The 45,290-nt window shown below is 69.8% G+C and carries 40 protein-coding genes and 1 pseudogene (1 of these 41 running past the window's edge); 22 read left to right on the top strand and 19 right to left on the bottom strand.

Annotated elements, in window-relative coordinates:
- The first annotated feature begins 39 nt into the window (after positions 1-39).
- The 3 genes from ACH4TV_RS37840 (at position 40) to ACH4TV_RS37830 (ending at position 2,411) form a co-directional block, all read left to right on the top strand.
- Positions 40-327: a hypothetical protein gene (locus ACH4TV_RS37840; RefSeq protein WP_398405848.1), complete on the top strand. Its 288-nt coding sequence runs from the start codon at positions 40-42 to the stop codon at positions 325-327.
- 275 nt (positions 328-602) lie between these two features.
- Positions 603-1,118, top strand: a complete 516-nt coding sequence (locus ACH4TV_RS37835; protein ID WP_398405837.1) for a putative immunity protein — start codon at positions 603-605, stop codon at positions 1,116-1,118.
- Between the two features lie 354 nt (positions 1,119-1,472).
- A complete protein-coding gene (locus tag ACH4TV_RS37830) occupies positions 1,473-2,411 on the top strand; it encodes a MerR family transcriptional regulator (protein WP_398405836.1) in 939 nt (312 codons plus the stop codon).
- Between the two features lie 300 nt (positions 2,412-2,711).
- On the opposite strand, the pseudogene ACH4TV_RS37825 reads toward ACH4TV_RS37830, so the two are convergent.
- Positions 2,712-2,825 (bottom strand): annotated as a pseudogene (locus tag ACH4TV_RS37825) (metallophosphoesterase); the annotation flags it as partial.
- On the bottom strand, positions 2,822-5,650 hold the full coding sequence (locus tag ACH4TV_RS37820) for an FAD-binding and (Fe-S)-binding domain-containing protein (RefSeq protein WP_398405835.1): 2,829 nt from the start codon (positions 5,648-5,650) through the stop codon (positions 2,822-2,824). The gene ACH4TV_RS37820 and the pseudogene ACH4TV_RS37825, both read right to left, overlap by 4 nt.
- 325 nt (positions 5,651-5,975) lie before the next feature.
- On the opposite strand from ACH4TV_RS37820, the gene ACH4TV_RS37815 reads away from it, so the two are divergent.
- Genes ACH4TV_RS37815 through ACH4TV_RS37795 form a run of 5 tightly spaced genes read left to right on the top strand, consistent with a single transcriptional unit; the run spans position 5,976 to position 10,680 of the window.
- Positions 5,976-7,940, top strand: coding sequence for an ATP-binding protein (locus tag ACH4TV_RS37815; protein ID WP_398405834.1), 1,965 nt, complete (start codon positions 5,976-5,978; stop codon positions 7,938-7,940).
- A complete protein-coding gene (locus ACH4TV_RS37810) occupies positions 7,940-8,386 on the top strand; it encodes a roadblock/LC7 domain-containing protein (protein ID WP_398405832.1) in 447 nt (148 codons plus the stop codon). The genes ACH4TV_RS37815 and ACH4TV_RS37810 overlap by 1 nt, the downstream gene beginning before the upstream one ends.
- A gap of 17 nt (positions 8,387-8,403) precedes the next feature.
- Positions 8,404-8,751 (top strand): DUF742 domain-containing protein, encoded by a 348-nt coding sequence (locus ACH4TV_RS37805; protein WP_398405847.1) that lies wholly within the window; start codon positions 8,404-8,406, stop codon positions 8,749-8,751.
- Positions 8,732-9,463 carry a GTP-binding protein gene (locus ACH4TV_RS37800; RefSeq protein WP_398405831.1) on the top strand — a complete coding sequence of 244 codons (732 nt, stop codon included), beginning with the start codon at positions 8,732-8,734 and terminating at the stop codon, positions 9,461-9,463. The genes ACH4TV_RS37805 and ACH4TV_RS37800 overlap by 20 nt, the downstream gene beginning before the upstream one ends.
- Entirely contained in the window at positions 9,460-10,680 is a 1,221-nt protein-coding gene (locus tag ACH4TV_RS37795; RefSeq protein WP_398405830.1) for a cytochrome P450, read from the top strand. The genes ACH4TV_RS37800 and ACH4TV_RS37795 overlap by 4 nt, the downstream gene beginning before the upstream one ends.
- A 78-nt stretch (positions 10,681-10,758) precedes the next feature.
- Here ACH4TV_RS37795 and ACH4TV_RS37790 read toward each other — a convergent pair whose 3' ends face one another.
- Together ACH4TV_RS37790 and ACH4TV_RS37785 are read right to left on the bottom strand one after the other, a co-directional pair.
- Positions 10,759-12,927 (bottom strand): S1 family peptidase, encoded by a 2,169-nt coding sequence (locus ACH4TV_RS37790; protein ID WP_398405846.1) that lies wholly within the window; start codon positions 12,925-12,927, stop codon positions 10,759-10,761.
- 43 nt (positions 12,928-12,970) lie between these two features.
- Entirely contained in the window at positions 12,971-13,396 is a 426-nt protein-coding gene (locus ACH4TV_RS37785; RefSeq protein ID WP_398405829.1) for a hypothetical protein, read from the bottom strand.
- A gap of 350 nt (positions 13,397-13,746) precedes the next feature.
- On the opposite strand from ACH4TV_RS37785, the gene ACH4TV_RS37780 reads away from it, so the two are divergent.
- The 4 genes from ACH4TV_RS37780 (at position 13,747) to serC (ending at position 19,547) form a co-directional block, all read left to right on the top strand.
- Positions 13,747-17,361: an ALF repeat-containing protein gene (locus tag ACH4TV_RS37780; RefSeq protein ID WP_398405828.1), complete on the top strand. Its 3,615-nt coding sequence runs from the start codon at positions 13,747-13,749 to the stop codon at positions 17,359-17,361.
- A gap of 8 nt (positions 17,362-17,369) precedes the next feature.
- Positions 17,370-17,771 (top strand): hypothetical protein, encoded by a 402-nt coding sequence (locus ACH4TV_RS37775; RefSeq protein WP_398405827.1) that lies wholly within the window; start codon positions 17,370-17,372, stop codon positions 17,769-17,771.
- 74 nt (positions 17,772-17,845) lie between these two features.
- Positions 17,846-18,235, top strand: a complete 390-nt coding sequence (locus tag ACH4TV_RS37770) for a hypothetical protein (RefSeq protein WP_398405826.1) — start codon at positions 17,846-17,848, stop codon at positions 18,233-18,235.
- Positions 18,236-18,428: 193 nt separating this feature from the next.
- Positions 18,429-19,547 carry a phosphoserine transaminase gene (gene serC, locus ACH4TV_RS37765; RefSeq protein WP_398405825.1) on the top strand — a complete coding sequence of 373 codons (1,119 nt, stop codon included), beginning with the start codon at positions 18,429-18,431 and terminating at the stop codon, positions 19,545-19,547.
- 96 nt (positions 19,548-19,643) lie between these two features.
- Here serC and ACH4TV_RS37760 read toward each other — a convergent pair whose 3' ends face one another.
- From ACH4TV_RS37760 to ACH4TV_RS37745, 4 genes are all read right to left on the bottom strand, one after another.
- Positions 19,644-20,381, bottom strand: coding sequence for a hypothetical protein (locus ACH4TV_RS37760; protein WP_398405824.1), 738 nt, complete (start codon positions 20,379-20,381; stop codon positions 19,644-19,646).
- 788 nt (positions 20,382-21,169) lie between these two features.
- Positions 21,170-22,159, bottom strand: coding sequence for an adenosine deaminase (add, locus tag ACH4TV_RS37755; protein ID WP_398405823.1), 990 nt, complete (start codon positions 22,157-22,159; stop codon positions 21,170-21,172).
- 114 nt (positions 22,160-22,273) lie between these two features.
- Positions 22,274-23,182, bottom strand: a complete 909-nt coding sequence (locus ACH4TV_RS37750) for an aminoglycoside phosphotransferase family protein (protein ID WP_398405822.1) — start codon at positions 23,180-23,182, stop codon at positions 22,274-22,276.
- Between the two features lie 477 nt (positions 23,183-23,659).
- Entirely contained in the window at positions 23,660-24,067 is a 408-nt protein-coding gene (locus tag ACH4TV_RS37745; RefSeq protein WP_398405820.1) for an ATP-binding protein, read from the bottom strand.
- Between the two features lie 197 nt (positions 24,068-24,264).
- Between ACH4TV_RS37745 and ACH4TV_RS37740 the strand changes: the two genes are divergently transcribed.
- Together ACH4TV_RS37740 and ACH4TV_RS37735 are read left to right on the top strand one after the other, a co-directional pair.
- Positions 24,265-25,149 (top strand): helix-turn-helix domain-containing protein, encoded by an 885-nt coding sequence (locus tag ACH4TV_RS37740; RefSeq protein WP_398405819.1) that lies wholly within the window; start codon positions 24,265-24,267, stop codon positions 25,147-25,149.
- 6 nt (positions 25,150-25,155) lie between these two features.
- A complete protein-coding gene (locus ACH4TV_RS37735; protein ID WP_398405817.1) occupies positions 25,156-25,386 on the top strand; it encodes a DUF397 domain-containing protein in 231 nt (76 codons plus the stop codon).
- A gap of 80 nt (positions 25,387-25,466) precedes the next feature.
- On the opposite strand, the gene ACH4TV_RS37730 is transcribed toward ACH4TV_RS37735, so the two are convergent.
- From ACH4TV_RS37730 to ACH4TV_RS37715, 4 genes are all read right to left on the bottom strand, one after another.
- Positions 25,467-25,856 carry a VOC family protein gene (locus ACH4TV_RS37730; RefSeq protein ID WP_398405815.1) on the bottom strand — a complete coding sequence of 130 codons (390 nt, stop codon included), beginning with the start codon at positions 25,854-25,856 and terminating at the stop codon, positions 25,467-25,469.
- Positions 25,857-25,961: 105 nt separating this feature from the next.
- On the bottom strand, positions 25,962-27,491 hold the full coding sequence (locus tag ACH4TV_RS37725) for a cellulase family glycosylhydrolase (protein ID WP_398405813.1): 1,530 nt from the start codon (positions 27,489-27,491) through the stop codon (positions 25,962-25,964).
- Positions 27,492-27,621: 130 nt separating this feature from the next.
- A complete protein-coding gene (locus ACH4TV_RS37720) occupies positions 27,622-28,473 on the bottom strand; it encodes an ABC transporter permease (RefSeq protein WP_398405812.1) in 852 nt (283 codons plus the stop codon).
- Positions 28,470-29,459 carry an ATP-binding cassette domain-containing protein gene (locus tag ACH4TV_RS37715; RefSeq protein ID WP_398405811.1) on the bottom strand — a complete coding sequence of 330 codons (990 nt, stop codon included), beginning with the start codon at positions 29,457-29,459 and terminating at the stop codon, positions 28,470-28,472. The genes ACH4TV_RS37720 and ACH4TV_RS37715 overlap by 4 nt, the downstream gene beginning before the upstream one ends.
- Before the next feature lie 144 nt (positions 29,460-29,603).
- On the opposite strand from ACH4TV_RS37715, the gene ACH4TV_RS37710 reads away from it, so the two are divergent.
- Both ACH4TV_RS37710 and ACH4TV_RS37705 read left to right on the top strand, forming a co-directional pair.
- Positions 29,604-30,371 carry a TetR/AcrR family transcriptional regulator gene (locus ACH4TV_RS37710; protein WP_398405810.1) on the top strand — a complete coding sequence of 256 codons (768 nt, stop codon included), beginning with the start codon at positions 29,604-29,606 and terminating at the stop codon, positions 30,369-30,371.
- Positions 30,372-30,402: 31 nt separating this feature from the next.
- Positions 30,403-30,801: a PPOX class F420-dependent oxidoreductase gene (locus ACH4TV_RS37705; RefSeq protein WP_398405809.1), complete on the top strand. Its 399-nt coding sequence runs from the start codon at positions 30,403-30,405 to the stop codon at positions 30,799-30,801.
- 40 nt (positions 30,802-30,841) lie between these two features.
- Here ACH4TV_RS37705 and ACH4TV_RS37700 read toward each other — a convergent pair whose 3' ends face one another.
- Positions 30,842-31,819, bottom strand: coding sequence for a WD40 repeat domain-containing protein (locus ACH4TV_RS37700; protein WP_398405808.1), 978 nt, complete (start codon positions 31,817-31,819; stop codon positions 30,842-30,844).
- Between the two features lie 236 nt (positions 31,820-32,055).
- On the opposite strand from ACH4TV_RS37700, the gene ACH4TV_RS37695 reads away from it, so the two are divergent.
- Positions 32,056-32,739 (top strand): GDSL-type esterase/lipase family protein, encoded by a 684-nt coding sequence (locus ACH4TV_RS37695; RefSeq protein WP_398405807.1) that lies wholly within the window; start codon positions 32,056-32,058, stop codon positions 32,737-32,739.
- 855 nt (positions 32,740-33,594) lie between these two features.
- On the top strand, positions 33,595-34,068 hold the full coding sequence (locus ACH4TV_RS37690) for a carboxymuconolactone decarboxylase family protein (RefSeq protein ID WP_398405845.1): 474 nt from the start codon (positions 33,595-33,597) through the stop codon (positions 34,066-34,068).
- 123 nt (positions 34,069-34,191) lie between these two features.
- Here the strand turns inward: ACH4TV_RS37690 and ACH4TV_RS37685 are convergent, their stop codons facing one another.
- Positions 34,192-35,142: an ester cyclase gene (locus ACH4TV_RS37685; RefSeq protein ID WP_398405806.1), complete on the bottom strand. Its 951-nt coding sequence runs from the start codon at positions 35,140-35,142 to the stop codon at positions 34,192-34,194.
- 179 nt (positions 35,143-35,321) lie between these two features.
- On the opposite strand from ACH4TV_RS37685, the gene ACH4TV_RS37680 reads away from it, so the two are divergent.
- The gene (locus tag ACH4TV_RS37680) at positions 35,322-36,314 is read left to right on the top strand and encodes an aldo/keto reductase (protein ID WP_398405805.1); all 993 of its coding nucleotides are present in this window, start codon (positions 35,322-35,324) and stop codon (positions 36,312-36,314) included.
- Between the two features lie 344 nt (positions 36,315-36,658).
- Here ACH4TV_RS37680 and thpR read toward each other — a convergent pair whose 3' ends face one another.
- From thpR to ACH4TV_RS37665, 3 genes are all read right to left on the bottom strand, one after another.
- On the bottom strand, positions 36,659-37,294 hold the full coding sequence (gene thpR, locus ACH4TV_RS37675; protein ID WP_398405804.1) for an RNA 2',3'-cyclic phosphodiesterase: 636 nt from the start codon (positions 37,292-37,294) through the stop codon (positions 36,659-36,661).
- A 14-nt stretch (positions 37,295-37,308) separates the two neighbouring features.
- Positions 37,309-38,682, bottom strand: coding sequence for an MFS transporter (locus ACH4TV_RS37670; RefSeq protein ID WP_398405803.1), 1,374 nt, complete (start codon positions 38,680-38,682; stop codon positions 37,309-37,311).
- Positions 38,683-38,766: 84 nt separating this feature from the next.
- Positions 38,767-39,204 (bottom strand): MarR family winged helix-turn-helix transcriptional regulator, encoded by a 438-nt coding sequence (locus ACH4TV_RS37665; RefSeq protein ID WP_398405802.1) that lies wholly within the window; start codon positions 39,202-39,204, stop codon positions 38,767-38,769.
- Between the two features lie 154 nt (positions 39,205-39,358).
- On the opposite strand from ACH4TV_RS37665, the gene ACH4TV_RS37660 reads away from it, so the two are divergent.
- The 3 genes from ACH4TV_RS37660 (at position 39,359) to ACH4TV_RS37650 (ending at position 42,579) form a co-directional block, all read left to right on the top strand.
- A complete protein-coding gene (locus tag ACH4TV_RS37660) occupies positions 39,359-39,541 on the top strand; it encodes a ribbon-helix-helix protein, CopG family (protein ID WP_398405801.1) in 183 nt (60 codons plus the stop codon).
- Positions 39,542-39,583: 42 nt separating this feature from the next.
- Positions 39,584-39,856 carry a DUF2530 domain-containing protein gene (locus ACH4TV_RS37655; RefSeq protein WP_398405800.1) on the top strand — a complete coding sequence of 91 codons (273 nt, stop codon included), beginning with the start codon at positions 39,584-39,586 and terminating at the stop codon, positions 39,854-39,856.
- A 290-nt stretch (positions 39,857-40,146) separates the two neighbouring features.
- Positions 40,147-42,579, top strand: a complete 2,433-nt coding sequence (locus ACH4TV_RS37650) for a cation-translocating P-type ATPase (protein WP_398405799.1) — start codon at positions 40,147-40,149, stop codon at positions 42,577-42,579.
- Between the two features lie 22 nt (positions 42,580-42,601).
- On the opposite strand, the gene ACH4TV_RS37645 is transcribed toward ACH4TV_RS37650, so the two are convergent.
- Together ACH4TV_RS37645 and ACH4TV_RS37640 are read right to left on the bottom strand one after the other, a co-directional pair.
- Positions 42,602-43,441 (bottom strand): hypothetical protein, encoded by an 840-nt coding sequence (locus ACH4TV_RS37645; RefSeq protein WP_398405798.1) that lies wholly within the window; start codon positions 43,439-43,441, stop codon positions 42,602-42,604.
- Between the two features lie 145 nt (positions 43,442-43,586).
- Positions 43,587-45,290, bottom strand: partial view of a sacsin N-terminal ATP-binding-like domain-containing protein gene (locus ACH4TV_RS37640; protein ID WP_398405797.1) — the 3' portion only. 1,443 nt of this gene lie beyond the right edge of the window; 1,704 of the gene's 3,147 nt are visible here — the last part of the coding sequence; its start codon lies beyond the right edge, outside the window; the stop codon is at positions 43,587-43,589.

Here is a 45,290-nt window from a genome sequence, read left to right as displayed (position 1 = left end):
GCGACTCCGAAGGGCCAAAACCTTCATCTCCCGCACAGCATCATTTCCAGAAGCTGCCCTACAACCAACTCCCTTTCATGTTCAGGACACACCAAGCCCTGTTACCTGATCACCGAAGACCACGGTGGCCCCGTGTCCCGCCTGGCCGACGCGACGGAGTCGATCCAGCTCGGCATGGCGACGGAACTGCTGGCCCACGTCCGCGAGCTGCTCCCGGACACTCCACGCGGCGAACTCCGCTTCCTCGCCGAGCGGTTGGCGGAAGCCCTGCGTGACGCGCTTCGCGTGGCCGAGAGCCGGGGGCAGCGGTTGAACCGGCTGAACTGAGCGACGACGTCGTCAGCGCCGTCGTCATGAGCGAGGGGCGAACTGCCCACCGGGCGCCGGTGAGTCCCTCGCCGGGAGGTGGTCCTGCGCCCACACGGTCAGGGCCGCCAGGGGGATGAGGAAGGCGTTTCCGTGGGGAGCCAGAGCGTACCGGCGACGGGGTGGCTGAGCCTGCGGACCGGCCACCGGGTTTGCAGGCCTCGCGTCGGGGCGTGCATGGTCGCGGGTGCGCGCCCTCGGGTGGGGGCGCATGCCAGCAGGAAGGAATGCCGACCATGATCCTCCCGAAGGTCAGGGACCCTCGCTTCGTGACGATCCGCCGCGGTGGGACCCTCACCGATGCGGATCACCATCTCCTCGCCCTCTGGGCGGCAGCTTGCGCGGAGCACGTACTCGCCCTCTTCGAGTCGGCTCAGCCTGAGGACCCACGGCCGCGCCAGGCGATCGAGCATGCCCGCGCCTGGGTGCGTGGCGAGGTCAAGATGATGCAGGCCCGCGCGGCGGGCGGCCATGCGATGGGCGCGGCCCGGGACCTGCGGGGCGCGGCACGGCACGCCGCTTACGCCGCCGGCCAGGCCGGGGTCGTCGCCCACGTCGCCGCGCACGAACTCGGTGCCGCTGCCTACGCGATCAAGGCCGCACGCGCCGCCGCACCAGGAGACGAGAGTGAGGCCGCAGGACGACGCGAGTGCCAGTGGCAGCGCGACCAGCTCCCGGAGTCGATTCGCGAGCTCGTACTTGACGACCAGCGATTGCGGAACGACATCTGCTGGTCGGTGTTCGACTGCTGAACGCGCGTCGGGCGCCAACACCCTCGTCACGAAGCCCTACGAAGCCCTACGAAGCCCCACGAAGCCGGTCGGCGTCACCTCTCGGTCCCGCTCATGACGCGCCCCCATCTCCTCCCAGTTCCTCTGTCCCGTCCCCTTCCAGTCGCTCCGCCAGCACCGCCGCCCCAGTGGTGTCGCATGTCGCTGCCATCGCTCGCCCCGCGCGTGCAAGGCGTGGCTGTTTCATCCTGTCGGTCAGCGGAGATCACGCGACTCATGCTTCAGTAAGTCGGAAACTTGAAGGACATCTCGGTCGGGGCCCCGCTGGGGAATGGCCTTGAGTCTCCAGTGACTGGAGACAGCAGAGTGGGGGACATGGACGTTACGACCCTCTACTCGATCGGGGAGCTTTCCCGGCGGACCGGCTTGTCTGTGAGGACCATCCGGTTCTACTCCGATTCGGGGGTGGTAGCGCCGACCACCCGTAGTCCCGCCGGTTATCGGCTCTACGACCTCGACGCACTGCTTCGTCTGGAACTCCTCCGCACACTGCGCGAGCTGGGCATGGACCTGCCCACGATTCAACGGGTACTTGACCGCGAGCTCTCGGTGGCGGAAGTCGCCGCGGCGCACGCCGACGCCATGGACGTCCAGATCCGAATGCTGCAACTGCGTCGGAGCGTTCTGCGAGTCGTGGCCAGCCGCGGGTCCAGTCCCGAGGAGACCAAGCTCATGCACAGGCTCACGCAGTTGTCCGGCGAGGAACGCCGACGTTTGATCGACGATTTCGTGGATGGCACCTTCGGCACAGTGGATGCCGACCCGGGCGCAGTGGCCATGGTTCGCGCTGCCACTCCCGACCTCCCCGATGATCCGACCGGCGAGCAGGTCGCCTCGTGGGTGGAGCTCGCCGAGCTGGTCGGCGACGAGGATTTCCGTGCCCGGATGCGCCGGACGGCCGTACGCCAGGCCGCCGGGCGCCCGCTCGACATCGAGCGCGATGCCGGCGAGGAGCTGATGGAGTTCACCCGTCAGAAGGTGACCGAGGCCATGGAGTCGGGCATCGACCCGCTCAGCGACAGGGGCGCACCCGTCATCGACGACCTCGTGCACCGCTTCGCCGAGGTGTTCGCGCGCACCCCGGACACGGAATTCCGTAGCTGGATGGCCCAGCAGTTCGAAGAGGCGCACGATCCCAGGGTGGACCGGTACTGGCAGCTGGTGTGGATCGTCAACGGCTGGCAGGTAGTACCGAACCTGATCCCGGTGTACCCCTGGCTCACCCAGGCCCTGCGAAGTGACCGCGCCGCATAGTCACCGCAGTGGGCACCGTCCCGGATCCCTGAACGAGTCCAAGGGATCACCTGCGGACATGAGACCAGGGCGTCCAACGTCGATGTGTGACTGACGACCTGGACACCCTCACCTCGGCACTCTTGCCCGGATTGACGACGAGTTGAAGGCTTCGCCGTGGCTGGCACCGTGGCGGCCTGCCGTCGGAATCACGCCCACGCTCGCTGACGCCGAGCTGATCACGCTCGCGGTCATGTCGGCGCTGCTCGGATCCACCTCTGAGCTGCGCCGGCTTCGCCGCGTCGGGCAGGACTTCGGCCACACGCTGCGCTCCGCGGCGGCCACCTCCGGCTCGGCGAACACCGCCTCCAGAGCGGGGAGGACGCCGTGGATGTCGGAGAGGACGGCCACCCGGTTCAGTTCGGTCCCGCTCATTTCCCGCCCGCCTCCAGCCCCTCCGCCAGCACCTCCGCCAAATGCCGCCCCCGTACCCCCGCCAGTTGCTGCAACTGCGTCCGGCAGGAGAACCCGTCCGCCAGTACCACCGCCTCCTCGCCCGCTTCCCGTACCGCCGGCAGCAGCCGTTCCTCCGCGCAGGCCGTCGACACCTCGTAGTGGCCCTTCTCGAAGCCGAAGTTGCCGGCCAAGCCGCAGCAGCCGCCCGTCAGTTCACCCGTCAGGCCCGCTGCCTCGCGCAGGCGGCGGTCCGCCGTGTCGCCCAGTACCGCGTGCTGGTGGCAGTGGGTCTGGCCGGTGGCCGGGCGGTTCACGTGGGGCGGGGTCCAGTTGGGGGCGTGGTGTTCCAGGGTCTCCGCGAAGGTGAGGACCGCGTCCGCGAGGCGCCGCGCGCGTGGGTCGTCGTGCAGGAGTTCCGGCAGGTCCGCGCGGAGGGCCGCCGCGCAGCTCGGTTCCAGGACCACCACCGGGGTGCCCGCATCCAGGACCGGTTCCATCAGGTCCAGCGTGCGGCGCAACACCGCCCGGGCCCGGTCGAGTTGGCCGGTCGAGACGTACGTCAGGCCGCAGCAGACCCCGGTGCGGGCGGGCGGCGGCAGCGTCACCTCCAGGCCCGCCGACTCCAGTACGCGTACGGCCGCCTGCCCCACCGACGGTGTCAGGTGCTCCGTGAAGGTGTCGGGCCAGAGGACGACCGCCGGCCGACGCTCCCCGCTGTCACGCGCTGCCGCCCGCCTCCCCCACCACCGGCTGAACGTCTCCCGCGCCACCGCCGGGATCTCCCGCTCGGGCGCGATCCCGCCCAGCCGTTTCGCCACGGCCGCCAACACCCGTACCGAGGCAAGGGAGTTGACCAGTCCCGCCGTGCGCGTACGAGCGACAGCGCGCAGCCAGACCGGCAGCCGGCCCATCGTGTAGTGGGCCGCCGGGCGTAGTCGGCCGGCCCAGTGGTGGTGGAGGAACTCCGCCTTGTACGTGGCCATGTCGACCTCCACCGGGCAGTCCGAGCGGCAGCCCTTGCAGGACAGGCACAGGTCCAGCGCGTCCCGGACCTCCACCGACCGCCAGCCGTCGGTGATGACCTCGCCCGCGAGCATCTCGTGCAGCAGCCGCGCCCGCCCGCGCGTGGAGTGCGCCTCCTCGCCCGTCACCCGGAAGGACGGGCACATCACATCCGAGCCTCCCTTGCCCATACCCACAGCCGGCGTACGGCACTTGGCGACCCCCACGCACCTGCTCACCGCAGCCGAGAAGTCACCGCCGTCCGCCGGGTAGCCGAAGGCCACCGGTACCGGTTTCCGGGGCAGGACCGCGAAGCGGAGGTTCTCGTCGAGGCGGGCGGGGCGGACCAGCATGCCGGGGTTGAGGAGGTCGTCCGGGTCCCAGAGGGCCTTCGTGCGTTCGAAGAGGGCGATCACCTCGGGGGCGTACATCTTCGGGAGCAGTTCCGCGCGGGCCTGGCCGTCGCCGTGTTCGCCCGAGAGCGAGCCGCCGTGGGCCACCACCAGGTCCGCCAGCTCCTCCGAGAAGCGGCGGAAGCGGGCCACTCCCGGCGCCGTCAGCAGGTCGAAGTCGATGCGTACGTGGATGCAGCCGTCGCCGAAGTGGCCGTACGGCGTGCCGCGCAGGCCGTGGTCGCGCAGGAGGCCCCTGAAGTCCCTCAGGTACGCGCCCAGTCGAGGGGGCGGGACCGCGCAGTCCTCCCAGCCGGGCCAGGCCGCCGTGCCGTCCGGCATCCTCGTCGCCGTGCCGCTCGCGTCCTCGCGGATGCGCCACAGGGCGCGCTGTCCGGCGGGGTCGGCCACCACGAGGGCGTCCGTGACGTCCGCCGCGCGCACGATCGTGTCCGCACGCGCGCGTGCCTCGGCCGCGTCCGCGCCGCCCGTCTCGACGAACAGCCAGGCGCCGCCCCGGGGGAGGCCGGCGGTGGCACGGACCAGGTCGGCGGCCATGCCCTCGACGGTCAGCGGGCCGTACGGCAGGAGGCCGGCCGCCGCTTCCGCCGCCGCGCTCTCGTCCCCGTACGCCAGCACGGCAAGCGCACGCGCGCGCGGGGCCTCGACCAGGCGGACGACCGCCTCCGTGACGATCCCCAGGGTGCCCTCCGAGCCGCAGAAGGAGCGGGCGACGTCGGCGCCCTTCTCTGGGAGCAGTGCGTCCAGCGCGTACCCGGAGATGCGGCGGGGGAGGTCCGGGAAGCCGGTGCGCAGGCGGGCCAACTCGCCCTCCGCCAGCTGCCGCAGGCCTTCCGGGGCGCCTGCCCAGTCCTGGCCGGGGCGGAGGCGGTCGCCACGCGCGCGGATGACCGACAGCTCGCGCACGTTGTCCGCGGTGGTGCCCCAGGCGACGGAGTGCGAGCCGCAGGAGTTGTTGCCGATCATGCCGCCGAGCGTGCAGCGGCCGTGGGTCGACGGGTCGGGGCCGAAGCGCAGGCCGTGCGGGGCGGCGGCGTCCTGGAGGCGGTCGAGGACCAGGCCCGGCTGAACCACCGCCGTGCGCTCCTCGTGATTCAGGGAGAGGAGTTGATTCATGTGCCGCGTGAAGTCCAGGACGACCCCCGTGCCCGTCGCCTGGCCCGCGATCGACGTGCCCCCGCCGCGCGCCACGACCGGCACGCCGTGCGCCCGGCAGACGGCGAGGGCCGCCGCCACGTCGTCCGCGTCGCGCGGGGCGACCACACCCAGCGGGACACGCCGGTAGTTCGACGCGTCCATGGTGGTCAGCGCCCGGGACGTGGTGTCGAAACCGACCTCGCCCCGGACGGCCCCGCGCAGTTCCGCCTCCAGCGGCCGAAGATCCGTCATGACCCCAGCATGCCCGCCACCACTGACAGTGACCGTCCGGGCGGCCGGGGAAACGTGCACGGTTTGTGGGGACCACACCGGAACACCGCAAATTCGATCACTAACTCCCCTATAGTGACGCCCAGTTGAGTACCGGGCGTCACTTCTCGCTCACAAATCGACCGAAGGATGTCGAAGGCCACCAACACCGCGTCACGAACAGGCACCGCCCAAGCACCGCACCGGCACTCCCGACGAGCGCACGCACCGGAAATCGCAAAGGCACCCCCCACGGGCCCGCCGAGGCCCAGACAGCAGCACCGAGGACCCAACCGAGGACCGCTTCATGACCGCGCCCCGCCAGTCCGGCGAACGCCCCGCCTACCGCGCCCTCCTGCCCGCCCCGCTGCTCACCGCCGTGCTCGCCGCGCTCGCGGTGGCCGGCGCGGTCGCCAGGGCGCCGGACGAGGCACGCGTCCCGCTCGCCCTCGGCTTGGCCGGAGCCGGCCTGCTGCTGTGTGCGGCGGTCACCGTGGCAGCCCACGGCTTCCGGTCCTCCCGGCTGCTGCGCGACCGCCTCGATGCCGTCACCGACGACGCCGGGCGCCTGCTGCACGACCGGGCCCGCCTCACCGAGGAGCTGAACCGGGTACGGGCCGGGCTGACCGCCGACCTGGACCGGGAACGCGCGCGCGTGAGCGCCGATCTCGCCCGCGACCGCGCCCGCCTCACCGAGGCCTCCACCCAGGAGTTCGGCCGCCTCCAGCGGGAGAAGGCCCACGAGGTCACCCTGCTCACCGAGGACAACGCCCGTCTGGCCGAAGAGCTCCGCCGGGCCAACCAGGAGCGGGCGGCCGCCCTCGCGGCCACCGCCAACGCGGCGGGCCGGATGCAGGCGCTCGCCACCAGCACCCTCGCCGACCTGCGCGCCATGGAGGAACGTCACGCGGACGAGGACGTCGTCGCCGACCTCCTCCACCTCGACCACCGCACCGCCCAGGCGGGCCGTCTCGCCGACTCGATCGCCGTCCTCTCGGGCGCCCGTTCGGGCCGCCGCTGGGCCCGTCCGATCGTCATGGAGTCGATCCTGCGCGGCGCCATGGGCCGTATCAGCGGCTACCAGCGCGTACGCGTGCACTCCGCCAGCTCCGCCGCCGTCGCCGGACACGCCGCCGAGGGCGTCATGCACGCGCTCGCCGAACTCCTCGACAACGCCGCGAACTTCTCGCCGCCGACCGCCGAGGTCCACGTGTACGTCGAGGAGGTCCCCGCCGGGGTCATCGTGTCCGTGGAGGACAGCGGCCTGGTCATGAGCGAGGTCCAGCTGCGCCGCGCCGAACGGGCCGTCTCCGGGGAGACCGGGGAGCACGGGAATGGCGGCGGAAAGGGCGGCGGGAAGGACAGCGGGCAGAGCGACGGGAGGAGCACCGACGGCATCGGGCTCGGTGGCCTCACCGGCACCCGTCTCGGTCTCGCCGTGGTCGGCCGGCTGGCCCGCAAGTACGGCCTCAAGATCTCCTTCCGCCCCTCCGCGCGCGGCGGCACCGGCGTCCTGGTGCTCGTCCCGCAGGACATCCTGGCCGGCGGCGCGGTCGCGCCGGAGCCGCTGCCCATGCCGGCGCCACCGGCGCGGACGGCACAACCGGTACCGGAGGTACCCGCGGCCCCGGTGCCCACGGCCGGTGAACCCTGGGAAGCGCGTTCCGAGGAACAGCACCCGCAGGTGTCGTACGCGGAAGAGGCGCACTCGGGAGAGGCGCTCGCGCAATGGCCGTACCCGGAGGAGCCCTACGCGGACGGGCCCTACGCGGACAGCTCCTCCGCGTACGGGCCGTACGCGAAACCGCCCTACGCGGAGGGGTCGTACACGGAGGGGTCGTACGCCGCTGCCCGCGCCGCCGTCAGCGACCTGGACCCGGAACCCGTACCCACCCACGAGTCCCCCGACAACGCGCCGGAGCAGACGGAGGGCCACACCGCCAAGGCGCCTTCCGCCGGGCTTCCCCAGCGGCGCCGGGGCCGTACCCTCGCCGAGGCCGAGCGGGCCCGGGGGGCGGCGCGGGCCGACGAGCCGTTCACCATCCCCCTCGCTCCGCCCGACCCCGACGACACGCGCGCGCGTGTGGCCCGTTTCGGGAGCTTCCGGCAGGCCGTGCGCGGCACCGCACCGGACCAGGCCGCCCTCCAGGGCAGCACGAACCCGGACCCGGCACCCACGCCGCCCCCGGCACCACCGGCGTCCGCACCCCCGGCGGAAGCCGCGCCCTCCCCCTCCTCCACCTCCTCCCACCCGGAAGGCGACCCCACCTGATGACCGGCACCGGCACTGGCCTCGGCCCTGGCCCGACGACCGCCGACGAGAAGCTGACCTGGCTCATCGAGGGCCTGCTGGAGCGCACTCCGGGGGCCAGGCACGCGCTCGTGCTCTCCCGTGACGGCCTGAAGCTGTGCCGTACGCCGGAGCTGTCCGTCGACCAGGCGGACCAGCTCGCCGCGATCGCCGCCGGTATCCAGTCGCTGTCGCACGGCGCGTCCGTGGAGTTCGGGGACGGCAGCGGAGGCGTGCGTACCGCGATGACGGAGTTCTACGGCGGCGTGCTGTTCATCGTCGAGGCGGGCGAGGGCGCCCACCTCGCCGTCGTCACCGCCGAGGAGGCGGACCCGGGGCTCGTCGGCCACAACATGAGCGAACTCGTCGAGCAGCTCGGGGACCACCTGCGCGCACAGCCCCGTACAGCACAGCCCCGTACGGCATGAGCCGACCGGGACGGCCGGTGGGGCGACCGGGGAGGGACGATTCTCCGGACCGCCTCTACACGCTCACCGGAGGGCGCAGCCGGTCCGGGCCCGACAACCCGTTCGATCTGGTGACGCTGGTCGTCGCCGAGTGCGATCCGGCGCCCGGGATGCAGTCCGAGCACGCGGCGATCCTGCGGCTCACCGAGCGTCCCACGGCGGTGGTGGAGGTCGCCGCCGTGCTGCGGCTGCCGGTGGGCATCACGAAGATCCTGCTCTCCGACCTCCTGGCCGCGGGCCGCGTCAGCGCCCGCCATCCGCGCCGGTCCGCCGTTTACGACCCCGACATCCTGGAGCAGGTGCTCGTTGGACTCCGCAACCTCTGAACCCGCAGAACCCGCAGAAGCCGGCCCCGATCCGCGTCCGCCCCTGCAGGCCTCCGCCGACAACGGGCTGAAGATCGTGGTCGTGGGGGGCTTCGGGGCCGGCAAGACGACGCTCGTCCGTTCGGTCAGCGAGATACGTCCGCTCAGTACCGAGGAGTCGATGACGCGGGCCGGCGAGGCCCTCGACGACATCAGCGCGGTGCGCGACAAGAACGCGACGACCGTCGCCTTCGACTTCGGCCGCATCACGCTCGACGCCCGCAACGTGCTGTACCTGTTCGGCGCGCCGGGCCAGGAACGCTTCTGGTTCCTCTGGGACCGGCTGTTCGCCGGCGCGCTAGGCGCGGTCGTCCTCGCCGACACCCGGCGCCTCGACGACTCCTGGTACGCCATCGACCGCCTCGAACAGCACGGCACACCGTTCGTCGTGGCCCGCAACGACTTCGGCGGCCCCGACTTCGCCCCGCAGGCCATCCGCGACGCGCTCGACCTCGACCCGGACGTCCCGCTCGTGCACTGCGACGCGCGCTCCCGGAGTTCGTGCAAGCGGGTCCTGATCGCCCTCGTGGAACACGCCAGGAACCGCTACCGGCGGGCGAACGACAGCCGCTCGTACGGCAGTCACGAGAGATATCAGAGCTACCAGAGCCATCAGGGCCATCAGAGTTACGAGGGCCACGTGCCCGACCCTCACGAGGAGTTGTCCCAGTGACCGCCCATGTCCCGCTCAGCGGCGCCCGGTTCAGAACGGAACCCGACCGGCTGTACCGGGAGATGCGGCGCGAGCACGGTGCCGTGACGCCGGTGCTGCTCGACGGAGACGTACCCGCGTGGCTGGTGCTCGGCTACCGCGAGCTGCACCAGGTGACCGGCGATCCGGTGCTGTTCAGCCGGGACTCGGAGCTGTGGAACCAGTGGGAGAGGATCCCCGAGGACTGGCCGCACCTGCCGATGATCGGCCGCGGCCAGCCCTCGATCCTCTACACCGTCGGCGAACGCCACCGCGAGCGCGCCGCGATGGTCTCCAGCGCGCTGGAGGAAGCCGATCCGGTCGAACTGCGGGCGTACGCCGAGCAGTTCGCGGACGAGCTGATCGACTCGATCTGCGCCAGCGGCGAGGCGGACCTCGTCAGGGACTACGCGAGACGGCTGCCGGTACGGGTCATGGCCCGGCTCTTCGGCTTCACCGACGAGGAGGCGCCGGGCCTGGTCACCGCGGCGAACGACATGGTCGACGGGCAGGAGGCCGGTCCGGCGGGCCAGCGGCACCTGGTCATGTCGATGGGCCGGCTGCTGACGGCCCGCCGGGTGCGCCCCGCGGACGACGTGGTCTCGCGCATGCTCGCGAACCCGTACGGCTTCACGGACACCGAGATCGCCCACGACCTGATGATCATGATCGCGGCGGGCAACGAGCCGACCTCCGACTGGATGGGCAACTCCCTGCGCCTGATGCTCACGGACGAACGGTTCGCGGCCTCCCTCTTCGGCGGCCGCAGCAGTGTCGCCGAAGCCATGAACGAGGTCCTGTGGGAGGACGCGCCCGTGCAGACGATGCCGGGCCGCTGGGCGTCCCGCGACACCCGTCTGGGTGACCGGCACATCCGTACGGGCGACCTGCTCCTCCTGGGCCTCCAGGGCGCCAACTCGGACCCCCAGGTCCGCACCGACGGCTCCGCCCTCACCGGCGGCAACAACGCCCACTTCTCCTTCGGCCACGGCGAACACCGGTGCCCGTTCCCGGCGCAGGAGGTCGCCGAGGTCATCGCCCGCACGGGCATCGAGGTGGTCCTGGACCGCCTCCCGGACATCGACCTGGCGGTCCCCGCCGAGTCGTTGACCCGCCGCCCGTCGCCGTGGCTGCGGGGGCTCACGGAGCTTCCGGTGCGGTTCACCCCTACGCCGGCGGTGGGCGTCGTACCGGCGTAGGGCGGTGGCCGGGACGCGGGACGGGCGGCGAGGTGGATACCTCGCCGCCCGTCCGTCCGTACTGCCGTTCCTCGTTTACTACCGGGCGGAGTAGCCGAAGCGGTCGCCGGCCGCCGGAAGTCCACCGGTGCCCGGCTGATACGTCGTCACCGCGGCCACCGCGCCGCCCGCCGTCACGTTGGAGTGGGGCAGGGCGTAGAGGGTGCCGTAGGTGTTGGGACCGAGCGGCATGCCCACGTACAGCTTGGTGCCGGTGTAGTGGATGCTGGAGCCGAGTTGCTGGTCGGCGCCGGCAGTGCCGGGGATGCCGTCGCCGTCACCCACCTCCAGCCAGCGGTCGTTCGCGCCGGGGGCGCCCAGGAGCGAGAAGGTGTGTACGGCGCCCGCGTTGGCCGCCGTACCGACGGCCTCGTTGGGAACGCCGACGGCCAGCTTCATCGTCGCCGCGGTGCTGACGGCACGCGGTGCGGTGTTGACGGCGGACAGGGCGACGCCCATCCGGTCACCGGCCTCGGAGGTACCGGTGACGTCGTCGTCGCCGGCGCCCTGGGAGAGGCCCTGCAGCTGCGTGTACGTACCGGCCGCGGTGATCCGGAAGGTCAGGACGGTGCCGGTGTCGGCCTTCGCGACCTCGGCGATCGTCAGGTCCTCGCCGGGGGCGCCGACCGCGAGGATCGACTCGGTGGCAGCGGCCGCGCCGGAGGGCCGGTAGGGGGCCAGGGCCAGGGAGTAGCCGAACTGGTCGGCCGCCTCGGCGCCGCCGGAGACGGTGTCGAGGTCCTGGTCGAGTCCGAACTTCGGCGTGGGCAGGCCCGTCGTGGTCAGGGTGTGGGAGAAGACGGCCAGGTTGCCGGCGCCGGCGTCGGTGCCGATGGCCTCGCCGGGAGCGCCGACGGCGAGGAAGTTGGCGTCGGCCGCGACGGAGCCGCCGAAGCCGTCGTTGGCCTCCACCGCCCCGGGCACGCCCGCGCTGTCCTGGTTGACGGTGACGCTGGTGTTACCGCGCACGTAGAAGGCGGCGCCCGCCTTCGCGACGGTGCCGACCGCCTCGCCGGGGACACCGATCACCACGAACGGCTCGCCCGTGGCGGCGGTGCCGGCGGCGATGGCATCACCCATGCGGTCGCCGGTCTCGCTGGGCGAGGCGAGGATGCCGCCGGTGCCGGAGCCCTGCTCGAAGTGGGTGTTCTTCTTGGCGCCGGTGCCCAGGCCGCCGGGGGCGCCGTGCAGGATGTCGGCCATGCCCGCGTCGGCGACGGTGCCGATGTCGTCGGCGGGGGTGCCCACGACCAGGTCGGTGCAGCCGTCCTCGTCGTAGTCGACGGTGGCCAGGGACTCGCCGAACCAGTCACTGGGCTCGGCGGCGCCGGGGATCCAGTCGAGGTCCTGGTGGAGCTCGGCGGTGCCCTTGCCCCCGCCGTAGACGATCCGTACGACACCTGCGGCCGCGTCGGCGCCGACCGTCGCACGCGGATCGGACACCGCGATGTCCTCGACGCCGTCGCAGTTGAAGTCGGTGATGCGGACGGCGCCCACGGTGGTGGACACCCAGGTGGCGAGGTCGTCGGAGCGGGCGGCGACCGCACCGGTGCGGGTCTCCGTCCCGCCCAGGCAGCCGCCCTGCCAGGACCGGCTGCCGACGCCGACCAGCTGGGCGGTGCCGTTCGACTCGCGCAGCAGCGGGCCTCCGGTGTCTCCCTGGCACAGGGCGCCGCCCTGGCCGGTGATGGCGAGATCGTCGGTGCCGACGGAGTCGACGCCGAAGAGGGTGGTGTGCGGGGTGCCCGGGACCCAGTCGGCGGCGGTACGGCCGTAGCCGACCGCCCGCAGCTGCTCCCCGGCGGTGACGGCGGTGGACGCCACGGTCACGGGGGTCACGCCGGTGACGGGCCGGGCGAGGCGGGCCAGTACCAGGTCACGGCCGGTGCGCGGGACGAGCTGCACCACGGCGCTGGTCTTGCCCCCGACGGTGGCGGTGGCCGACAGGGCCGGCTTCCCGGCGGGCACGGTGAGGTCGGCGACCGGGTCGGTGGCGAAGCAACTCGCCGCGGTGAGGATCCAGTCCGGGGCCACGAGGGCGCCGCTGCAGGCGCGGGTCGTGTCGTCCGCGCCGAGGGACACCTTGGCGGTGTAGGCGTAGGAGCCGGTGGACACGGGGTCGCCCGCGACGGCGTGGGCCGGCGCGGCGATCAGGGCGGAGACAGTGACGGTCGCGGCCACCAGCGCCGCACCCGCCGAAGAACGCAGGGGGATCACGTTTCTCGATTCCTTGAGGCTGGGCACGGCCGGGTCAGCCGGTGACGCGGATCTCGACGAGGACGGAGCGGGCGCCGCCCACGGTGCCCTCACCGACGCTCTCGAAGCCGCCCTCGGCGACGTTCACGGTGGTCGTGTCACCGTTCGCGGTGAGGTCGGCGCTGATCGGGTGGTCACCGGTCTCCAGGGCGAAGACCCGGGGCAGCTCCAGCGTGAGCCAGCCGGACGTGGCCGTGGCCTTGAAGCAGTAGTCGCCCTTACGGCCGACAGTGCTGTCCGCCACGGTGTAGACCCTGATCTGGTCGGCCGAGCCGTCGCAGGTGGCGAGCAGGACGTGCCCGTCGCCCCTCTTCAGCTGGATGCCCTCCGACGCGAGGATGCCCGCCGCGCCGGGGTAGGAGAACTGCTCCACCGCGAAGGGCGGCGCGTCGTCCGCGGCGACCGAGGAATCATCGGCCACGGCGATCGGAATTCCTATTGCCGCCCCCAGGGATCCAATGAGTCCGGCAAATATCAGACTGCGAGCACGGGAAAACACCGCACCCTCCTTTCGGGCGCGGCATTTCCATGCCGAAAGCCGCTCCCCCCGCGAGCAAGTTTCATCAAAGATCAGCGACAAGCTAGCCCCAACTCCCCTCCACGTCAACGCATTTCATTCTTCACGAACACACCCGAAAGGGACAATATTCAGGAATAAAGCAAAAGAAAAGCGCAGGTATAGTGACGGCCGTTCTGGGGGAAGCACGGTCAGCGTCGCCCGCAATGCAGAAACGCGGAAAACCAGACAATCCACCAATTACCGGGGGCCCGATGAGTCGAAGAACGGCACGCGCGATACACAGAACGGCACTGAGCCTGGTGCCACTGGCCCTCGCCGTCGGCCTGCTGGGCGCTCCGCCCGCTGCCGCGGCCGCGGCAGTCACCGTCACGGTGACCGCTGACACGGTGACCGCCACCGACCGCGGCCTGGTCGTCGACTACTGGCGTGAAGGCGGACCCGGCGTCAAGGCGGTCGCCGAGGCGGCACTGACCGGCACCGACGCCGACGTACAGACGTTCCTGGCGGCCGCGGAGGAACTGACCCTCCAGGACGAGCGGGTGACGGCCGCCCAGATCGCGAGCCTCGGCGGGCCGGAGCTGCTGGCCGGGGCCCGCACGGCCCTGGCCGGCACCCAGGAAGAGCTGGAGGCCTTCGTCAGCTGGGGCTGGGAAGCCCCGATGCAGCAGGACAACCGGGTCCGGGTCGCCCAGATCATCGACACCTCCGGACCCAACGTCCAGGCAGCCGGACAGGCCGCGCTGAACGGCTCGTCCGAGGACGTACGGGAGTTCCTCACCGAGCTCCAGTACACCCAGGGCGAGCAGGACGAGCGGGTGCAGCTCGCCCAGATCATCAGCGTGGGCGGCACCAACGTACGGGCCGCCGGGCGCCTCGCACTGAGCGGCGGCGCAGCGGAGATCCGGGAGTTCCTGCAGGTCGGCCTGTTCGTCGCCCGTGCCAAGGACCAGGAGCACGCCACCATCGCCCAGCTCGCCGAGCAGGCGAAGGAGGCCGGACGGCAGGCGGCTGCCCAGAGCGCGGCCGCCAAGACCGAGTCCGCCAAGGCGGTGCAGGCCGCACAGCTCGCCAAGGAGGCCGCGCTGGAGGCGGCGGCCGAGGCCGAGGCCGCGAAGAACGACACGGCCCGGGCGGCACGGGCCGCCAAACGGGCCGCCACCGCCGCGTCCCAGGCTGCCACGGCCGCGCAGCGGGCGATCGACGCGGCCGGCGCCGCGAACAACTCGGCCCGGGTCGCCGCCAACGCGGCCTCCCAGGCAGCCGCCGCCGCGGCCGGTGCCTCGCAAGCGGCGTCCCGGGCGCGCGGTGCCGCGGCCGACGCCGCTGTGGACGCCGACAACGCGGACGCCGCGAGGGTCGCCGCCCAGAACGCCCAGAAGGCGGCCGAGGGCGCCAACCTGGCCGCCGAGGCGGCCGATCAGGCCGCCGTGGCCGCCGACGCGGCGGGCGACGCCGCCCGATCGGCGAAGAGCGCGACCGCCAATGCCAACGCGGCCGCCGACGCGGCCATCGAGGCCGGCAACTTCGCCGGGCAGTCGAGCGCCGCCGGCGCCGAGGCGCGCGCCGCCGCTGCCGCCGCGAAGAGCCACGCGGCCGAGGCGAACCGCGCCGCGTCCGCCGCCGAGACCCTGGCCCGCAAGGCGGCCACCGCGGCCCGCGAGGCACGCGACGCCGCGCGGTCCGCCGCCACGCACGCGAAGAACGCCGGTGACGCCGCCCTCGACGCGGCCGAGCACGCCGGTGACGCCGCGAAAGCCGCCGAGCGGTCGACAGCGCACGCGAACGCCGCCACCACGGCCGCCAACGCGGCCACCGACGCCGTCGCCAAGGCCCAGCAGATCTTCGAACTCGCCCGTGAGGTCGAGGCCGAGGAACTGCTCGGCCGCACCAACGCGGGCATCGAACTGGCCGAGCAGGACAAGGCCGAGTACGACGCCCTGCGCGCCGCGCGGACCGGGCTGGAGCAGGCCGTCGAGGCCCGGGACGCCGAACGGGCCCGGCTGGTGACCGCGGCGGCCCAGCCGGCCGCCGACCTCGCGGCCGTCGCCGAGCAGGGCCGTGACCTCGCCCTCCTGGCGATGAAGAACGGCACGGCATGGGGCCGTTCCGCCGCCGAGGCCGCGCTGGCCGGTCCGGACGAGGTCGTCGTCGACTACCTCCGCAACGGCTGGCGGACCGCCGAGCAGCAGGACGAGCGCTCCTACGTCGAGCGGCTCGCCGAGGAGAGCGCGGACAAGGCGGTGCGCGACGCGGCCGAGGCCGCGCTCGACGGCGACGCCGGCGCGATCACCGCGTTCATCACCGACGGGCAGTACGAGGCCGGCGCCTCGGGCCTGCGCGTCGCCATCGCCCAGGTCGTCGACGGCGCCGGACCGGTGCTCGCCGAGGCCGGCCGGGTCGCACTCGCCTCCGGTGACCCGAAGAAGTACAGCGAGTTCCTGACCACCACGCAGCACGAGGCCCGCAGCCAGGACGAGCGGGTCAGGGCGGCGCAGCTGGTCGACAGCGGCACCCCCGAGGTGAAGTCGGCGGCCCGGGTCGCCCTGGCCGGCTCGCCTCAGGCGCTGCACGCCTTCGTGGTGTCCGGGCAGTACAAGGCGCTGCGCAAGGACCAGTTGACCGCCACCCATGTGTCCCAGGTGCGGAAGCTGATCGCGGACGCGGCGAAGATCGCGTTCACCGCCCAGGCGAACGCCGCGACCGCGCAGAAGGTCGCCGCCACCGCTCGCTCGGCGGCCGAGCAGGCCGCCGACTGGGCAGTCAAGGCGAGCGAGTCCGCGGGCGAGGCGAAGCGGTACGCGGAGCAGGCCGAGCAGTACGCCAAGGACGCCGAGGCGTCCGCGGCCCAGGCAGCCGCCTCCGCGAAGACGGCCCGCGCCGCCGCGAACAGCGCGGACGCCGCCGCCTCCAGGGCCGCGAAGTCCGCGGCCGACGCCACGATCTCCGCCGAGTCCGCCCAGGCCTCCGCGAGCTCCGCCGCGTACTACGCCGAGGAGGCCCGCAAGTCGGAGATCGCGGCGGGCAAGGACGCGGACGCCGCGATCGAGGCGTCCACGGCGGCCTTCGTCGCCGCGGTCACCAAGTACCGGGAAGAGGAGGAGGCGCGCCGCAAGGCCGCCGTGGCGGCCAAGGAGGCCTCGGAGAAGGAGGGGATGACCCCGGCCGAGCTGTACCGCTGCCAGCAGTCGTTCGTCCCCTGCGAACCGGTGGAGTTCGCCCGCTGGTGCCAGCACAGCGAGGTCTACTGCGACATCCTGGCGCACGGCGAGGAGTTCGGCGCCGCGGCGGAGCAGCTGGAGCAGCTCTGGAACATCGGGGAGGAGCTCCTCGGCATCACCAGCTTCGAGAAGTGCCTGCGCAAAAAGGACTTCGACAGCTGCAAGGGCGTCGCGGTGGACGTCCTCATCGGCGGCAAGCTCAAGGTCCTGAAGCGCGTGTACGAAGAGCTGAAGCTCCTCAAACGCGTCTGCAACATCATCAGCAAGACGCCCCTGACGACCGCGACCCAGGCAAGCTTCACCACGACCGCGATGGCCGCGTCGAGCGGGGTGCCTTGCGGGGAACACAGTGTTCCGGGGTTGCCGCGGGACAAGACGATGATCTCAAACGGTCCCGGCGACTGTCAGGTCTGCGCTGAGCGGATCCTTAAAAACCTCGGCGATGGCAAACTCGTCCGGATCCCCGCGCCAGGCGCATTCTTTGGCAAGTACCGTGGCCAGGACACCTTTAACTGGAACAATGGCTACCATGCCGTAGTGGTACTCGATGGGCGGGTCTATGACGCGTTCACTCCGAAGGGCGGAGAGTTGATCGAAGAATACAAGGCTCGGTGGGAGTACGGCGACATCATCAATTTCGGTTTCTGAGGACACCTGTGAACGACAGGAAGTTCTTCGAAGGGGTCAGATCCAGGCCGGGGCTCTACGGCCTCAGCGGTTCATACAAAGGTACGTTCATGTTCCTCGTCGGATTCGATGAGGCCCGCTCGGGTGGGCTACTACGCGGATTCACGGAGTGGCTGGTCGTACGCAAGGGCGAATGCTCCAGCTTCGGTTGGCAGGCCCTCGTCCTTGACGAGGCGCTACCAGACGTCGAGTCGTGGGGCTGGAACAAACTGGACAAATTGGACTCTTGGCAGGAGCAAAAAGCCGTAGACCTGCTCCTCTCTCTCCTGGTCGAGTTTCTAGCGGTACGGGATGACGTGATGGCGTTGGCTCACATGTATTCGCAATATCATTCCCTCCACGCCGGGGTCAGCGACTCTGGAAAAGAATGAGATCGGAACACCTCCGATACGGAATGGCCCCCGGTGAACAGATTTCACCGGGGGCCATTCCAGTTAGGGTAAGAGTGAACGACAAGCAGCTCATCGAGAAGATCGGCGCACATCCTGAGGGCTACGGTCTGAACGGCACCTACCACTCGACGGTCATGTTCCTCACGGGGATCGATGTCGGCAGGTCGGGCGGGTTGCTGCGCGGCTTCACCGAGTGGCTGGTCGTCCGCCGGGGCGAGTGCAACAGCTTCTACTGGCACAAACTCGTTCTCCTGGACCAGTTCCCCGATGTGTCCTTCCAGAACTGGAAGGACCCTGGCGAACTGACCCCGGAGCAACAGCAACAGGCTGTGGAACACCTGTTTTCGCTCGTACTCGAGTTCCTGGAGTTGCGGAACAAGCCGCGAGAGCTGGGTCTGATGTACACGCGGTACGAAGCGATGTACGCGCACATCTGGGGATAGACGAAAAAGGGCCGCCGCACCTCAGCCCGTCCGGCGTGTGAGGACAGGCCCGTTCCGGGCCGTAGGGGGTACGGGGGCGCAGCCCCCGGGCAGGGCGGCGGCGCCCCCCGATCCCCCGCCGAACCCGCGGAGCGCGTCTCACCCGACGGACGACGTTTCGCCCACGTTTCGCGGAGCCGATAGGCTCGCGCCCGTGGCTGACATCCAGATCCCCGCTGACATCAAGCCCGCCGACGGACGTTTCGGCGCGGGCCCCTCCAAGGTGCGGACGGAGGCGCTGGACGCCCTGGCCGCCACCGGTAGTTCCCTCCTCGGGACCTCCCACCGCCAGGCCCCGGTCAAGAACCTGGTCGGCAAGGTGCGCGAGGGCATCTCCGAGCTGTTCTCGCTCCCCGACGGCTACGAGGTCGTCCTCGGCAACGGCGGCTCGACCGCGTTCTGGGACGTCGCGACGCACGGCCTGATCGAGAACAAGTCGCAGCACCTCACCTTCGGTGAGTTCAGCTCGAAGTTCGCGAAGGCCGCCAAGCTCGCCCCCTGGCTCGCCGACCCGACCGTCATCTCCTCGGACCCGGGCACCCACCCGGACCCGCAGGCCGAGGCGGGCGTCGACGCGTACGCCTTCACCCACAACGAGACGTCCACCGGTGTCGCCGCTCCCATCAAGCGCGTACCGGGCGCCGACGAGGGCTCGCTCGTCCTCGTGGACGCCACGTCGGGCGCCGGCGGTCTGCCCGTCGACGTCGCCGAGACCGACGTCTACTACTTCGCCCCGCAGAAGTCCTTCGCGGCGGACGGCGGCCTCTGGCTCGCCGCGTTCTCCCCGGCGGCGATCGAGCGCGCCGAGCGCATCCACGCGAGCGGACGCCACGTACCGGAGTTCTTCAGCCTCCCCACGGCGATCGACAACTCGCGCAAGAACCAGACGTACAACACCCCGGCCCTCGCCACCCTCTTCCTCCTCAACGAGCAGCTGGAGTGGATCAACGGCCAGGGCGGCCTGGACTGGGCGGTCCGCCGCACCGCCACCTCCGCCCGGACGCTGTACGGCTGGGCCGAGGACGTCAAGTACGCGAACCCGTTCGTGACGGACCCCGCCAAGCGCTCGCAGGTCATCGGCACGATCGACTTCACGGACGACGTCGACGCCGCCGCCGTCGCCAAGGTCCTGCGCGCCAACGGCATCGTCGACACCGAGCCCTACCGCAAGCTCGGCCGCAACCAGCTCCGCGTCGCGATGTTCCCGGCGATCGACCCGACGGACGTCGAGGCGCTCACTAAGTGCATCGACTACGTGATCGAGAAGCTGTAGTCACTTCCCGTACTGCACGTACCTGAGCACGTACGCAGATGAGGGCGCCCGGTGAAGACCGGGCGCCCTCTCGCTTCCACCGTCATGTGGGCCCTACTACAGCACCTGGACCGCCTTCACACCGGTGGTGATCAGGCCGCAGGTGCCCGTAGGGCTCTTCTTCAGGCAGAGCCTGTTGTCGGCGCCCTTGATGATGCCGACTCGGCTCACCCTGAAGTCGAACCCGAGGGCTCCGTCTGCCCACTTCGCAGCCCTTCCACCAGGGCCGATCTTGATACGGAGGGTTCCGTCGGTCAGGATGGCGCCGAAGCGGCCGTCGTCGAGGACGACGGTCTTGGCGTTCCTGAACAGCACCGGCCAGTTGCCGCCGTTCTTGTACCGCAGCGTCCCGTCGTTCTGAACGACAGCGACGACACCGTCCTCGATGTCGAACGTCCGGACATCACTCCGCAGCATTCGCCAGCTTCCGGTGGTGCCTGTCTTGATGCGGAGCGTGCCGTCGGTCTGCCTGGCGACGAACTTGTCGCCGTCCAGGTCGACAGCGGTGACGTTCCGCAGCATCAGCGGCCAACTGTTGCCGCTCTTGTAGTGCAGTGTGCCGTCGGTCAGGATGACGGCAACCCGGTCGCCCTCCACACTGAACGACTTGACGCCGCTCCCGCGGATTCGCGTCCAGGCACCGGTGACTCCCGTCTTCCGCCAGAGGGCACCGCCCTTCTGCGCAAAGATCTTGTCCTGGTTGACCTGGAATTTGGTGACGTTGTGCATGAGCGTCGTCCAAGCGCCGTTGGTCTTCTGGACGTTCAGGTCGCCGTTCTTCTTCAGCAGTGCCATCAGGCCGACCTTGGTCGGCCCACAGCTCTGGCCCGTGAAGGAGGTTCCGCTCCACGCACCGTTACCGGTGCTCGGCCCATTCGCGGTCAGATCAGGTGCCCCACAGATTCGCGCCCCGTGACCGCTGTCGAAAGGGACGCTCCCGTTACCGGAATTCCAGCAACCGTGAGACGACCACATCTGGAGGTGGATGTGCGCTACCCCGCGGTTGGCGCGCTGCCCCGGTGCGGCGACCGTGCCCACCAGTTGACCAGCACTCACGCTTCTTCCACCGGCGATGGAGCTGTTGATGTGAGTGAGAGCCACGCTCTTGCCGTTACCGGCGTTGATGCACAAGGTCCCTGTCGAAGCCTGGTAAAAGTGGACGCTGCCGCCGATCGGAGCCCGGACGTTTCTGCCCGAAGCGGAATTGTCACACCCCGCCCCGGTGAGGTCGAGGGCATAACTGGCCGTCCCTGTATGAGAGGCGCTACCCCCGTAGCCCTGGCAGACATTCCACCGCTGCCCGACGTCGAACGGCGGCAGAATGTTGCCGGTGGCAGCTGAAGCCGAAGGAGCCGTCAACCCCAGAGTGCTGGTCAGCATCCCAAAGACAACAAAGCACTCGGTGACATAAAGCCACAAGCGCTTTACTGGATTACTTCCACGCTGCAATTCGATTTCCCCCTCGGGCCGTTAGCCCTGTAGTCCTGGCGGCCGAGTGTGCGGCTTCCTCACTGGCAGAACGGGAGAATCAGCGGAAGATCATCCATACGAGCAGCCTGTTCGAGCACTCAAGCCCGCATGTTTCACGAGGGCTGGCCGGGGGTGTCCAGCCAGTCGCCGATGAGCGTGACCGCGTCTTCCACTATTGCGTGCGGGGCGCCAGAGGATTCGACCGAGGTGCGGGCTATCGCGGCGAGTTGGGGGTCGGTGAGGGCGAAGGCCGTGCGGGCTGTTTCGTACTCCTCCAGCAGGCCGGGGCCGAACAGGAGGGGATCGTCGGCGTTGAGGGTGCACCGGACGCCGGCTTGCAGCAGAAGCGGGAGGGGGTGGTCGGACAGGGATCCCACGACGCCGAGGGCGACGTTGGAGGTGGGGCAGACGTCGAGGACCACGCCTTCCGCAGCCAGGCACGCGATGAGAGCCGGGTCCTCAACCGCCCTTACGCCGTGGGCGATCCGTCGCGCGCCGAGCACGTCGAGGGCGGCGCGCACGCTGGCCGGACCGGCGAGTTCCCCTGCGTGCGGGGCGGAAACCAGCCCGGCATCGCGGGCGATGGCGAATGCCTCGGCGAACGGCTCAGGGGGATAGCTGGCCTCGTCTCCGGCCAGGCCGAAAGCGACCACCCCGTTGTCTGCCCGCCGGGCCGCGAGATGGGCGGTCTCGACGGCCTCCGAAGGGTCCGCGTTGCGCCGGGCGTACATCAGGACGCCGAAGCCGACGCCCAGCCGGGCAGCGGTGCGGCGGCCCTCGTCGATCAACACGTCCAGCAGGTCGAGCGCGGCGTCCGGATCGTCCTCGTAGGTCAGGGGGTTCACATGCGGCTCGATCCATACCGCTCCGTCTGCTGCGGCGTCCTCGACCACTTCGCGCACCAGCCGCAGAAGGTTCTCCCGCGGGCCCTCGCGCACCAGCCGCGCAGCGACGCGATACAAGGACATGAAGTCCTCGAACGACGTGAAGCCGCCTGAGCCCGAAGGCCGTTCGCCCGCCAGTTCGGCGAGCGTGGCGGGACGCATCGCGCCTTCCAAGTGGAGATGGAGATGGGCCTTCGGCAGGAGGGCCAGGCTTCGCATGGTGCATCACTCTATGACCACCGTGCCCACCCTGACCGGAACCGTGTCATACGCCGGTGGGGGCGCCCGGCGAACACCGGGCGCCCCCCTCTTGCTCTCGGGCCGGGAGGCCACTCACCGCGCAGCGGCGTCAGTGAGGATTGCCCGAAGTCGTTCTCGGCACTCGACGACGAAGGCGGGGAAGGTGTGCCAGTAATAGGAGATTCCACTGACCCCCACCGCGATCGCCCAGGCACGGGCGCGGGTCCAGGTCGCATCGTCGAGGTTCAAGGTGTCCCAGTAGGCCCGTCTCGCTTGTGCCGGCAGGTCCCAGAGCGTGGAGTGCTCGGCGTCGGGAAAGCCGACGGAAAGTCCTCCGAAGTCGATGACTGCGTGGAGCTTGCCCTCCCGGACCAGGAGGTTGGTCGGCTTGAGGTCGCCGTGGAGCCATACGTGAGGTCCGGAGGGCTCGGGCAGTGCGAGCGCGGCTCGCCACAGCCGTTCCAGAGTGTCGACGTCGAGCTCAGAACCCACGGTGGTTCGGCAGTCGTCGAGACACCTGGCGATCCACTGGTCGCACGGCCCCAGGCCGCCTCCGCGGTACCAACTGAGGCCGTCTGCGCGAGTCGCTCCCATGAGGTCGATGCCGTGGAGTTCCCGCACGACCGCTGCCAGGTCGGCCCCGAACGCGGCCCAGTCCCGAACGGTGTCCGGGCCGGCTTCGTCACCGTCGATCCAACGGTAGACCGACAGGACCAGTGGGAAGGCGCCGGTGGGCATCCCGGCGTGGACGGGCTCGGGAATCGGACGGGAAAGGAGGGGCGCCAGGCGAGGAAGCCACTCCTGTTCCTTCCGCACGGACTGCCCCTTGTCAGCAGTTCGTGGAAGCCGCACGAGCAGGTCATCACCCAGCCGATACATGGTGTTGTCCGTGCCCGCGCCTGCGGGCGCCAACGACAGCTCAGCCCACTCCGGGCGCTGTGCCTTCAGCAGTGACCGGACCAGCGTCTCGTCGACCGGGATCTCATCCTCGTGAAGCGTCACGTCAGAAATCTCACCGCAAGAGGGAACGGGAAGCCAGCGACTTTCTGAGCGAGGCGGATTCGCTCTCGCGCTCGGTGGGCAGAGCGCGTGATCGCCGCCCTTCTTCCGCCGTATGCACGGTGACGTAGTACCGCACCAAGGCACCTACGTCCTCAAGCTGTTCACTGCGCACTGCCACCCCATCGTGGAACGAGGGCCGGGCCGTAGGCTCCCAGCACGACTCGGAGGCGAGGAGCGGCAAGCCTCGTCCACTCCCTGCTCGTTGGCGCTCCGAACACCTCCACCAGCGACGCCAACGTGCCCTGGCAGGACTGGGAAGAGGTCCCACGTACGGGTCCGGCTGCCGTGGGGCCTCGTCGAGTTCAGGCACCTGCGCGCTGCACCTGCCCCGCTGCGGCGGACGCGGACGTGCAACGCGGGCAACGCCCAGGACCAGAACGACGCACACGACCGCACCCCCCGAACCGACAAGCAGCGTCACCGTTCGAGCCTCTTCTCAACCCACACGGTTTTTCCGATGCCTTCCGGGCTCACGCCCCAGGCGTCCGACAGGGCGTCAACCAGCACGAGGCCTCTGCCGCCGGTGCCCTGGCCGGCCTCACACAGGCGGGGCTGCCTGTCGTTCTGGGTGTCCCGCACCTCGACGCGGATGACGTCGCCTGTCTTCTCGATGGCCATGCGGACCTGTCGACCAGATGTGCCGGGGACGCGCCCATGGGTCACGGCATTGGTCATCAACTCGCTGACCATGAGCACCATGTCGTCCACGAAGTCCTGAGCCTCAGGGAGACAGCAGGAGGCGAGGAAATCCCGGCAGTCCGCGCGAGCGCGTCCTACGGACCGTTTGGTGGTGGGGTAGTTGAGTTGTGCGATCACTTCGGGCATGCGGGCATCCCCCTCGGAAGGCGCGTCAGGACGGAGGTCAGCACTCGATCACGGAGCACATGAGTGCAATATTGCACTTAAAGGCTGAAAAGCGCATGCTTGCAATGAGAGTTAACTCGTACGAGTGCTTGCCAGGTTGCTTGCCAGGGAGGGGGTCCGGCACGCTGCTATCGCTGGTCGACAAGAGGGGGCACCGCGTGGCGACGCGCCGGATGTTGCAGCCGACAGCGCGCCAAGTGCGCCTCGGGTCCATTCTCCGAGGGCTGCGCGAGGAGGGCACCCACGGCAGCGGCAGCTCCGTGGCTCGCGAACTCGGCTGGTCCGAGTCAAAGTTGTCCCGCATCGAGTCCGGACGTCTGGGCGTCAACGACGCAGACCTGCGCGCACTGCTCGACCGCTATGAAGTGAAAGACCGGGGGCTACGCGCCTACGTGGTCGACTTGCGCAGACGAGGCAACGTACGTGGTTGGGAAACGGACATCCGCTCAGTCGTGAGCGCCGTGTACGCCGACTACATCGGTTATGAATCAGACGCGTCGGACACATACAACGCCGAGACAACCCTGATTCCCGGCCTGCTGCAGACACATGATTATGCGGCTGCCGTACTCGACCAACATCTTCCGGACATCCCGGAAGAAGAGCGACGCGAGCGGCTCACCATCCGGGACAAGCGGCAAGAAGTATTCGGACGCCCAAATCCTTTGGTCTTCTGGGGCGTAATCTCCGAATCGGTTTTTCGGCACGCCATCGGTGGGCCCGCCGTGATGGCCGCTCAACTCGAACACCTACTGACCTTGGCCAAGGATTACCCAGGCACGGTCAATATTCATGTACTGCCGGAGGCGGCGAAATCCCATGCCGCCCTGTTCGGCCCGTTCGTTATTTTCTCGTTTCCAGAAAAATGGGAGCCAGACATCGTCTACCTGGAGGGACTGACCAGTAATCGCTTCCTGGAGGAGGCGGATGAGGTTCGGTCCTACAGTAGACTTTTCAATCGACTCATGATGTCGGACTCTTTCAGAGGTCCCGAATCACTGGAACTTATCGAAGGTCACCTCAAAAATTACCGACAAGGATAGCCCGAAATGTCACATCACATAGTTCTGGACGCCTCCGAGTTGAACGCAACATGGCAGAAGTCATCCGCATCAGGGGGCGATGGAAACTGCGTCGAGTTCGCCGCTCACGGAGATGCCATCGCCATCCGACACAGCAAGGCCCCCAACGGCCCCGCCCTCCTCTTCACCCGCTCCGAGATGGAAGCCATGCTCGCGGGCGCCAAGGCCGGAGAGTTCGACCACTTCACTCAGGGATAGGTCCCGTTGGACGTCGTCTCCACACAAACCGCGGCCGAGGGCCGCACCCCTGGCTGGGGTGCGGCCCTCGGCGTATGCGCTTACGAGGTCCAGCCGCCGTACGGGACGGTGATGAGTTCCATGGCGTGGCCCGCCGGGTCCATGAAGTACACGCCGCGACCACCGTCGTTGTGGTTGATCGCGCCGGGCTGCTTCTGCTGGGGGTCGGCGTAGTGCTCGATGCCGCGCTGCGCGATCTGCGCGTACGCCGCGTCGAACTCCTCCTCGGAGACCAGGAAGGCGTAGTGCTGGGGGGTGATGCTGTCCGCGGGGATCGTGGCGAAGTCCAGCGTGACGCCGTTGCTCAGGTCGACCGCGATGAACGGGCCCCACTCGGCGGTGATCTCAAGGCCCAGCAGGTTCGCGAAGAATTCCGCTGACTCCCGGTTGTCCCGGGCGTGGACGATCGTGTGGTTCAACTCGACTGACAAGGAATGCCTCCGAAGGCATGTCCCGACACCTCCATGTCTCACCCAGCCGGTGACCGACACGCGATGCCGCCGTAGATCCTAGCCACTATCCGGGGATCATGTGTCTCACGCCGCCGTACAGCTCACGCTCGGCACACCCCCACCCCCCGGCGCTCCCCCGAGCCCAAGGCTCGCCGAACTCCCCACCGCCACGCTCCCGTTGTGGGCCGCGTTCACAGCGGTGACCGTCGCCCCGCTCTGGGTGTACGTGGCGTTCCACATGCTCGTGACCGTCTGGGAGCCGCTCCAGGTCCAGGTGACCTTCCAGGAGTTGAGCGGAACCGTCCCCGTGTTGGTCACCTTCACCTCGGCGTTGAAGCCGCCGCCCCAGTCGCTGCTGACGGCGTAGGAGGCAGCGCAAGCCGCCGTACTGCCGCCACCGCCACCGCCCCCTCCCCCGCCACCGCTCCCGGGGAAGCCCGGTGCCTTCACGCTCGTCAGGTAACCGTCCTTCACCGTGTCGACCGTCTGCCAGTCGTCCTTCAGGATCCCGCCCGTGTCACCGGAGTTGGGGTTCCAGGACCAGAAGGTCCAGTGGAAGGAGTCCGAGCCGTAGGTCGCCGTCGGCCGCAGATAGTCGACCAGGGCGGCCAGCCACCGCTGGTCCACGGTCGACTGGAGGGTCGTACCGAACTCCCCCACCCACACCGGCGCGATGTTCTGCTTGAAGATGTAGCCCCAGTACTTGTCCCAGATGCCCGGCATGTTCGCGGGGAACGACGGATCGCTGAACCAGCTTTGCTGGGCCACACTCGTCGCGTAGTCGTGGGCCGAGTAGACCACCCGGTTGGCCACATCCAGCTGGACCGGATACTGCGCGACGCCCATCAGGTTGCCGCCCCACCAGCCCGAGACCCCGTTGAACGTCTGCACGCCCTCCACGAACACCAGCAGCTGCGGATTCACGGAGAGCACGGCGTTACCCGCCCGCTGTGCCGCCAGCCGCCAGTCCCTCGTCGTGTCGCCGCAGCCCCAACAGGCCGGATCGTGGGGCTCGTTGTGCAGGTCGATGCCGACGACGGTGTCCTGGCCGGCGTAACGCGCCGCCAGGGACTTCAGGTTGGCGATCCACGTCGACTCGGGCACCGCCGACGTGTACCAGAGCGCCGACTGCCCGCCCGCGTCCGGCCGGTGCCGGTCCAGGATGACCTTGAGGCCGCCCTGACCGGCGTACGCGACCAGCTTGTCCATGATCTGGAGCGAGCCCAGGCCCTGCAGGTCGGCGTTCTTGCCGCTGCTGAAGTCGATGCTGTTGGGGACAGCCGACGACTTGAAGATGTCGTCGCTGTACGGCAGCCGGATGGTGTTGTAGCCGAGCGACTTCATCTGGTCGATCATGCTCTTGTAGTCGCGGGCCCAGAGACCGTGGACCACGTTGTTGGCAGTCTCGAAGCCGAACCAGTTGATGCCGGCGATCCGGACCGGCTGCCCGGCCGCGTCCAGGATCTGCCGCCCGCTGGTGTGCCAGTAGCCGGCGCCGGCGTCCGCCGCACGGACCTCCGCCGCGTGGACGGTCTGCGCACCGGCTCCCAGCGGTAACAGAAGTGCTGCGGCAACAGCGCACAGCGCCCTTCGCAAGCTGCGGAAGCGGAACATGTCGCACGTTCCTCTCGGGAGGCGCGGCCCCGGAATCAATGGGAGCGCTCCCACGCACCGCGCACCTCCCAGGAAACTGACACAACATGCCCACGTCAATACTCGCGGCACCCTGGGATGTGCACGACGTTCAGCGGCTCAGCTTCTGGAACCGCCGCACCGCCAACGGCAGGAAGATCAGCGTCAGTACGGCCGGCCACACGCCCGCCATCAGCAGCGCATGCTGCTCCACCCACGAGTCCCCGCTGCCGACCGGCGTTCCGAACAGTTCGCGGGTCGCCGCTGCCGTGGACGAGATCGGGTTCCACGCGGCCACGAACCCCAGCCAGTCCGGCATGAGTTGGGGGGCGACGAAGATGCTGGAGATCATCGTGAGGGGGAACGCGACCGCGAACAGGCCGCCCGCGGCCTCCGGGTTGGGCACGATCAGGCCGAGCCACACGCCGATCCAGATCAGCGAGAACCGCAGCCACAGCAGCAGCCCGAAGGCGGCCACGAAGTCGAGCCCGCCGTCCGGACGCCAGCCCATCGCGAACGCGGTGAGCATCATGATGCCCAACTCCGCGCAGGCGGCGGCCAGATCGGTGATCCCGCGGCCGGCGACCACCGCCGAGGGCGCCATCGGCATCGAGCGGAAGCGGTCGATGACCCCCTTCGTGGCGTCGTACACCACGAGCGTCGCCGTGTTGATGAAGCCGAACGCCATCGTCATCGCGAACATGCCCGGCATCAGGAAGTCCTTGTAGTCCCCTCCCCCCGGCACCGTCATGGCACTGCCGAAGACGTACCCGTACAGCAGCACGGACAGGATCGGGAAGCCCAACTGCCAGGCGATGTTGATGGGTTGGCGCTGGTAGTGGGTCAGCCCGCGCCGCACCACGTTCCAGACGTCGGCGAGCAGCCAGAACGTCCGGCCGTGCCCGCCCGCCGCGCCGCTCGCATCCACCGTGTCGACCGGGTCCACCGCGTCCACGGCACTCATGCCGCCACCCCCTTCTCCGTCGTCTCAGTCTTCTCGTCCGTCTCCGTACGGTGTCCCGTCAGCCGGAGGAACACGTCGTCGAGGCTCGGCCTGCGCAGCCCGATGTCCTCGACCTGGACGCCCTCGTCCTGGAGGGTGCGGGCGACCTCGGTGAGCGCCGACACCCGGTCGGTCACCGGCGCGTGCACCCTCAACTCGGCCTCGTCGGACTCGGGTTCGCCGTCCGCGACCCGGGCGACCACCTTCACGACGCGCGGGATGTCGGCCCGCTCGGCCACCACCACCTCGATACGGTCGCCGCCGACCGTGCTCTTCAGCCCGTCGGGGGTGTCGTCCGCGATGGCCCGCCCCTGGTCGATGACGGTGATGTGCGAGGCGAGCTTGTCGGCCTCCTCCAGGTACTGCGTGGTGAGCAGGACCGTCGTGCCGCCCGCGACCAACTCCCGGATGGAGTCCCAGACTTCACCCCGGCCGCGCGGGTCGAGCCCGGTCGTCGGTTCGTCGAGGAAGAGCACGGACGGGATCAGGATCATGGAGGCGGCGAGGTCGAGACGGCGCCGCATGCCGCCGCTGTACTTGGCGACCCCCTTGCCCGCCGCGTCCGTCAGGTCGAACTGCTCCAGCAGCTCGGTGGCCCGCTGCCGGGCCCGCCGGCCGCCCAGATGGAACAGCCGGCCGAACATCTCCAGGTTCTGACGGCCCGTCAACACCTCGTCCACGGCGGCATACTGGCCCGTCAAACCGATCCGCGCCCGCACCTCGCGCGGGTGCCGGACCACGTCGAGGCCCGCCACCGTCGCCCGACCGCCGTCCAGCCGCAGAAGCGTGGACAGGATCCGTACGGCCGTGGTCTTGCCGGCGCCGTTCGGCCCGAGCAGCCCGTGCACGGTTCCCTTCCGCACGGCCAGGTCGAACCCGTCCAGGGCCCGCTTCTCGCCGTAACGCTTCTCCAACGCCTCGGCCCGTACCGCGTATTCGCCGGTCATCGCCCCTCCACCCGTCACCGAACGTCCAGCCGGACGCGCTGCCGGCCTCCTTGCCGACAACAACTGCCGACAACAACTGTGTACACCGTACTCGATTAAGCGTACGCCGTACTCAGTTTTCGCGCGAGGAATTAAGCTGACCCCATGAAGAACGGCAGCGGTGGCACGGAGACCAGTGGCAGCGGCGATGTCATCCGCACGCTCCACCTGCTGTGGGACACGGGCCGGCGCCCCAGCCGCGGCCCCAAACCGGGCCTCACCATCGACCGGATCGTGGAAGCGGCCGTCCGGATCGCGGACGAGGAGGGGCTGGACGCGGTCTCCATGCGCCGCGTCGCCACCGCCCTCGGCACCGCCACCATGTCGCTGTACCGCTACGTCCCCGGCAAGGGCGAGCTGCTCGACCTCATGCTCGACCGCGTCCAGCGCCCCGACCACAACCCGGCCACCCTCGGCGACGGCCACTGGCGCGCGACCCTGGAGGCGATGGCCCACGCCACCCTCGCCCTCTACCGGCGCCACCCCTGGCTGCTCCAGGTCAACCAGGCCCGCCCGATCCTGGGCCCCAGCGCGCTCGACGGCATGGAGTCGATCCTGTCGCGCATCAAACAGATGGGCCTGCCCGACCCCGAGCTGGTGTCGGTGGTCGTCATGGTCGACGGATACGTCATCGGCGCCGCCCGCACCCAGGTCTACCAGCGCGAGGTCGAGCGCCGTACGGGCCTCACCGACGCGGAGTTCTGGGAGGCCCACACCCCGGTCCTGACGGAGATCATGGCCAGCGGCCGCTACCCCTTCCTCGCCAACCTCACCGAGGACGCGTGGAGCCAGACCTTCGACCACTTCGAGTTCGGCCTGCAACGCATCCTGGACGGCCTGGAGGTATGGGTCGAACAACGCGCCCGGGGGTGACAAACCGGGCGTCCGGTGCCTCCATGGAGGCATGAGCACTCCGACTCCGAGCCCCGCGCTCGCCCCCTTCGTCAAGCAGTGGGCCGTCCTGCTCACCAGCCACAAGAAGGACGGCACCGGCGTCGGCACCCCCGTGAGCATCGCCGTCGAGGGCGACCACGCCTACTTCCGTACGCCCGGCAGCGCCTGGAAGACCCGGCGCCTGCGCGACAACCCGGAGGTGGAGATCGCCCCCTCCACCGCGCGCGGCGCCCCGACCGGCCCCGAGATCCACGCCCGCGCCCGGCTGCTCGCCCGCGGCAGCCCGGAGGACCAGCACGCGGCGAAGCTGCTGCGGCGCAAGTACCCCGTCATGCACGGCGTCCTGGTCCCCCTGGCCCACAAGGTGATGGGCACACCGACGCTGCACTACGAGATACGGGTCGTCTAGATACGGGTTGTCCAGGACGGGTTACCTGGATACAGGTTGTCTAGGACGGCCGCCGGCGTCGAAGCCCCTTGAGCCCGAGATAGGCGACGAAGAGCACGGCGACGGCGATGGCGCCGTTCCTGACGTTCCCGTCCGAGCCCCCGCCGTTCTCGTTGCCCGATGCCGAACTCCCGCTGCCGGAGGGCGAGTCGGAGTCACCCTCGGAGGGAGCGTCCTCCGCCTCGACCCCGCTCTCGGCGCCCTCGCTGCCGTACATGATCTTGGACCCGTCACGGCTGTACGTGACCGACTCGCCCTGCCCCTGCAAGGGCACGTCGAGCTGCCCCTGCCGCTTGAGCTTGCCGCCGTTCCAGGCGTAGGAGACGCCCCCGAAGTACCCGCGTACGGCCAACTGCTGCCCGTCGGGCGAGAAGGCGGCGTCGGTGGCCCACATGTCGACGGCGGCGGCGGGCCGGAAGACGTTGGTGCCGGAGGAGGAGAGCTCGGCCGGGCCCGTGTACAGGTGCCCGCCGTCCTCCTGCTTGTCGATGATGTAGACGCGCCCGGTCTTCGGATGCACGACGAGCGACTCGGCGTCACGGGACCCGTCCGAGTACTTCACGACGTACTGCGTGGCACGGATCGTCTGGTCCTTGAGCACCTTCGGCTCGGGGAGCTGGTAAATCCATACGTAATCCCAGGTCACGCCATCGTTGTCGCCGATGTCGCCGACGTAGATCTGGTTGTCGGGCCCGATGGAGATGGCCTCGATGTCGCGGGGTGTGCCGACGCCGGTCATGGTGACGGTCGCGACGGTCCGGCCCGTCGCGCTGTCGACCGCGTACAGGTAGGCCCCGTCGTCACTGTCGTTGTGGGTCCAGTAGACGCCGGGGTGGAGCCGGGAGGCGGCGAGACCGCTGGACTCGGTGATCCGCGGGTCCTTGATGGTGAAGTCCTGGTCACCATCGGCAGCGGAGGCGGGCGCGGCGAGCGCCCCGACGAGTAGGCCCCCGGCAAGGAGGGCGAGCGATCGGCGCATGCCCCCAAGCGTGCCATCCCGGCGATCGTTACGACGCTCATGACCTTGGGAGTGCTGCCAGGTCGGCAGTTCCCCGGCGAATGACTTGCGAACGACTTGCGAATGACTCTGCGCATGAGACTGGCGGACGGCTGACGGGCAACTGACTCCTGCCTGACACCCGGCTGACCCCAGGTGGCCGGACTCACACACCACACCGGCCCCACGCCCCTCCCCCCATCCCTCATCATGAGCGGATGCTCAGGTTGATGCCCGTAGGCGACTCCATGACCATCGGCAGCGCCGGCGAACACACCTGGCGCTACCGGCTGTGGCAGCACCTGCGGGAGACGTACGGCGGCCCGTTCCGGATCGTCGGCCCGCGCGAGGCGCTGTACGACAAGGCGACGAACACCTCCGACTCGTACGAGTACGCCGACCCGGACTTCCCCCGCGCCCACCTGGCCGGCTGGGGCGAGGGCTGGCAGCACATGACCCCGCTGATCGCGGACGCGGTACGCGCCCACAAGCCGGACGTCCTCCTGGTCTCCCTGGGCCTGATCGACCTGGGCTTCTACACGGACGCCGAACAGACGGCGGAGCAGGCGCGCACCTTCATCGCCGAGGCGAGGCTGTCCAACCCGCGCATCGCCATGGCCCTGCTCCCGGTCATCCCGAACGTCCGCGCGGACACGGACCCGCCCTTCGCCGCCCAGGTCGCCCACTTCAACGAACTCCTGGCGAAGACGGCCGCCGACCTCGACGAGCCCCGCTCCCCCCTGCTCCTGACCTCAACCCCGTCCGCGTACGACGTCAACCACGACACGTACGACGGCACGCACCCGAACGCGAGCGGCGAGCACAAGATCGCGGGAGCCTTCGCGGACTCCCTGTACGAGGCGTGGGACCTGGGGGAGCGGTACGGGGCCGGGGAGTACTGATACGGCGTCAGCGCCGGGAGCCGGCACCGGCCGACGCGCGAAGACCGGGGAGGCGGAGGAGAATGGGAGGCGAGGTGCGAAGGGCGGCGATCCGGGCCCGGCGCCCGGGCCGTCTCGTGCCCCGTCAGCTCTTTCTCTCCCCACCTTTCTCCGTGACTCATGTCCTCCGTCGCACGAATCATCGGCCGACTGCTGACAACGGTGTTGCTGAGCACCGCGGTCGCACTGGGCCCGAACGCGTTCTCGGGCCCGGGCGCGATGGCAGCGCCGGGCCCGGCCACCGAGATCAGCGAGACGCAGGGGCTGCCGGGGACGTACATCACCGTTGAGGGCTCGGGTTTCGAGGACTGTTACGTGGATCTCAAGAATGCGTCGGGATCCGGCGGTTCCGAACGTCAACCAGGCACGGTCGCACTCTCCATGGTCGACGGAGCTCCCTCCACCACGGCATCCGTCGAGGACGACGATGACGACGATGGCGATGACGACGAGGGCACCTTCGATTCCGGCTTCACGGTCTCGGAGGACGCCGACCCGGACGACTACACGGTGAGCGCCGTATGCACCGACAAGTTACCCATCGACGCCAAGGCACCCTTCACCGTCGAGGCCGTGGAGGAAGCCGTACTCGCCCTCGATCCCACCGATGGCCGTGCTGGCCGAACGGCAGGGGAGCCTGAACCTTCCGGGCACCCTGCGGCTGCGCGCGCCGATCCCCCTGCTCCGAACCGAGCCGCCCCCGGCGCACCGGTGAGACCCACGTCACATTCGCTCATGTCACGTCTTGGTGAGCCGTTCCGTCGTCCATGTGTAACGCCCTACAAGGCAGCACAAAGACAGACGGAGGAGCACACCATGGAGGCCCGTTTGAACCTCTTCGCCAGCCCGACCGCGGCCAAGTTCACCAAGCACCTCGTCGCGGCCGGCAAGGTGGTCGCCGACTCGTCGCTGCCGGTCGCCACACAGGAGCTGGTGAAGCTCCGCGCCAGCCAGATCAACGGCTGCGGTTACTGCACCGACATGCACTCCAAGGATGCCGCCGCGGCGGGGGAGACCGTGCAGCGCCTGCACCTGGTCGCGGCCTGGCGGGAGGCCAAGGTGTTCACCGACGCCGAGCGCGCCGCCCTGGAACTGACCGAGCAGGGCACCCGCATCGCGGACGCGGCCGGCGGCGTCACGGACGAGGCCTGGGCGAACGCCGCCAAGTACTACGACGAGGAGCAGCTCGTCGCCCTGGTGCTCACGATCTCTGTCATCAACGCCTTCAACCGGGGGAACGTCATCGTCCAGCAGCCCGCCGGCGACTACGAGCCCGGGATGTTCGGATAACTCGGATAACTCGGATAACTCCGAGAACAGCACCCCCTGTTGGGCGACGCCGGGCAAGGTGCACCCGGCGTCGCCCAGCGGGAGCCGGCAGTCGCCGACCCGCCTCAGAACAGCGTGTTGTCGTTAGAACATCGTGTTGTCGTTGGCGGATTCAGCCGGGACATCCTGCAGCACGTCCCAGTGCTCCACGATCTTCCCGCCCCGCACCCGGAACAGATCCACCACAGCCTGCCCGCGATCACCGGGCGCGCTGACGTAGTGGCTGTGGACGGCGACCAGATCCCCTTCGGCCACAACGCGCTTACGGGAGACGGCCAGTTCGGGGAACGCCTGGAAGTACCCCCCGAGCCCGGCCCGCGCACCGGCGACCCCGTCCGCGATGTCGGGGTTGTGCTGGTGGTACTCGGGCCCCCAGTACTTGTCGAGCGCGGAGAGGTCCTTGCGGACGATGAGCTGGTCGAACGCCTTGGTGACCAGCTTCTTGTTGTAGGCGGTGAGCCAGCGCGGCCCCGCCTCCCCGGTCTGCGGCCAACTGACCGTCGAGAACATGTCGTTGCCGTTGGCGCTGCTGTCCGGAACGTTCTGCCCGGTGTCCCAGTGCTCGGCGATCTTCCCGCCCTGGAACCGGAAGATGTCGAAGACGGCCGAGCCCCGACTCCCCGGCGCCAGCACGACGTTGGAGTGCACGAGGACGAGGTCGCCCTCGGAGATGACCCGCTTGACGTCGTACTTGGCCTCGGGGAACTGCTGGTGCAGCCCGGTGCCGAGGTTCTTCAGCGCCTCGGAGCCATCGGGGGCAAGGGGGTTGTGCTGGATGTAGTCGGTCCGCACGAACCGGTCCACGATCGCGGTGTCCCCGCGCTCGAACACGCCCTTGAGGACGCGTACGGCAACGTCCTTCTGGTAGTCGAGCCGGGCGCCCTCACCGACGTACCCGAAGGCGTGGTGCTGCCCACCGGCCGACGGCGAGGCGACGGCGGGCACGACCGCGGCGCCCAGCAGGGCGGAGGCGGCGAGCGCGGCGACGAGGATGCGGCGGGCGGACGTACGCGGGGCGGGCATGTGGGGGGTCACGATGCTCCCTCTCTCAGAATCTTGAAACATCAAGCGATCAACGCTGTGCATACGTAAGCACTAACCACAAGTTAGCGTCAAGCCCCGAAGCCGCCACCCTGCTCCCTCCCCCACTCCCTCCCAGCCCCGCCCCGCCCGCCCTTGCCTAGAGCGCACTCCACGACGTTGGCTGAGGAGTCATGAAGTACACGCAGCTCGGACGCACGGGACTCAAGGTCAGCCGACTCGTCCTCGGGACCATGAACTTCGGCCCTCAGACAGACGAAGCCGACAGTCACGCGATCATGGACGCGGCCCTGGAAACGGGCATCAACTTCTTCGACACGGCAAACGTCTACGGCTGGGGCGAGAACAAGGGCCGTACGGAATCGATCATCGGGAACTGGTTCGCCAAGGGCGGTGAGCGCCGCGACAAGGTGGTCCTCGCCACCAAGATGTACGGCAACATGGGCGCCGAGGGCGCGGCCTGGCCGAACCACGACCTGCTCTCCGCGCTGAACATCCGGCGCTCGGTGGAAGCGTCGCTGAAGCGCCTCCAGACCGACTACATCGACGTCTACCAGTTCCACCACATCGACCGCTCCACTCCCTTCGAGGAGATCTGGCAGGCGATCGACGTGCTCGTACAGCAGGGGAAGATCCTCTACGCGGGTTCGAGCAACTTCCCGGGGTACAAGATCGCCCAGGCCAACGAGATCGCCGCCCGGCGCGGCGGCACCATCGGGCTCGTCAGCGAGCAGTGCCTCTACAACCTCGTCGAGCGGCGCGCCGAGATGGAGGTCATCCCGGCCGCGCAGGAGTACGGGCTCGGCGTCATCCCCTGGTCGCCGTTGCAGGGCGGACTGCTCGGCGGGGTCATCAAGAAGGAGGTCCTGGGCGGCCGACGGGCGAGTGGCCGCGCTGCCGAGACCCTCGCCGACCCCACCTCACGCGCCCAGATCCAGGCGTACGAGGACCTGCTCGACAAGCACGGCATCGAACCCGGCGAGGCGGCTCTCGCCTGGCTGCTCACCCGCCCCGGCGTGACCGGCCCGATCGTCGGCCCGCGTACGGCCGAGCAGTTGGAGTCGGCGGTACGGGCGTCCGAGCTGGAGCTGAGCGCCGAGCTGCTGGGCTCGCTCGACGAGATCTTCCCGGGCCCGGGACCGTCACCGGAGGCCTTCGCCTGGTGACCGGGCAGCCGTCGTAAGCAGTCGCCGCAGGCAGCTGCAGCAGGTGGGCCCCGGTCGCGACCGGGGCCCCTTCCGGGCCTACCTCACACCGAGGTCACTTCCCGGCCGCCGCCGCCACCGCCACGACCACGAACATCAGCACGAGCACACCGGCCATCACCCGGTTCCGGATTTTCGGATTCACACCGCCGAGCCTAACCGGCCGCACCTCGGGCCTGTCCGGCGGATCCTGTCGGAGACGCGGGGTGCGGCACGCGCATCTGCGGCGTTGTCGTCGGCTGCCGACTCCTCCACGCTCGGCTGCGCTCGCGCGGGTGGACCCCCATCCCCCCGCTCACCGGCGCTCATGCGGCATCGTCAGTTTTCTCCGACCTGACCCGCCGGACAGGCCCGAGCGGCCAACGGGCGACCACTTCGTACCGGGGCTGCTCCCCCGGCACTCCGGACTTCGGCAGATTGCTGCGTACGAGCGCCAGGTCGTCCACCGTCCAGGTGCGGCTGGTGAACGCGTCCAGGGCCTCGACGTACGGCCGCACCTCGAAAGGCTCGCGGCTGCGCGCCACCGTGAGGTGGGGCTTGTAGTGCCGGTGCTCACCCATGTCCACGCCCGCCTTCCGGCCCGCCGCCTCCGCCCGGTCGGCCAGCAGCCGCAGCACGCTCAGCCCACCGGCCGCGCCCGCCCACAGCGCCCGTCCGTGCCCGAACTGCCCGCCCCCGCACACCGCGAGCGCGAACGACTCGGTGCGATGCGCGGCCCGCTCCAGCCGCGCCGACAGTTCCGGTACGACGTCCTCGTCCACCTCGCCGTAGAAGGCGAGGGTGAAGTGCCAGCCGGGTACACCGGTCCAGCGCAGCCCCTCCGCGCCCGGCAGGCCCCTCAACCCGGCCACGGCGACGGCGAGTTGCTCGGACACGTCGGCGGGCGGCAGCACGGCGGCGAACAGTCTGACGGTGTTCATGGCACTGGAACTGGCACTCATGGCCTTCACCGTACTCAGGCCGCCGAAGTCACCGCCTCCCGCCGCTCCTCCTCCTGCTGCTTGAGGAGAAGGACGCGCGGGTGTCCGGAGTTCCAGACGACCGAGAAGCGCAGGCCGCCCACGCGGGTCAGGACCAGGCCGACCGTCAGGGCGGCGGCCGTCGCGACGATGCCGCCGAAGGCGAGGCCGACCCGGGGGCCGTACGAGTCCGTGATCCAGCCGACTATCGGTGCGCCCAGCGGCGTACCGCCCATGAAGACCATCATGAACAGGGCCATGACCCGGCCGCGCATCGCCGGATCGGTGGCCATCTGGATGGCGGTGTTGGCCGTGACGTTGACCGTGAGACCCGCGATCCCGATCGGGATCATCAGCAGCGAGAACAGCCACAGGGACGGGGCCACCGAGGCCACGATCTCCAGTGCGCCGAAGGCGACGGCCGCCGCGACGAGGACACGCAGCCTCGCCGTACCGCGCCGGGCGGCCAGCAGGGCGCCGGCCAGGGAACCGACCGCGATCAGCGTGTTGAAGAAGCTGTACGCGCCGGCGCCGGCGTGGAAGACGTCGTCCGCGTACGCCGAGAGGACGACCGGGAAGTTGAAGCCGAAGGTGCCGATGAAGCCGACGAGGACGATCGGCCAGACCAGCTCGGGCCGTCCGGCGACATAGTGCAGACCCTCGCGCAGTTGCCCCTTGGCGCGCGGCGCCCGCTCCACGGCGTGCAGTTCGCGGGCGCGCATGAGCAGCAGGCTGGCGATGGGGGCGACGAAGGACAGCCCGTTGGCGAGGAAGGCCCAGCCCGTGCCGACCCCGGTGATCATCAGACCGGCGACGGCGGGTCCTACGAGGCGCGCGGACTGGAAGTTCGCGGAGTTGAGACTGACGGCGTTCTGCAGCAGCTCGGGCCCGACCATGTCGGGGACGAAGGACTGCCGGGCCGGGTTGTCGACGACCGTGGCGAGGCCGACGGCGAAGGCGGCGAGGTAGACGTGCCAGACCTCGACGTCACCGGAGAGGGTCAGCACGGCGAGCGCGAGGCCGGTGAGGGCCATCAGCGTCTGCGTGACGAGCAGCGTGGGCCGCTTGGGCAGCCGGTCGACGAGGACACCGCCGTACAGGCCGAAGAGCAGCATCGGCAGGAACTGGAGCGCGGTCGTGATGCCGACGGCGGTCGAGGAGCCCGTGAGGCTGAGGACCAGCCAGTCCTGGGCGATGCGCTGCATCCAGGTGCCGGTGTTGGAGACGGCCTGGCCGACGAAGAAGAGGCGGTAGTTCCGGATCTTCAGGGAGCTGAACATCGCGGACCTGCGGGAGCCTTCAGTGGGGGCGGGCGGGGGGTTGTGGGTGGCTGGTGCGGGTGCGGAGTCTGCTCCGGGTCCCGAACTCAAAAGGGTTCGCCTCCTTGCGAATGGCGTGGCACGACGGCCTTGCACCGCTTGACGGACTTACACCGCTCGGCGGCCTTACAGCGCTTACAGATGCGCGATCTTTTCCAGTACGGGGGCGGCTGCGCGCAGTTTCGCCCACTCGTCCTCGTCTAGGTTCTCGACCAGTCCGGCCAACCACGCGTTCCGTCTGCGGCGGCTCTCCTCGAGCATCGCTTCGGCGGTCTCGGTCTGCGTGACGACCTTCTGGCGCCGGTCCTCGGGATGCGGCTCCAGCCTGACCAGGCCCTTGCCCTCCAGCAACGCGACGATACGAGTCATCGAGGGCGGCTGCACATGCTCCTTGCGGGCGAGCTCGCCCGGCGTGGCCGAGCCGCAGCGGGCGAGGGTGCCCAGCACCGACATCTCGGTGGGGCTCAGCGACTCGTCGACCCGCTGGTGCTTGAGTCGGCGCGACAGACGCATTACGGCGGATCGCAGTGAGTTCACGGCGGCAGCGTCGTCGCCATGGGTTAGGTCAGGCATGTTCTTTAGCGTAACTCATTACCCTGACTAAAGACCACCGCAGCGCGCCAGGATGCCCCGTGACGAGCACCACTGAACCTCCACATCACCCGTTCGAGTGAGCCGACCGCAAAAAGTGACCCACGGCCCCGCACCGGCCCGGACCCTCGTCTCCATGGGGACCAGCGTGCTCAGCCTGCGGATAGACGGGGAGCTGCTCGACCGGCTCCGGGACCATGCGGCGAAAAGGGGAATGAGCGTCCAGGACTACGTGGTCCGGACGCTCGTCCGGGACGACTTCGACGAGCGGTTCCAGAGCGCGGTCGAGGAGACGGAGAAGTTCTACGGGGTGCCGTGACCTCTGCGGAGCGCCGGACGGGCGGCCTCGTAAGCTGTGTGCATGGAGAAGTGGACAGCGAAGCACGAGGCGCCGGAGCCCCTGGAGGGCCCCGTCGTCGCCACCGTCACGGGCGGCACGATCCTCTGGTTCGTCCTCTTCCTGGCCCAGCTCCCCTTCTACGGCTGGTACGACGACCACGGCCACGCCTGGTGGGTGTGGACCTGCCTCGCCGGCACAGGCCTGGGCCTGATCGGAATCTGGTACGTACGCAAGCGGGAAGCGGCGATCAAGCAGGCAACCGAGACCGGGGAACCCCTGACGCCGGCGGAGTAGTAGCGCCCCCCTCAGCCCGTCCGGCGTTTGAGGACAAGGCCCGTTCAGGGCCGACAGCGGGGTCTGGGGCGGCAGCCCCAGGGATGGGACGGGTAGGGGCGGCGGGGGCGAACCTCTCCCGCCCGCACCCACCCACCTACCCCCAGCCCACCCCGCCCCACCCCCGACGTTCCCCTACGCGCCCCCGACTACAACCACCGCATCATTTCCCACCCCGCGCCTCCTCCCCTGGTCGGATCTTTGGGGCACTCGGCGGGTGAAGCCGTAAATCCGCACGTACCGTCGAACGCATGACGCACATCGACGCCGGCGCCGAACTCGATCCTGTGCACCCAGTACCCCTTTCCAGCGGGACGCCGGGCAGCGCGCCCGGCCGCGCCGCGCAGGTCCGCGCCCGCGGCCTCACCGCCGCCGAAGTCGCCGAGCACGTCGCCCGCGGCGAGGTCAACGACGTCCCCGTACGCAGCAGCCGCAGCGTCTCCGAGATCGTCCGCGCCAACGTCTTCACCCGGTTCAACGCGATCATCGGCGTCCTCTGGGTGATCATGATGTTCGTCGCCCCGTTCCAGGACAGCCTGTTCGGGTACGTCATCCTCGCCAACACCGGCATCGGCATCATCCAGGAGTGGCGGGCGAAGAAGACCCTCGACTCCCTCGCGGTGATCGGCGAGGCCAGACCCACGGTCCGCCGCGACGGCGTCGCCACCGAGGTGAGCACCTCCGGGATCGTCCTCGGCGACCTCATCGAGATCGGCCCCGGCGACAAGATCGTCGTGGACGGCGAGTGCGTCGAGGCCGACGGGCTCGAGATCGACGAGTCGCTGCTCACCGGCGAGGCCGACCCCGTCGTCAAGCAGCCCGGCGACCCGGTCATGTCGGGCAGCTTCGTCGTCGCGGGCGGCGGCGCCTTCACCGCGACGAAGGTCGGCCGCGAGGCCTACGCCGCCCAACTGGCCGAAGAGGCCTCCCGTTTCACCCTCGTCCACTCGGAACTCCGTACCGGCATCTCCACGATCCTCAAGTACGTGACCTGGATGATGGTCCCGGCCGCGACAGGCCTGGTCATCACCCAACTGGTCGTCAAGGACAACGACTTGAAGGACTCGATCGCCCGCACCGTCGGCGGCATCGTCCCGATGGTCCCGGAGGGCCTCGTGCTCCTCACCTCCGTCGCCTTCGCGATCGGCGTGATCCGCCTCGGCCGGAAGCAGTGCCTCGTCCAGGAGCTGCCCGCGATCGAGGGCCTCGCGCGCGTCGACACGGTGTGCCTGGACAAGACGGGCACCCTGACCGAGGGCGGCATGGACGTGACCGAGCTGCGCTCCCTCAACGGCAGCGACGAGACATACGTACGGCGGGTCCTGGGCGCCCTAGGCGAGTCCGACCCCCGCCCGAACGCCTCCCTCCAGGCCATCATCGACGCCTACCCCGACAGCGAGGACTGGCGCTGCACCGAGTCGCTCCCCTTCTCCTCGGCCCGCAAGTACAGCGGCGCCGCGTTCAGCGAGGGCAACGGGGAGACGAGCACGTGGCTGCTGGGCGCCCCGGACGTGCTGCTCGACGCCCAGGACCCGGCCCTCGCCGAGACGGACCGCCTGAACCAGGCCGGCCTGCGCGTCCTCCTCCTCACCCGCACCACCCGCGAACTGGACCACCCCGAGGTCGCCACCGCCACCACCCCCACCGCCCTGGTCGTCCTGGAGCAGCGCCTGCGCCCCGACGCGGCGGACACGCTCCGCTACTTCGCCGAACAGGACGTCCAAGCGAAGGTCATCTCGGGCGACAACGCGGTGTCGGTGGGCGCGGTGGCAAACAAACTGGGCCTGACGGGAACGACGATCGACGCCCGCCGACTCCCCACCGACATCGACGACATGGCGAAGGCCCTCGACGAGGGCACGGTCTTCGGCCGGGTCACCCCGCAGCAGAAGCGGGACATGGTGGGCGCGTTGCAGTCACGCGGACACACGGTGGCGATGACGGGCGACGGCGTGAACGACGTACTGGCCCTGAAGGACGCCGACATCGGCGTGGCCATGGGCTCGGGTTCGGAGGCGACCCGGGCGGTGGCCCAGATCGTCCTCCTCAACAACAGCTTCGCGACGCTGCCCTCGGTGGTGGCGGAGGGCCGCCGGGTCATCGGCAACATCACGCGCGTGGCGACCCTGTTCCTGGTCAAGACGGTCTACTCGGTCCTCCTGGCCGTCCTGGTGGTCTGCTGGCGGGTCGAATACCCCTTCCTCCCCCGCCACTTGACCCTGCTCTCCACCCTGACGATCGGCATCCCGGCCTTCTTCCTGGCCCTGGCCCCCAACAAGGAACGCGCGAAACCCCACTTCGTACGCCGGGTCATGCGCTACTCGATCCCGGGCGGCGTACTGGCGGGCACGGCGACCTTCCTCACGTACCTGCTCGCCCGTCACTACTACACGGGCGAGGGCGCGTTGGAGGCGGAGACGAGCGCGGCGACGCTCACCCTGTTCCTGATCTCCATGTGGGTACTGGCGATCATCGCCCGCCCCTACACCTGGTGGCGGATCGCCCTGGTCGCGGCGATGGGCGCGGGCTTCCTGCTGGTCCTCGTCGTACCGCCGCTCCAGGAGTTCTTCGCGCTGAAGCTGGTGGGCACGACGATGCCATGGATCGCCGTGGGCATCGCGACGGTGGCGGCGGCCACCCTGGAGGTGATGTGGAGATGGGTGGACCGCCGCTTCCCGGCGTAAGCCGTAAGCCGTAAGAGGAGGCCTACTTCACGTCGATGAAGTCGGGCGCGGAACCGAGGGCGGCGGTCGTGGCGGTCCCCGCGAAGACGTACCGGAAGAACCCGTCGGCGGTCGCCGTGACAGTCGTCTTCAGGTCACCCTGGGCCGTCGTCTTGATGGTCCTGACGACGGTGTACGCGCTGGTGCCGTTCTTCCGGAACTGGAGCTGGACCGGCTGGGTCGCGTACCCCGTGTAGTTGGTGGCGCCCCAGTTGGCGCGGGTCAGCTTGCCGGTGACGGTGATGACCTTGCCCTTGACGACGGGCTCCGGCGCGGCGTTGACCGAGAGCTTCGAGTGGCGCAGGAGGCTGGGGGCGGCGATGCCCTCCTTCTCCAGGGACCCGACCTTGGTCACGTCGTAGTCGTCGTCACCCATGTCCTGGCCGTTCAGGGCGTGCGCGTACACGTAGGCGCTCCACTTGCCCGCGTCCTCGTTCAGCAGGTCCTGGGCCGGCGTGATCACGATGGACTGGGTGCAGTCGGCCCGCGTCGTCGAGACGGCCTTGCAGTGGGCGTAGTCGACGCCGTACAGGCCGTAGGCGGAGGTCGCGTACGTGGCGCCCCTGTACAGCTCGATGTCGGTGAGGAAGTCCTCGGCGGCGATGTCGACGTCCGCCGCGTGGGTCAGCGTGTAGCTGAGCGGCACCGTCACCTTGCCCGTGACGCCCACCACGATCGCCTTACCGTTGTTGACCTTGATGCCGGAGAAGGAGGCATCGAGGGTGTACGGCACGGCAGGATCGGCAGCGACCGCCGCCGGGACGCCCACGGCCGGAAGGACCAGGGCGCCGAGGACGGCGGCCACAGTGGCACGTATACGCATGCGTGTTCCCCACAGGGAGAAGGGGCCAACGACGGTCGTCGCCATGGCTCGGTTCTACGGAATATCGCGGAGGGCACCGCGATTCCATGTTCGCACCACGCCCCCCGCGCCTCCCCACCGCACCCCCACCCACTCGCCGCTCGCCTCAGTCGAACCAGCGGTCCCGCGCCAACTCCGTAGTCCGCGACGGGTCCTCCAGCAGCGCCGCCACCTCGAACCGTCGCGGCCACTGCCCCGCCGCCCAGGCGAGGCCGGCAGCGACGCCCTCCAGGGTCGAGGCGTGCAGCACCCCGTCCCGCGTCCTCCGCCAGTCCAGTTCCACGCCGTCCACGACGAGCTCCTCGTGCTCGACGTACGTCGCCGGCGTCCCCGGTCCCAGCAGTACCCGTACCGACTCCGGTACGTCGTGCTCCGCGCCCTCCGATGTCACCTCGCCCGTGACCGACTCGCTCAGCCGCCGTACCTGGAACAGTTCGGCCAGTTCGGCCGCCCTCGCCGGGCGTACGGGGAGCAGCGGTACGCCCGCTGTGAAGGGCAGCAGGTCGGGTGAGTCGACGACCACCGCGTCCGCCGCGTCCACGACCTCCACGTGGCCGTCGACGACGGCGCGCAGGTCGTCGGGCAGCGTGACCTGTTCGGGGTCGAGGTCGGCCAACGCGCCGTAGAGGGCGTGCAGTTGGGTGCCGCTCACTTCGCGGTCCGGGTCGGCGAGGCGGTCCAGCAGTTCGGCCGCGCCGCCCGGCTCGTCGAGGAGGGCCGCCACCGACGTCCGTACGCCCAGGGCCCGCAGGACCTGCTCGTCGTCGAACCCGGTGGCGTCGGCCTCCTCGTACAGGCCCCGCAGGAGCGGGTCGCCGCCCGCTGCCAGGAGACCGGCGGGCCGCCGCCCGTCCAGCACCGGGTTTCCGCGCAACCACCAGGCCGTGTACGGGCGTACGAGCTCGTGCGTGCCGTCGGGCAGCAGGACGCGCACCGGCTGGATGATGGCGTCGCGCAGGGGCGGCTGGGCGAGGAGGGCGAGGGCCTGGGGCCAGCGGTCGTCGTCGACGAGGTCGAGGTCGCGTACGGCGACCAGTTCCGTGGCGACGGGAGGGACGGGCGAGTCGGGGAAGCGGTCGAGGATGTCCTCGCTCCACACGTCCACGGCGTCGAGCAGGCCGGGGTCGTCGGGTTCGGCGAAGTCGCTGTCGCGGGGCTCCAGTTCGTCCGGGTCGAGGACGACGTCGGTGGTGCGTACGAGGGCGAAGTTGGCGAGGACGCCACAGGCGGCCAGCGGCTGCTCGCCCCACCTCGCCGCCAACTCGGCGTCCACCGACGCCAGTTCGCCTTCCCTGATGACCTCGGCGAACGGGCTGCCGGGGAGGACGAGTTCACCGGCGGGAGCGAGTTCGCCGTCCTCGTCGGGGAGGGCGAGGGCGCCGAGCCAGGGCTCGTCGCCGGGTTCGAGGCCCGCGTCCCGTACGAGGGCGAGGACGGTGTCGGCCAACTCCTCGGCGTCCGGGGTGTCTTCGTCGTCCCACGACATGCCACCGGCGTCCTCGTCGAGGGAGGCGGCGACGGCGGCCCGTACCTGCGGGGTGGTGAGGACGGCGCGCGGGGTGGCCGGGAGGGCGCCGAGCTTCTCCAGGAGGGGGTGGGCGGCGTCCGGGTGGGCGACCTTGAGACCGAGGCGGGCGAGGATCTCGGGCGCCGCGGCCTCCGCATCCCCGGACGTGGGCAGCAGTACCTGCCGGGGGCCGATGGTCGTACGGCCGTCGGCGAGCGGCACGGGCAGCCCGGTCAGCCGGTCGGGGTCGACGCCGGCCAGGCTGTCGTACAGCCGGTGCCACCACTCGGGCGCCTTCTCCAG

Source organism: Streptomyces sp. NPDC020898 (genome assembly GCF_044333925.1).
Taxonomy (GTDB): domain Bacteria; phylum Actinomycetota; class Actinomycetes; order Streptomycetales; family Streptomycetaceae; genus Streptomyces.
The sequence above is the reverse complement of the archived record's forward strand: the minus strand, read 5'-3'. Positions and strand labels throughout refer to the sequence as shown.

Excerpts from the sequence above, each read along its gene's own strand:
- ACH4TV_RS37760 (WP_398405824.1), bottom strand. The coding sequence starts at position 20,381 with ATGGCACTGCTGAAGAAGAACGGCGACCTGAACGTCCAGAAGACCAAC.
- ACH4TV_RS37735 (WP_398405817.1), top strand. The coding sequence starts at position 25,156 with ATGTCACATCACATAGTTCTGGACGCCTCCGAGTTGAACGCAACATGG.
- ACH4TV_RS37660 (WP_398405801.1), top strand. The coding sequence starts at position 39,359 with ATGGGGACCAGCGTGCTCAGCCTGCGGATAGACGGGGAGCTGCTCGAC.
- ACH4TV_RS37810 (WP_398405832.1), top strand. The coding sequence starts at position 7,940 with ATGACCGGCACCGGCACTGGCCTCGGCCCTGGCCCGACGACCGCCGAC.
- ACH4TV_RS37830 (WP_398405836.1), top strand. The coding sequence starts at position 1,473 with ATGGACGTTACGACCCTCTACTCGATCGGGGAGCTTTCCCGGCGGACC.
- ACH4TV_RS37715 (WP_398405811.1), bottom strand. The coding sequence starts at position 29,459 with ATGACCGGCGAATACGCGGTACGGGCCGAGGCGTTGGAGAAGCGTTAC.
- ACH4TV_RS37650 (WP_398405799.1), top strand. The coding sequence starts at position 40,147 with ATGACGCACATCGACGCCGGCGCCGAACTCGATCCTGTGCACCCAGTA.
- ACH4TV_RS37680 (WP_398405805.1), top strand. The coding sequence starts at position 35,322 with ATGAAGTACACGCAGCTCGGACGCACGGGACTCAAGGTCAGCCGACTC.
- ACH4TV_RS37820 (WP_398405835.1), bottom strand. The coding sequence starts at position 5,650 with ATGACGGATCTTCGGCCGCTGGAGGCGGAACTGCGCGGGGCCGTCCGG.
- ACH4TV_RS37745 (WP_398405820.1), bottom strand. The coding sequence starts at position 24,067 with ATGCCCGAAGTGATCGCACAACTCAACTACCCCACCACCAAACGGTCC.
- ACH4TV_RS37695 (WP_398405807.1), top strand. The coding sequence starts at position 32,056 with ATGCTCAGGTTGATGCCCGTAGGCGACTCCATGACCATCGGCAGCGCC.
- ACH4TV_RS37780 (WP_398405828.1), top strand. The coding sequence starts at position 13,747 with ATGAGTCGAAGAACGGCACGCGCGATACACAGAACGGCACTGAGCCTG.
- ACH4TV_RS37815 (WP_398405834.1), top strand. The coding sequence starts at position 5,976 with ATGACCGCGCCCCGCCAGTCCGGCGAACGCCCCGCCTACCGCGCCCTC.
- thpR (WP_398405804.1), bottom strand. The coding sequence starts at position 37,294 with ATGAGTGCCAGTTCCAGTGCCATGAACACCGTCAGACTGTTCGCCGCC.
- ACH4TV_RS37725 (WP_398405813.1), bottom strand. The coding sequence starts at position 27,491 with ATGTTCCGCTTCCGCAGCTTGCGAAGGGCGCTGTGCGCTGTTGCCGCA.
- add (WP_398405823.1), bottom strand. The coding sequence starts at position 22,159 with ATGCGAAGCCTGGCCCTCCTGCCGAAGGCCCATCTCCATCTCCACTTG.
- ACH4TV_RS37700 (WP_398405808.1), bottom strand. The coding sequence starts at position 31,819 with ATGCGCCGATCGCTCGCCCTCCTTGCCGGGGGCCTACTCGTCGGGGCG.
- ACH4TV_RS37835 (WP_398405837.1), top strand. The coding sequence starts at position 603 with ATGATCCTCCCGAAGGTCAGGGACCCTCGCTTCGTGACGATCCGCCGC.
- ACH4TV_RS37655 (WP_398405800.1), top strand. The coding sequence starts at position 39,584 with ATGGAGAAGTGGACAGCGAAGCACGAGGCGCCGGAGCCCCTGGAGGGC.
- ACH4TV_RS37665 (WP_398405802.1), bottom strand. The coding sequence starts at position 39,204 with ATGCCTGACCTAACCCATGGCGACGACGCTGCCGCCGTGAACTCACTG.
- ACH4TV_RS37710 (WP_398405810.1), top strand. The coding sequence starts at position 29,604 with ATGAAGAACGGCAGCGGTGGCACGGAGACCAGTGGCAGCGGCGATGTC.
- ACH4TV_RS37705 (WP_398405809.1), top strand. The coding sequence starts at position 30,403 with ATGAGCACTCCGACTCCGAGCCCCGCGCTCGCCCCCTTCGTCAAGCAG.
- ACH4TV_RS37720 (WP_398405812.1), bottom strand. The coding sequence starts at position 28,473 with ATGAGTGCCGTGGACGCGGTGGACCCGGTCGACACGGTGGATGCGAGC.
- ACH4TV_RS37690 (WP_398405845.1), top strand. The coding sequence starts at position 33,595 with ATGGAGGCCCGTTTGAACCTCTTCGCCAGCCCGACCGCGGCCAAGTTC.
- ACH4TV_RS37645 (WP_398405798.1), bottom strand. The coding sequence starts at position 43,441 with ATGCGTATACGTGCCACTGTGGCCGCCGTCCTCGGCGCCCTGGTCCTT.